58 protein-coding genes (2 of these 58 cut by a window edge) are annotated in these 57,016 nt (G+C 69.0%); 38 read left to right on the top strand and 20 right to left on the bottom strand.

The genetic code is table 11. The features are described 5' to 3' along the window. The 14 genes from RBB84_RS10555 to holA all read left to right on the top strand — a co-directional run. Positions 1 to 695: the 3' portion of an NAD(P)H-dependent glycerol-3-phosphate dehydrogenase gene (locus RBB84_RS10555; protein WP_024101374.1), read on the top strand. 304 nt of this gene lie to the left of the window's left edge; 695 of the gene's 999 nt are visible here — the last part of the coding sequence; its start codon lies beyond the left edge, outside the window; the stop codon is at positions 693 to 695. Positions 696 to 700: 5 nt separating this feature from the next. Continuing rightward, positions 701 to 1,861, top strand: a complete 1,161-nt coding sequence (locus tag RBB84_RS10550) for a cystathionine gamma-lyase (RefSeq protein ID WP_082920933.1) — start codon at positions 701 to 703, stop codon at positions 1,859 to 1,861. A 71-nt stretch (positions 1,862 to 1,932) separates the two neighbouring features. Beyond that, complete coding sequence (locus RBB84_RS10545) at positions 1,933 to 3,039, top strand: D-alanine--D-alanine ligase family protein (RefSeq protein WP_024101372.1); 1,107 nt, start codon at positions 1,933 to 1,935, stop codon at positions 3,037 to 3,039. A 48-nt stretch (positions 3,040 to 3,087) separates the two neighbouring features. Further along, positions 3,088 to 4,371 carry a glutamate-5-semialdehyde dehydrogenase gene (locus tag RBB84_RS10540; RefSeq protein WP_019288368.1) on the top strand — a complete coding sequence of 428 codons (1,284 nt, stop codon included), beginning with the start codon at positions 3,088 to 3,090 and terminating at the stop codon, positions 4,369 to 4,371. Positions 4,372 to 4,400: 29 nt separating this feature from the next. Continuing rightward, positions 4,401 to 5,297 carry a MoxR family ATPase gene (locus tag RBB84_RS10535; RefSeq protein ID WP_006554514.1) on the top strand — a complete coding sequence of 299 codons (897 nt, stop codon included), beginning with the start codon at positions 4,401 to 4,403 and terminating at the stop codon, positions 5,295 to 5,297. A gap of 1 nt (position 5,298) precedes the next feature. Further along, entirely contained in the window at positions 5,299 to 6,744 is a 1,446-nt protein-coding gene (locus RBB84_RS10530; RefSeq protein WP_024101370.1) for a VWA domain-containing protein, read from the top strand. A 70-nt stretch (positions 6,745 to 6,814) separates the two neighbouring features. Beyond that, positions 6,815 to 7,477, top strand: coding sequence for a nicotinate-nucleotide adenylyltransferase (nadD, locus tag RBB84_RS10525; protein WP_019288365.1), 663 nt, complete (start codon positions 6,815 to 6,817; stop codon positions 7,475 to 7,477). Further along, positions 7,474 to 7,881 (top strand): ribosome silencing factor, encoded by a 408-nt coding sequence (gene rsfS, locus RBB84_RS10520; RefSeq protein WP_024101369.1) that lies wholly within the window; start codon positions 7,474 to 7,476, stop codon positions 7,879 to 7,881. Before nadD ends, rsfS begins: the two co-directional genes overlap by 4 nt. Positions 7,882 to 7,970: 89 nt before the next feature. Beyond that, positions 7,971 to 8,549: a histidine phosphatase family protein gene (locus RBB84_RS10515; protein ID WP_230810365.1), complete on the top strand. Its 579-nt coding sequence runs from the start codon at positions 7,971 to 7,973 to the stop codon at positions 8,547 to 8,549. Next, positions 8,536 to 9,318, top strand: coding sequence for a diglucosylglycerate octanoyltransferase (gene octT, locus RBB84_RS10510; protein ID WP_006554509.1), 783 nt, complete (start codon positions 8,536 to 8,538; stop codon positions 9,316 to 9,318). Before RBB84_RS10515 ends, octT begins: the two co-directional genes overlap by 14 nt. Before the next feature lie 5 nt (positions 9,319 to 9,323). Continuing rightward, positions 9,324 to 10,163: a DegV family protein gene (locus RBB84_RS10505; protein WP_006554508.1), complete on the top strand. Its 840-nt coding sequence runs from the start codon at positions 9,324 to 9,326 to the stop codon at positions 10,161 to 10,163. A gap of 145 nt (positions 10,164 to 10,308) precedes the next feature. Continuing rightward, positions 10,309 to 11,148: a ComEA family DNA-binding protein gene (locus RBB84_RS10500; RefSeq protein WP_006554507.1), complete on the top strand. Its 840-nt coding sequence runs from the start codon at positions 10,309 to 10,311 to the stop codon at positions 11,146 to 11,148. Then, positions 11,145 to 13,505 (top strand): DNA internalization-related competence protein ComEC/Rec2, encoded by a 2,361-nt coding sequence (locus RBB84_RS10495; protein ID WP_052040096.1) that lies wholly within the window; start codon positions 11,145 to 11,147, stop codon positions 13,503 to 13,505. The genes RBB84_RS10500 and RBB84_RS10495 overlap by 4 nt, the downstream gene beginning before the upstream one ends. After that, the gene (gene holA, locus RBB84_RS10490; RefSeq protein WP_006554506.1) at positions 13,502 to 14,473 is read left to right on the top strand and encodes a DNA polymerase III subunit delta; all 972 of its coding nucleotides are present in this window, start codon (positions 13,502 to 13,504) and stop codon (positions 14,471 to 14,473) included. Before RBB84_RS10495 ends, holA begins: the two co-directional genes overlap by 4 nt. Positions 14,474 to 14,621: 148 nt before the next feature. On the opposite strand, the gene rpsT is transcribed toward holA, so the two are convergent. Then, a complete protein-coding gene (gene rpsT, locus RBB84_RS10485) occupies positions 14,622 to 14,882 on the bottom strand; it encodes a 30S ribosomal protein S20 (RefSeq protein ID WP_006554505.1) in 261 nt (86 codons plus the stop codon). A 363-nt stretch (positions 14,883 to 15,245) separates the two neighbouring features. On the opposite strand from rpsT, the gene RBB84_RS10480 reads away from it, so the two are divergent. Beyond that, positions 15,246 to 16,067, top strand: coding sequence for an aquaporin (locus RBB84_RS10480; protein ID WP_006554504.1), 822 nt, complete (start codon positions 15,246 to 15,248; stop codon positions 16,065 to 16,067). 27 nt (positions 16,068 to 16,094) lie between these two features. On the opposite strand, the gene RBB84_RS10475 is transcribed toward RBB84_RS10480, so the two are convergent. After that, complete coding sequence (locus RBB84_RS10475; RefSeq protein ID WP_019288360.1) at positions 16,095 to 16,763, bottom strand: type II toxin-antitoxin system PemK/MazF family toxin; 669 nt, start codon at positions 16,761 to 16,763, stop codon at positions 16,095 to 16,097. Between the two features lie 63 nt (positions 16,764 to 16,826). On the opposite strand from RBB84_RS10475, the gene lepA reads away from it, so the two are divergent. Continuing rightward, the gene (gene lepA, locus RBB84_RS10470; RefSeq protein ID WP_259443777.1) at positions 16,827 to 18,722 is read left to right on the top strand and encodes a translation elongation factor 4; all 1,896 of its coding nucleotides are present in this window, start codon (positions 16,827 to 16,829) and stop codon (positions 18,720 to 18,722) included. 35 nt (positions 18,723 to 18,757) lie between these two features. Next, positions 18,758 to 19,690 (top strand): nitronate monooxygenase, encoded by a 933-nt coding sequence (locus RBB84_RS10465; protein ID WP_006554501.1) that lies wholly within the window; start codon positions 18,758 to 18,760, stop codon positions 19,688 to 19,690. A gap of 391 nt (positions 19,691 to 20,081) precedes the next feature. On the opposite strand, the gene RBB84_RS10460 is transcribed toward RBB84_RS10465, so the two are convergent. Continuing rightward, positions 20,082 to 22,028 (bottom strand): glycoside hydrolase family 15 protein, encoded by a 1,947-nt coding sequence (locus RBB84_RS10460; protein WP_033097756.1) that lies wholly within the window; start codon positions 22,026 to 22,028, stop codon positions 20,082 to 20,084. A 66-nt stretch (positions 22,029 to 22,094) separates the two neighbouring features. Here RBB84_RS10460 and RBB84_RS10455 point away from each other — a divergent pair, with 66 nt between their 5' ends. The 6 genes from RBB84_RS10455 (at position 22,095) to RBB84_RS10430 (ending at position 26,454) form a co-directional block, all read left to right on the top strand. Beyond that, the gene (locus RBB84_RS10455; RefSeq protein ID WP_033097757.1) at positions 22,095 to 22,301 is read left to right on the top strand and encodes a hypothetical protein; all 207 of its coding nucleotides are present in this window, start codon (positions 22,095 to 22,097) and stop codon (positions 22,299 to 22,301) included. Between the two features lie 171 nt (positions 22,302 to 22,472). Further along, positions 22,473 to 22,565, top strand: coding sequence for an Ms4533A family Cys-rich leader peptide (locus tag RBB84_RS10450; protein WP_309568822.1), 93 nt, complete (start codon positions 22,473 to 22,475; stop codon positions 22,563 to 22,565). A 153-nt stretch (positions 22,566 to 22,718) separates the two neighbouring features. Beyond that, positions 22,719 to 23,744 carry a sulfate ABC transporter substrate-binding protein gene (locus RBB84_RS10445; RefSeq protein ID WP_019288356.1) on the top strand — a complete coding sequence of 342 codons (1,026 nt, stop codon included), beginning with the start codon at positions 22,719 to 22,721 and terminating at the stop codon, positions 23,742 to 23,744. 114 nt (positions 23,745 to 23,858) lie between these two features. Further along, positions 23,859 to 24,656, top strand: a complete 798-nt coding sequence (gene cysT / locus RBB84_RS10440; protein ID WP_016694104.1) for a sulfate ABC transporter permease subunit CysT — start codon at positions 23,859 to 23,861, stop codon at positions 24,654 to 24,656. After that, positions 24,653 to 25,459, top strand: a complete 807-nt coding sequence (gene cysW / locus RBB84_RS10435) for a sulfate ABC transporter permease subunit CysW (RefSeq protein WP_019288355.1) — start codon at positions 24,653 to 24,655, stop codon at positions 25,457 to 25,459. Before cysT ends, cysW begins: the two co-directional genes overlap by 4 nt. Continuing rightward, a complete protein-coding gene (locus RBB84_RS10430) occupies positions 25,456 to 26,454 on the top strand; it encodes a sulfate ABC transporter ATP-binding protein (RefSeq protein WP_033097758.1) in 999 nt (332 codons plus the stop codon). The genes cysW and RBB84_RS10430 overlap by 4 nt, the downstream gene beginning before the upstream one ends. Before the next feature lie 34 nt (positions 26,455 to 26,488). Here the strand turns inward: RBB84_RS10430 and RBB84_RS10425 are convergent, their stop codons facing one another. From RBB84_RS10425 to RBB84_RS10395, 7 genes are all read right to left on the bottom strand, one after another. Continuing rightward, positions 26,489 to 27,364, bottom strand: coding sequence for a universal stress protein (locus RBB84_RS10425; RefSeq protein WP_033097759.1), 876 nt, complete (start codon positions 27,362 to 27,364; stop codon positions 26,489 to 26,491). Positions 27,365 to 27,460: 96 nt separating this feature from the next. Further along, positions 27,461 to 28,351 carry a polyphosphate kinase 2 gene (ppk2, locus tag RBB84_RS10420; RefSeq protein WP_006554492.1) on the bottom strand — a complete coding sequence of 297 codons (891 nt, stop codon included), beginning with the start codon at positions 28,349 to 28,351 and terminating at the stop codon, positions 27,461 to 27,463. Between the two features lie 105 nt (positions 28,352 to 28,456). Then, the gene (locus RBB84_RS10415) at positions 28,457 to 29,200 is read right to left on the bottom strand and encodes a sirohydrochlorin chelatase (protein WP_033097760.1); all 744 of its coding nucleotides are present in this window, start codon (positions 29,198 to 29,200) and stop codon (positions 28,457 to 28,459) included. After that, positions 29,197 to 30,531: a GTP-binding protein gene (locus tag RBB84_RS10410; protein ID WP_006554490.1), complete on the bottom strand. Its 1,335-nt coding sequence runs from the start codon at positions 30,529 to 30,531 to the stop codon at positions 29,197 to 29,199. Before RBB84_RS10410 ends, RBB84_RS10415 begins: the two co-directional genes overlap by 4 nt. Positions 30,532 to 30,533: 2 nt before the next feature. Then, entirely contained in the window at positions 30,534 to 31,478 is a 945-nt protein-coding gene (gene cysD, locus RBB84_RS10405) for a sulfate adenylyltransferase subunit CysD (RefSeq protein WP_006554489.1), read from the bottom strand. Next, the gene (locus tag RBB84_RS10400) at positions 31,475 to 32,203 is read right to left on the bottom strand and encodes a phosphoadenylyl-sulfate reductase (RefSeq protein WP_006554488.1); all 729 of its coding nucleotides are present in this window, start codon (positions 32,201 to 32,203) and stop codon (positions 31,475 to 31,477) included. The genes cysD and RBB84_RS10400 overlap by 4 nt, the downstream gene beginning before the upstream one ends. A 49-nt stretch (positions 32,204 to 32,252) precedes the next feature. Further along, a complete protein-coding gene (locus RBB84_RS10395) occupies positions 32,253 to 33,968 on the bottom strand; it encodes a nitrite/sulfite reductase (protein WP_019288351.1) in 1,716 nt (571 codons plus the stop codon). 368 nt (positions 33,969 to 34,336) lie between these two features. Here RBB84_RS10395 and hemW point away from each other — a divergent pair, with 368 nt between their 5' ends. Further along, the gene (hemW, locus tag RBB84_RS10390; protein WP_052040104.1) at positions 34,337 to 35,584 is read left to right on the top strand and encodes a radical SAM family heme chaperone HemW; all 1,248 of its coding nucleotides are present in this window, start codon (positions 34,337 to 34,339) and stop codon (positions 35,582 to 35,584) included. Between the two features lie 210 nt (positions 35,585 to 35,794). Here the strand turns inward: hemW and RBB84_RS10385 are convergent, their stop codons facing one another. Further along, on the bottom strand, positions 35,795 to 36,148 hold the full coding sequence (locus RBB84_RS10385; protein WP_006554485.1) for a type II toxin-antitoxin system VapB family antitoxin: 354 nt from the start codon (positions 36,146 to 36,148) through the stop codon (positions 35,795 to 35,797). Between the two features lie 157 nt (positions 36,149 to 36,305). Between RBB84_RS10385 and hrcA the strand changes: the two genes are divergently transcribed. From hrcA to RBB84_RS10365, 4 genes are all read left to right on the top strand, one after another. After that, positions 36,306 to 37,349, top strand: a complete 1,044-nt coding sequence (gene hrcA, locus RBB84_RS10380; RefSeq protein ID WP_006554484.1) for a heat-inducible transcriptional repressor HrcA — start codon at positions 36,306 to 36,308, stop codon at positions 37,347 to 37,349. Between the two features lie 48 nt (positions 37,350 to 37,397). Then, positions 37,398 to 38,549, top strand: a complete 1,152-nt coding sequence (gene dnaJ, locus RBB84_RS10375) for a molecular chaperone DnaJ (protein WP_006554483.1) — start codon at positions 37,398 to 37,400, stop codon at positions 38,547 to 38,549. A gap of 9 nt (positions 38,550 to 38,558) precedes the next feature. Beyond that, entirely contained in the window at positions 38,559 to 39,317 is a 759-nt protein-coding gene (locus RBB84_RS10370; RefSeq protein ID WP_033097762.1) for a 16S rRNA (uracil(1498)-N(3))-methyltransferase, read from the top strand. A gap of 81 nt (positions 39,318 to 39,398) precedes the next feature. Beyond that, a complete protein-coding gene (locus tag RBB84_RS10365) occupies positions 39,399 to 40,211 on the top strand; it encodes a prolyl oligopeptidase family serine peptidase (protein ID WP_033097763.1) in 813 nt (270 codons plus the stop codon). On the opposite strand, the gene RBB84_RS10360 is transcribed toward RBB84_RS10365, so the two are convergent. Next, entirely contained in the window at positions 40,155 to 41,768 is a 1,614-nt protein-coding gene (locus RBB84_RS10360; RefSeq protein WP_052040097.1) for an MFS transporter, read from the bottom strand. The genes RBB84_RS10365 and RBB84_RS10360 overlap by 57 nt on opposite strands. Positions 41,769 to 41,949: 181 nt before the next feature. Between RBB84_RS10360 and RBB84_RS10355 the strand changes: the two genes are divergently transcribed. From RBB84_RS10355 to era, 5 genes are all read left to right on the top strand, one after another. Beyond that, the gene (locus RBB84_RS10355) at positions 41,950 to 42,552 is read left to right on the top strand and encodes a TetR/AcrR family transcriptional regulator (protein ID WP_170318574.1); all 603 of its coding nucleotides are present in this window, start codon (positions 41,950 to 41,952) and stop codon (positions 42,550 to 42,552) included. Positions 42,553 to 42,654: 102 nt separating this feature from the next. Beyond that, positions 42,655 to 43,713 carry a PhoH family protein gene (locus RBB84_RS10350; RefSeq protein ID WP_006554479.1) on the top strand — a complete coding sequence of 353 codons (1,059 nt, stop codon included), beginning with the start codon at positions 42,655 to 42,657 and terminating at the stop codon, positions 43,711 to 43,713. A 49-nt stretch (positions 43,714 to 43,762) separates the two neighbouring features. Continuing rightward, positions 43,763 to 44,305 carry an rRNA maturation RNase YbeY gene (gene ybeY, locus RBB84_RS10345; protein ID WP_006554478.1) on the top strand — a complete coding sequence of 181 codons (543 nt, stop codon included), beginning with the start codon at positions 43,763 to 43,765 and terminating at the stop codon, positions 44,303 to 44,305. 58 nt (positions 44,306 to 44,363) lie between these two features. Then, entirely contained in the window at positions 44,364 to 45,680 is a 1,317-nt protein-coding gene (locus tag RBB84_RS10340) for a hemolysin family protein (RefSeq protein WP_033097765.1), read from the top strand. Further along, positions 45,677 to 46,594 carry a GTPase Era gene (gene era / locus RBB84_RS10335; protein WP_024101353.1) on the top strand — a complete coding sequence of 306 codons (918 nt, stop codon included), beginning with the start codon at positions 45,677 to 45,679 and terminating at the stop codon, positions 46,592 to 46,594. The genes RBB84_RS10340 and era overlap by 4 nt, the downstream gene beginning before the upstream one ends. A gap of 114 nt (positions 46,595 to 46,708) precedes the next feature. Here the strand turns inward: era and RBB84_RS10330 are convergent, their stop codons facing one another. From RBB84_RS10330 to RBB84_RS10320, 3 genes are all read right to left on the bottom strand, one after another. Next, on the bottom strand, positions 46,709 to 47,467 hold the full coding sequence (locus tag RBB84_RS10330) for a hypothetical protein (RefSeq protein WP_052040098.1): 759 nt from the start codon (positions 47,465 to 47,467) through the stop codon (positions 46,709 to 46,711). A 231-nt stretch (positions 47,468 to 47,698) separates the two neighbouring features. Further along, positions 47,699 to 48,274 carry a TetR family transcriptional regulator gene (locus RBB84_RS10325; RefSeq protein ID WP_033097766.1) on the bottom strand — a complete coding sequence of 192 codons (576 nt, stop codon included), beginning with the start codon at positions 48,272 to 48,274 and terminating at the stop codon, positions 47,699 to 47,701. Next, a complete protein-coding gene (locus RBB84_RS10320; protein ID WP_006554473.1) occupies positions 48,265 to 49,674 on the bottom strand; it encodes an amidase in 1,410 nt (469 codons plus the stop codon). The genes RBB84_RS10325 and RBB84_RS10320 overlap by 10 nt, the downstream gene beginning before the upstream one ends. Before the next feature lie 103 nt (positions 49,675 to 49,777). Between RBB84_RS10320 and recO the strand changes: the two genes are divergently transcribed. From recO to RBB84_RS10300, 4 genes are read left to right on the top strand one after another with little or no spacing between them, the layout of a single operon-like run. Continuing rightward, positions 49,778 to 50,608, top strand: coding sequence for a DNA repair protein RecO (gene recO, locus RBB84_RS10315; protein ID WP_072740431.1), 831 nt, complete (start codon positions 49,778 to 49,780; stop codon positions 50,606 to 50,608). Then, positions 50,565 to 51,371, top strand: a complete 807-nt coding sequence (locus RBB84_RS10310; RefSeq protein WP_050993415.1) for an isoprenyl transferase — start codon at positions 50,565 to 50,567, stop codon at positions 51,369 to 51,371. Before recO ends, RBB84_RS10310 begins: the two co-directional genes overlap by 44 nt. Then, positions 51,368 to 51,793 (top strand): hypothetical protein, encoded by a 426-nt coding sequence (locus RBB84_RS10305; RefSeq protein WP_006554470.1) that lies wholly within the window; start codon positions 51,368 to 51,370, stop codon positions 51,791 to 51,793. Before RBB84_RS10310 ends, RBB84_RS10305 begins: the two co-directional genes overlap by 4 nt. After that, complete coding sequence (locus tag RBB84_RS10300) at positions 51,790 to 52,347, top strand: hypothetical protein (RefSeq protein WP_033097768.1); 558 nt, start codon at positions 51,790 to 51,792, stop codon at positions 52,345 to 52,347. The genes RBB84_RS10305 and RBB84_RS10300 overlap by 4 nt, the downstream gene beginning before the upstream one ends. Positions 52,348 to 52,365: 18 nt before the next feature. Here RBB84_RS10300 and RBB84_RS10295 read toward each other — a convergent pair whose 3' ends face one another. Then, a complete protein-coding gene (locus RBB84_RS10295; protein WP_006554468.1) occupies positions 52,366 to 52,782 on the bottom strand; it encodes a Fur family transcriptional regulator in 417 nt (138 codons plus the stop codon). Next, positions 52,779 to 53,162, bottom strand: a complete 384-nt coding sequence (locus RBB84_RS10290) for a metalloregulator ArsR/SmtB family transcription factor (protein WP_006554467.1) — start codon at positions 53,160 to 53,162, stop codon at positions 52,779 to 52,781. Before RBB84_RS10290 ends, RBB84_RS10295 begins: the two co-directional genes overlap by 4 nt. A 176-nt stretch (positions 53,163 to 53,338) precedes the next feature. On the opposite strand from RBB84_RS10290, the gene RBB84_RS10285 reads away from it, so the two are divergent. After that, complete coding sequence (locus RBB84_RS10285; RefSeq protein WP_006554466.1) at positions 53,339 to 54,730, top strand: glycine--tRNA ligase; 1,392 nt, start codon at positions 53,339 to 53,341, stop codon at positions 54,728 to 54,730. Positions 54,731 to 54,811: 81 nt separating this feature from the next. Here RBB84_RS10285 and RBB84_RS10280 read toward each other — a convergent pair whose 3' ends face one another. The 3 genes in view from RBB84_RS10280 to RBB84_RS10270 are tightly spaced (at most 27 nt apart) and all read right to left on the bottom strand, a layout consistent with a single transcriptional unit that may run on beyond the window. Further along, a complete protein-coding gene (locus RBB84_RS10280) occupies positions 54,812 to 55,066 on the bottom strand; it encodes a DUF6670 family protein (RefSeq protein ID WP_152640943.1) in 255 nt (84 codons plus the stop codon). Further along, the gene (locus tag RBB84_RS10275; protein ID WP_052040100.1) at positions 54,985 to 55,455 is read right to left on the bottom strand and encodes a DUF6670 family protein; all 471 of its coding nucleotides are present in this window, start codon (positions 55,453 to 55,455) and stop codon (positions 54,985 to 54,987) included. The genes RBB84_RS10280 and RBB84_RS10275 overlap by 82 nt, the downstream gene beginning before the upstream one ends. A gap of 27 nt (positions 55,456 to 55,482) precedes the next feature. After that, positions 55,483 to 57,016, bottom strand: the 3' portion of a protein-coding gene (locus tag RBB84_RS10270) for a TPM domain-containing protein (protein WP_033097769.1). It continues 503 nt past the right edge of the window; 1,534 of the gene's 2,037 nt are visible here — the last part of the coding sequence; the start codon falls outside the window, past its right edge; it ends in the stop codon at positions 55,483 to 55,485.

The raw sequence follows: 57,016 nt of genomic DNA, 5'->3' as shown, positions 1-57,016 counted from the left end.
TCAGTCTCGCCAAGGGAATCGAGAGCGGCACCCTGATGCGCATGAGTCAGGTGATCGGTCAGGTCACCGGCGCCGAGCAGAATCGCATCGCCGTGCTGTCCGGCCCCAACCTCGCCCGTGAGATCGCCGAGGGGCAACCGGCCGCGACCGTCATCGCGTGCCCCGATTCCACCCGCGCCATGGAGATCCAGAAATCCTGCGCCACAAAATATTTCCGTCCGTACACGAACTCCGACGTCATCGGCTGCGAGGTCGGCGGCGCCTGCAAGAACGTCATTGCCCTCGCGTGCGGCATGGCCGCCGGAGTCGGGCTCGGTGAGAACACCGTCGCGAGCATCATCACCCGCGGTCTCGCCGAGATCACCCGGCTCGGAACCGCCCTCGGGGCCAAGCCGGCCACGCTCGCCGGTCTCGCCGGTGTCGGCGATCTTGTCGCCACATGTACGTCCCCGTTGTCCCGCAACCGTTCGTTCGGCGAACGACTCGGCCGCGGTGAGTCCCTCGAGAGCGCGCAGGAGGCCACCCACGGTCAGGTGGCCGAAGGGGTCAAGTCGTGCACCTCGGTCCGCGCCCTCGCAGCGAGTTACGACGTCGAGATGCCGCTCACCGACGCCGTGCACCGCGTGTGCCACGAAGGCATGTCGGTGCAGGACGCGATCGGGCAGCTGCTCGGACGCCGGATCAAGCCGGAATGAGTGGCATGACGGGCGATTCGACTCGCTGTGTGAAGGCAGTTGCACACGAGGGTGTTCCGGGCTCCCCGCTGCAGGCGGGACCGGTCTTCGCGGCGCCGTATCTCCTCGGGGAGGACGAGCGCGACGACGTCGACACCTATGCGCGGGCCTCGAATCCCGGCTGGCGCGCACTCGAATCGGCGCTCGCCGACCTCGAGCACGCCTCGGCCGCCCGCGTCGTCGGCTCGGGAATGTCGGCGATCACGGTCGCCCTGCGATCCCTCGTGGCCCCGGGCGGCACGGTCGTCGTCCCCTCCGACGGTTACTACCAGGTGCGCACGTACGCGCAGGAATTCCTGGCGCCGCACGGAGTGAAGGTCGTCGAGATGTCGGTCGCGGAGTTCGGTGACGGCACCCTGACCGACGTTCTGGTGACCGCTCCCGACAATTCCGTCGTACTGGTCGAGACCCCGTCGAATCCAGGCCTCGACACCGTCGACCTGCGCGCGATCGCGACCGCGTGCCACGTCTCCGACGCGCTCCTGCTCGTCGACAACACCACCGCCACACCCCTGGGCCAGCTGCCCCTCGATCTCGGCGCCGACGTCGTGGTGGCCAGCGGGACGAAATCGCTCAGCGGACACAGTGACCTGCTGTGCGGATACATCGCCGTCGCGGATCCCGAACTGCTGCCCGCGATCGACCGGGAACGACTGTTGTCGGGAACCGTGCTGGGACCCTTCGAGACCTGGCTCGCGCACCGCAGCCTCGGCACCGCCGGACTGCGCTTCGAACGGCAGTGCGCCAACGCGCTCGCCGTCGCCGGGATGCTGCTCGAGCACGCCGCTGTCACGGACGTCCGCTATCCCGGACTCGCCGGCGACCCCGCCCACGCCGTGGCGGCCGGCCAGATGAGCCGCTTCGGCCCCCTCGTCACCTTCCGGCTACCCGGCCGCGACGAGGTGCACCGCTTCGTCCGCGCGGCCACGCTCGTCGCACCCGCCACCAGCTTCGGCGGTATCCACACGACAGCGGATCGTCGCGCACGATGGGGCGATGCGGTGCCGGAGGGATTCGTCCGGTTGTCGTGCGGAATCGAGGACACCGCGGATCTGCTCGCCGATCTCGACGCGGCGCTGAAGGAGACGACCCTCCACCGAGGGAGACCGGAGCCCGCGGAGACATAGCAGGGTGTCCGGCCCCACCCGCGTAGGACTCGCTCGACACGCGGAGATCGCCACCCGGTACGGTTCGACACGTGAGTATGCCCCGAACCCGGGTGGCCGTCGTCTTCGGTGGTCGCAGCAACGAACATTCCGTCTCCTGCATCTCGGCAGGGAGCATCCTGCGCAACCTGGATCCGGAGAAGTACGAGGTCGTGCCCATCGGCATCACTCCCGAGGGCGCATGGGTCCTCGGCGACGCGGACCCGGCCGGCCTCGCCGCGGCCGGTCGCGAACTGCCCGTCGTCGCCGGCGACGGCTCCGATCTCGTCCTCACCGCGGATCCGACCCGCGGTGGCGACATCGTCGCCCTCGACGAGGGCTCCTACGGCCGGGTGCTCGCCTCGGTCGACGTGGTGTTCCCGGTCCTGCACGGCGCCTACGGCGAGGACGGCACCATCCAGGGTCTGCTCGAACTCGCGGACATCCCGTACGTCGGTCCCGGGGTTCTTGCCAGCGCCGCCGGGATGGACAAGGAGTTCACCAAGAAACTGCTCGCGGCCGAAGGCCTGCCCGTCGGCTTCCAGATCGTCCTGCGTCCCGGCACCGCGACCCTCACCGAGGAGCAGAAGACCCGCCTCGGCCTGCCCGTCTTCGTCAAGCCCGCCCGCGGCGGATCGTCCATCGGCATCAGTCGCGTGGCCGACTGGGCCGCCTTCGACGACGCCGTCGCGAAGGCCCGGCAGCACGACCCCAAGGTCATCGTCGAGTCCGCGATCATCGGCCGCGAGGTGGAGTGCGGCGTGCTCGAGTTCCCGGACGGCGACGTCCGCGCGAGTGTCGTCGCCGAGATCCGCATGCCCGACACCTCCGACGACCACGAGGCGTTCTACGACTTCGACACGAAGTACCTCGACGACGTCTGCGAGTTCGACGTCCCGGCCAAGCTCGACGAGGAGACCTCCGACCGGATCCGCGAACTCGCGGTCCGGGCGTTCCGCGCCCTCGACTGCCACGGCCTGTCCCGCGTCGACTTCTTCGTCACCGAGGACGGACCGGTGATCAACGAGATCAACACGATGCCCGGATTCACCTCCATCTCGATGTACCCGCGGATGTGGGAGGCCACCGGCGTGGAGTACGCCGAGCTGCTGTCGATCCTGGTGGAGACGGCGCTGGCGCGGGGCACCGGCCTGCGCTGACGGCACACGGCCTGTCGGCTTCCGCGAGGATCCGACTAGGCTGGATACATGACTGCCGTGACCCCCGACTCAGCTGCGACCGACGCCGGCACGGACACCCGTGAGGCCGTCCACGAGGCCGCGCGTCGCGCCCGCGTGGCCTCCCGTCGTCTCGCGTTGCTCACCACCATCGAGAAGGACGCGGCTCTGCACGCCGCGGCCGACGCTCTGCTCGCCGCCGCCGACACCGTCCTCGCCGCGAACGCGGAGGACATCGAGGCCGCCCGCGCCGGTGGCACCGAAGAGGCCATCCTCGACCGGCTGCGCCTGACCTCCGCCCGGATCGACGGGATCGCCGCCGGCCTGCGCCAGGTGGCCGGACTGCCCGACCCGATCGGCGGCGTCGTCCGCGGCTCGACGCTGCCGAACGGTCTCGAGCTGCGCCAGGTGCGCGTCCCGCTCGGCGTGGTCGGCATGGTCTACGAAGCACGGCCCAACGTCACGGTCGACGCATTCGGTCTCGCCCTGAAGTCCGGCAACGCCGCGCTGCTGCGCGGCTCGTCGTCCGCGGCCCGCTCCAACGCCGCGCTCGTCGAGGTGCTGCGCGCCTCGCTCGAGAGCCGGGGCATCCCCGCCGATGCCGTGCAGCTGCTGCCGAGCGCCGACCGCTCGTCGGTCACGCATCTGATCCAGGCCCGAGGCCTGGTCGACGTCGTGATCCCGCGCGGTGGCGCCGGTCTGATCGCCGCGGTGGTGCGCGACGCGACCGTCCCCACGATCGAGACGGGCACCGGCAACTGCCACGTCTACGTCCACTCCGCGGCCGATCTGGAGATGGCGGAGAAGATCGTGATCAACGCGAAGACCCGCCGGCCCAGCGTGTGCAACACCGCCGAGACGATCCTCGTCGACGAGGCGATCGCCGACACCGCCGTCCCGAAGCTCCTGCAGGCATTCCAGCAACACAGCGTGACGGTCCACGGCGACCTGCCCGGCCTCGTGCCCGCGACCGACCAGGACTGGTCCGACGAGTACCTCTCGCTCGACGTCGCCCTCGCGGTGGTCGACGACCTCGACGCGGCCGTCGACCACATCGACCGTTACGGCACCGGCCACACCGAGGCGATCGTCACCTCGGACCTCGCCGCTGCTCGGGAGTTCACGACGCGCGTGGACGCCGCAGCCGTTATGGTCAACGCTTCGACGGCGTTCACGGACGGCGAGCAGTTCGGATTCGGCGCGGAGATCGGCATCTCCACCCAGAAGCTGCACGCTCGCGGCCCGATGGGTCTGCCCGAACTGACGTCGACGAAGTGGGTGGTGTGGGGCGACGGCCACACCCGTCCCGCCTGATCGAGACCGGCCCGACGAAAGGAACCAGTGTGGATCGTGCGCTGCCCACCACCCCGCCGATCTTCGCGGACGTCCAGGACGTCGTCGATCGTCTGGCCGGTACCGGTTATCTCGCCGACAAGTCCACCGCGACCGCGGTGTTCCTCGCCGATCGCCTCGGCAAGCCGTTGCTGATCGAGGGACCCGCGGGCGTGGGCAAGACCGAACTTGCCCGCGCCGTCGCCGAGACCTCCGAGGCCGAACTCGTGCGCTTGCAGTGCTACGAGGGTGTCGACGAGTCCCGCGCACTGTACGAGTGGAACCACGCCAAGCAGATCCTGCGCATCCAGTCGGCAGGGGCGACCGCCGCGGCGGGCGAGTCGTGGGACCGCACCAAGGAAGACGTCTTCTCCGAGGAGTTCCTGCTGTCGCGGCCGCTGCTCACCGCGATCCGCCGCGAGGATCCGACCGTGCTGCTCGTCGACGAGGTCGACAAGGCCGACGTGGAGATCGAAGGCCTGCTGCTCGAGGTGCTCAGTGACTTCGCGGTCACGGTGCCCGAACTCGGCACCATCCGGGCCACCCGCAAGCCGTTCGCGGTGCTCACCTCGAACGCCACCCGCGAGTTGTCCGAAGCGCTCAAGCGCCGGTGCCTGTTCCTGCACCTGGACTTCCCCGACGCCGACCTCGAACGACGCATCCTCGCCAGCCGGGTCCCCGATCTGCCCGACGCGCTCGCCGACCAACTCGTACGCACGGTCCGCGTGCTCCGCGGCATGCAACTCAAGAAGGTGCCGTCGGTGGCCGAGACGATCGACTGGGGTCGCACCCTGCTCGCACTAGGACTCGACACCCTCGACGACACCGCGCTGCGCAGCACGCTCGGCGTGATCCTCAAGCACCAGTCCGACCAGATCCGCGCTGCCGCCGAGCTCCGGTTGAACTGACATGGCCGCCGCGCACCTTCCCGGATCCGAGGCGCCCCCGGCACCCCACGGACTGCCCGGGCACCTGGTCGGATTCGTCGAGGCGCTGCGCCGCCGCGGCATCGCGGTCGGGCCGTCCGAGACGGTCGACGCCGGACGGGTCATGACGGTGCTCGATCTCCTCGATCGGGAGGCCCTCCGCGAAGGCCTCGCGTGCACCCTGCTCCGCCGGTCCACACACCGGCCGACCTTCGACGCCCTGTTCGACCTGTGGTTCCCGCCCGCGATCGGACGCCGCGAGGCCACCGACCCTCAGGCGAGCATCCCACGCACCCCCACGGGGGAGGTCGACTTCGAGGCCCTACGCGATCTCATCGCCGAGCTGCTGTCCGACGAGTCGCCGGAGGCACTCGAGGCCTCCGAGATGCTCGTCTCCGCCATCGTCGAGGAACTCGGCCAGTATGCGTCGTCGAACGGCCCGTCCTTCTCGGCCTATCAGGCGCTTCGCGACGTCTCCCCGGACACCCTGCTCACGAAGATCCTCGAGGGACTGCTCGGCAACAGCACCCGCGAGGAACGCGACGACGCCGCCTACGAGAGCGAGGTCGCGCGGCGCACCGCCGCCCAGCGCATCGCCGATTTCCGGGCGATGGTCGAACGGGAGACCCGGCGACGCACCGCCGAGCAGCTCGGCCGCGAACGCGTCGAGAAGTACGGGGTGCCCAAGCTTGCCGAGGAGGTCGACTTCCTGCGCGCGTCCGACGCGGAACTCGTCGCCCTGCGCCGCAGCGTCATGCCGCTCGCGCGTCTGCTCGCGAGCCGTCTCGCGGCGCGCCGCCGGCGCGCTCGTGCCGGCGCCATCGACCTGCGGCGCACACTGCGCAAGTCCATGTCGACCGGTGGCGTGCCCATCGACCTGGTCAACCGCAAGCCCCGTCCGGCGCGTCCCGAACTCGTCGTGCTCTGCGACGTCTCCGGCTCCGTCGCCGGCTTCTCGCACTTCACGTTGCTGCTCGTGCACGCCCTACGCGAACAGTTCTCCCGCGTGCGCGTGTTCGCGTTCATCGACACCGCCGACGAGGTCACCCATCATTTCGCCGCAGGGTCCGATCTGGGCGAGTCCATGTCGCGGATGCTGAAGGAAGCGGAGCTGATCACCTACGACGGTCACTCCGACTACGGACACGCCCTCGGCGGCTTCGCCGAGAACCACGCCCACGCCCTCACCAGCCGCAGCTCGCTGCTGATCCTCGGCGACGGCCGCACGAACTACCGCAATCCGAACCTCGAAGTCCTCGAACATCTCGTGTCCGTCGCACGGCACGCGCACTGGCTCAATCCCGAGCCGAAGGGACAATGGGGTTCGGGGGATTCGGCCGCCAGGGTCTACAGCGAGGTCGTCACGATGCACGAGTGCCGGTCGGCGCAGCAGCTCGCAACGGTGGTGGCGAGTCTGCTCCCCGTGTGAACCCGTAAGCTGGACAACCGTGCATCAGCCAACGGATCGGCCCTCGGCCCCCAGGCGCCGCCTGGGCGTCATGGGTGGAACGTTCGACCCGATCCACCACGGACACCTCGTGGCGGCCAGCGAGGTCGCCGCGAGCTTCGACCTGGACGAAGTGATCTTCGTGCCCACCGGGCAACCCTGGCAGAAGACCGGACGCGACGTCAGCCCCGCCGAGGACCGTTACCTGATGACGGTGATCGCGACCGCATCCAACCCGCGGTTCTCCGTCAGCCGCGTCGACATCGATCGACGCAAACCCACCTATACCGTCGACACCCTGCGCGATCTCAGCGAGCAGTATCCCGACGCGGATCTGTACTTCATCACCGGCGCGGACGCACTGGGATCGATCCTGTCCTGGCAGGACTGGCAGACCCTGTTCGACCTCGCCCGCTTCGTCGGGGTGTCCCGACCCGGATACGACCTTCACGCCGAACACCTGGCACCGCATCTGGACGAACTCCCGGCCGAGGCGGTGAGCCTGGTGGAGATCCCGGCACTGGCGATCTCCTCCACGGACTGCCGCAGGAGGGCCCGCGAGAACCGTCCCGTCTGGTATCTGGTCCCCGACGGAGTGGTGCAGTACATCAGCAAACGCCGGCTCTACCGCACGAATACGCACCCCGACGGAGATCCCGTCCCGGTGTTCGACGGAAACACCCCCGGCACCATCGAGAGAAAGAGCACGCAGTGAGCGCAACGGCAGAAGCCACGGAGATGGCCCGAATCGCAGCCCTGGCCGCCGACGAGAAACTCGCCACCGACGTCGTGGTGCTCGACGTGTCCGAGCAACTGGTGATCACCGATTGCTTCGTCATCGCGTCCGCACCCAACGAGCGTCAGGTCAACGCCATCGTCGACAACGTCGAGGAGAAGCTGCGCGAGGCCGGCCACAAGCCCGTCCGCCGCGAGGGCACCCGCGAGGGACGGTGGACGTTGCTCGACTACGTCGACGTCGTGGTGCACATCCAGCACGAGGACGAGCGCAACTTCTATGCCCTCGACCGCCTGTGGAAGGACTGCCCGACCATCGAGGTCGACGGTGTGGGTGGCCCCCGTTCGGCGATCGACGCCGCCGACTCGCCGGAGGACGTGTGAGTCGTCCGGAGGAGGGTTCGCAGAGCCCGCGGGTGCGGCAGCTGGTGCTGCTGCGCCACGGCCAGACCGAGTACAACGCCACGCGGCGGATGCAGGGCCAGCTCGACACCGACCTCTCCGAGCTCGGCCGGCAGCAGGCGCTCGCCGTCGCCGACGCGATCGCCCGGTTCGATCCGCTCGCCGTCGTCTCGTCCGATCTGCGCCGCGCCTACGACACGGCGACCGCGCTCGGCGATCGCATCGGGCTGCCGGTCGCGATCGACACGCGGCTGCGCGAGACGCATCTCGGCGAATGGCAGGGCCTGACCCACACCGAGGTCGACGCCGTGGCCCCGGGCGCGCGCAGCGCGTGGCGCGCCGACGCGACCTGGGCACCGCCGGGTGGCGAGAACCGGATCGACGTCGCGCGGCGCAGCATGGCCGTCGTCGGCGAACTGCTCGACAAGTACGAGGACTGGAGCGATCGGCCCATCGTGCTGGTCGCACACGGGGGTCTGATCGCCGCGCTCACCGCCGCCCTGCTCGACCTGCCCGTCGATCGGTGGTCCGTCCTCGGCGGTCTCGGGAACACCGGCTGGGTGCAGCTCAGCGGATACGGCGAGGTGCCGTCCTGGCGCCTCGACGTCTGGAACGCGTCGGCCACAGTGGCGCCCGATGACGTCCTCTGAACCCACGCCGATCGGAACCGACGCCGCCCCGCAGCGCCCGGTCCTGCTGGTGATCGGTGACTCCCTGAGCTACTACGGCCCGAAGGGCGGCCTGCCCGCCGACCATCCGCAGATCTGGCCCAACCTGGTCGCGGCCGAACTCGGATGGGACGTCGAACTCGTCGCCCGGATCGGGTGGACCACACGCGACGCGTGGTGGGCCATGACCCAGGACCCGCGGGTGTGGGCCGCGATCCCGCACGCCGGAGCCGTCGTCCTGGCCGTGGGCGGGATGGACACCCTCCCGTCCCCGCTGCCCACCGCACTGCGGGAGGGCCTGCGCTACATCCGCCCGCCGGCCCTGCGTCGCGCGGCGCGTAACGCCTACGGGTGGTTGCAGCCGCGACTGTCACCGCTCGGGCGACCGGTGGCGCTCCCACCCCGGGTCAGCGTCGAGTACCTCGAAACGATCAGGGACGCATTGGCATACATGCGCCCCGATCTGCCCGTCATCGGCACCATGCCGTCGGTGCACCGCAGCGAGCAGTACCGGTCGGTGCATGCCGGCCGGCTCCCCGCGGCACGCGCGATCACCCGCTGGGCGGCCGAGAAGTCGGTTCCCCTCGTCGATCTCGCCGAAGCGGTGCGGGAGAACGTCTTCTCCGACGACGCCAATCCCGACGGGATCCACTGGGGTTGGGAAGGACACCGCCGTGTCGCCGCCGCTGTCGGCGACGCGGTCCGGATCGTGCATCGGGATGCGGAAGTCCCGGTGGAGGGCCTACGGTAGGCGTCGTGTCCGTCGTCGTCGTCACAGATTCGTCGAGTTGTATCGACCCTGAACTGGTCCGTCGGTACGACATCCGTGTTGTGCCACTGCACATCATCGCGGGCGGACGCGACCTCCGCGAGGGCGTCGACGAGTTGCCGGAGGACCTGTCGACCGTGACGACCTCCGGTCCGTCTCCCGCAGAACTGACCGACGCCTATACCGAGGCGCTCGAGGACAGTGGAGGAGACGGCGTCGTAGCCGTGCACCTCTCGCGGGTGCTGTCCGGGACATGGGACGCAGCTCGGCACGCCGCCGAATCGCTGGGCGACCGGATCCGGCTCGTCGATTCGCGGAACACCGCCATGGGTTCGGGTTTCGCCGTCCTCGAAGCGGTGCGCGCCGCACGGGCCGGAGAAGACCTGGCCCGGGTGTACGAGCGGGCCGTGGAGGTCGCGGCGTCCGCCCGGACCCTGCTCGTCGTCGACCGGCTCGACCACCTCCGTCGCGGTGGCCGGATCGGCACGGCCACAGCGCTGTTGGGTACCGCGCTCGCGATGAAGCCCGTGCTGCACATCTCCGACGGCAAGCTCGTCCTGCGGGAGAAGACCCGCACGATGACCAAGGCGATGGCCAAGCTCGTCGACGGAGCCGCGACCGACGTGGGCGACGAACCGCTCGTCGCGGTGCACCACCGTGGGGCACCCGAGCGGGCGCGCAGCCTCGTCGATCAGCTCGCACAGCGCCTTCCGGAAGGCACCGAGATCGTCGTGTCCGAACTCGACGCGGTTCTCGGCGCGCACGTCGGGCCGGGTGCGGTCGGTGTGGTCGTCGCCTCCGCGGCGACCGGTGTCTCCGAGGACTGACCACCTACACCACCTCCCGGCCCGGATGATGCCGGTGGAGGCCCCCTCCGGGCATTCATCCACAGGGGTGCGGGTCATCCACAACCCCGGCCGAATCGGCGCCGACACCGAATCCGGCGGTCGCGGCCGCGGCTAGCGTCGCGGCATGGCGAGCAGTGACCACCGTGATCTCGCGCGCACCCGCCTCGGCGCGATCACGCGTTCCTCGGCGATGCCCGCGGAACCGCCCTGGACCGACGACAGGTCGGCGAACGACCACCCCTGGGCGGATCCGGACGACGGCGACGAACCCCTCCACAGCGGTCCCGGCCGGGAACGATTCGTCGATCGGCTGACCGCAGCGCGATGGGACACCGGACGACGGGGAACCGCTGCACTCGCCGCGATCGGAGTACTCGCCGCCGCAGTGGCACTCGTCGTCGTGTGGCGCGACCGGCCGGTCCCCGAACCGGTACCGCCGCTGCCGAGAGTCGAAGTCGTGGACACGGCAGAGCCGTCCGCCGCGAGGGAGACGGACACGGCACAACCGGATTCCGCCGATTTCGTCGTCAGCGTCGTGGGTGCGGTGATACGCCCCGGGCTCGTGCGGCTGCCGGCGGGATCCCGTGTGGCCGACGCGCTCGACGCTGCCGGCGGTGCCGTCGACGGCGCCGACCTCATCGGCCTGAATCTGGCCCGGCGGGTCGCCGACGGTGACCAGATCGTCGTGGGAATCGCCCCGCCCCAACCTGTTCCGCAGGCCAGTGGAATCGTCGGGGCGCAGACACCGGGCGATGCTCCACCGGAGGCAGGCGGACCGGTGGATCTCAACACCGCCGACGAGACCGCGCTCGACGCGCTGCCGGGCGTCGGTCCCGTCACGGCAGCGGCGATCGTCTCGTGGCGCGACACCAACGGACCGTTCACGGACGTCGAACAACTCGGTGAGGTCGACGGGATCGGACCGGCGCGACTCGCGAGGCTGCGTGAACTGGTGACGGTGTGACCGGACGGAACGACGGGTCCGACGCCGCAACGGTTCTCGATGCCCGGCTGGTGCCGTGCGCGCTGGCCGCGTGGGCCGTGACACTTCTCGGGTTGTACACGGGATGGCGGATCGTCACCGCCGTGGCGGTCGCGGCCGTCGTCGGGTGCGCCGTGACGGTCCGTCTCGTCGCGACCGGTCGCATCCCACGCGGAGGTGCGCGGATCCTCCTCGCCGCACTGGCCGTCGTCGCGGGATTCGGGCCGGCCGCCGGTCTACGGATGTGGGCCGCCGACCAGCACCCGATCGCCTCCGCAGCGGAAAGGGGAGCGTGGGCCGGCGTCGTCCTCCTCCCCACCGACGACCCGCGACGCATCCGGGCCGCGGCCTTCGACGACACACCCCGGGTACGCATCCCGGCCCGGCTCGAGCACGTGATGGTCGGTGGACGATCCATGGACACCGGGGGATCGGTGGTGGTGCTCGCCCCGGCCGACTCGTGGGGAGATCTCCTGCCCGGGCAGTCCGTCACCGCACGCGTGCGGGCGGCGCCGCACACCGGGCCGGGCACCACGGTGGCGGTGCTCCACGCGGAGAACGCACCCACGGTCGTCGGCCCGCCCCCGGTGTGGCAGCGATGGGCTGGCACGGTACGCGACCGGCTCGCGCAGGTGGGTTCCGCGGTGCTTCCCGCCGATCGGGCCGGCCTGCTGCCCGGTCTCGTGGTGGGCGACACCACGGCGCTGACCGACGAGGTGCGGGAGGACTTCCGGGTGGCCGGACTGACGCATTTGACGGCCGTGTCCGGAGCCAACGTCAGCATCGTCCTCGGAGCGGTACTGCTCCTCGTGCGCGCGGTAGGACTCGGACCGCGTTCCGGGACCATCCTCGCCGCGACGGCTCTCGTCGCCTTCGTCGTCGTGGTCCGTCCGTCGGCGAGTGTGGTGCGCGCGGCCGCGATGGGATCGATCGGGTTGCTGGCATTCGTGACGGGTCGTGAGCGACAGGCACTTCCCGCCCTGTGCACCGCGGTGGGCGTACTGCTCGTACTCCTGCCCGACCTCGCCGTCGACGTCGGGTTCGCGCTGTCGGTGTCCGCGACGGCGGCACTGATCGTCGCCGCGCCACCTGTCGTGACCCGGCTCGTGGATCGCGGGTGGCCGCGTCCCATCGCGGAGGTCGCGGCAATGTCGCTGGTCGCGTTCGTAGCGACCGCACCTCTCGTCGCGGCGGTGAGCGGGACCGTGAGTGTCGTGTCGGTCGCGGCCAATGTCCTCGTCGCCCCGGTACTTGCGCCGCTGACGGTCCTCGGTTCGCTGGTCGCGCTGGGCGCCTCCGTCGTCCCGTGGGTTGGGGAGGTGCTCGCGCGCGGCACCGGGCCGTTCCTGTGGTGGCTGATCACGGTGGCCGACCGGGCGGCATCGTTGCCGTCGGCCGAACTCGAGGTGCCGGACGGGCCGGTGGGGGCAGTGGTCGCGGCGGTGCTGGTCGCGGTGGCGTGGTCGGTGGCTCGTCACCGGCGGGTGCGGATCACGGCTCTCGTGATTGCGGTGGCCGTCGCGGCGGTGTGGCTGCCGGTGCGGATGCTGCGACCGGGCTGGCCCGGAGCCGAATGGGTACTCGTCGCATGCGATGTCGGTCAGGGCGATGCGCTGGTGCTGGCGACGGGGGACGGGCGCGCGGTCGTCGTCGACACCGGACCCGAACCGGAACCCGTCGATCGGTGCCTGCGCCGGTTGAGGATTCGCCGTATCGCACTGCTCGTCGTGTCACACCTGCACGCCGACCACGCGGGTGGGATCCGCGGTGTCCTCACCGGGCGCTCGGTCGAGATGGTCGTGGTCGGGCCGGGTGCTGCCGGTGACGACGCGGCGGGTGTGCTCGACGCGGCGACCGGGGTCGGTGTCGTGGTGCGGGAAGCGGGTGCCGGTGCGACCCTGCGTGCGGGCGATCTCGACATCCGGGTGCTGGGCCCGGCCGGGCGACGGACAGGCGGTTCCGAGAACGACAACTCGCTCGTCCTGGCGGTCGACACCGTCGTGGGCCGGGTCCTGTTGCCGGGAGACGCGGAGGAGGCCGCGCTCGACGCACTCGTGCGGTCGGGCACCGACGTGCGTGCGGACGTGTTGAAGGTGCCGCACCACGGCTCGCGCACCACACCCGCACGCTTCCTCACCGCTGTGCGGCCGAGCGTCGCCCTCGTCAGCGCCGGGCGAGACAACCTGTTCGGGCATCCCCATCCCGAGATCGTCTCCACCCTGACCGGAATCGGGGCGCGGGTCCTGCGGACCGACCTGCACGGCGACGTTGCAGTGCTCCGTGCCGCCTCCGGGGCGCTCGCGGTGGTGTCGGACGTGCGTGGCACGATCGAACCGTGAGCGACGCGTCCCTGCATCTGATCCTCGGTGAGGAAGAACTGCTCGTCGACCGTGCCGTCGCGAAGATCGTGTCCGATGTCCGCACGCGCAGCGAAACTCCCGGCGATCTCCCCGTCTCCAGGCTCCGCGCCGGCGACGCGGGCGTACCCGAACTCGCCGAGCTGCTGAGTCCGTCGCTGTTCGCGGAAGAACGCATCGTGATCCTCGAATCCACCGCCGACGCCGGGAAGGACGCCGCGGCGCTGATCCTCGATGTCGCGGGCGATCCGCCTCCGGGCGTGACACTGGTGATCCTCCACAGCGGCGGGGGACGCACCAAGGCGATGGTGCCCGCGCTGCGCAAGCGCGGCGCCGAGGAGCACATGTGTGCCGCTCCCGCGAAGGCGGGGGAGAAGGCGGCGTGGGTGCGGACGTTCGTCCACAAGGAGTTCCAGGCTGCGGGGGTGCGAGTCTCGGGCGATGTCGAACAGCTCGTCATCGAGGCGGTGGGTTCCGACCTGCGCGAACTCGCTGCGGCGTGCAGCCAGCTCGTGGCCGACACCGGCGGCAAGATCGATGCTGCGGCCGTGCGACGCTACTACTCGGGCAAGGCCGAGGTGTCGGGATTCGACGTAGCCGAGAAGGCCGTGGCCGGCGATACGGCCGGTGCGCTCGAAGCGCTACGGTGGGCGATGCACCGCGGTGTCGCCCACGTGCTGCTCGCCGATGCTCTCGCCGACGCCGTGCACACGATCGCCCGGGTCGGCTCGGCCGGTCGCGGCGACCCGTTCTCCCTCGCGTCGTCGCTGGGTATGCCGCCGTGGAAGGTGAAGAAGGCGCAGGCGCAGGCGCGCACGTGGGCGCCGGCGTCTATCGGGACCGCACTCACGGTGGTCGCTGCGCTCAACGCCGACGTCAAGGGAGCCGCGGCCGATCCGGACTACGCCCTCGAGCACGCCGTGCGGGTCATCTCCGAGCTGGCGGCCTGAGGCTTCTCCGCCGTGCCCGTGCTCGTGCCCGCGGCCGATTCCGGGCGGGCGGCATCATTTCTGTCGTTCAACACCACGAAGGCCGTCCCCGGCAGGGGGACGGCCTTCGTGAAGCAGAGCCTGCGTCTACTACCTCGGAGCGATGAACTCAGAGCTTGTTGGCAAGCTTCGCGAGAGCAGACTTCTTGTTGGCAGCCTGGTTGGGGTGGATGACACCCTTGCTGGCAGCCTTGTCGAGCTGACGGCTCGTGGCGACGAGGAGCTCGTTGACCTTGTCCTTGTCGCCAGCGGCCGCAGCCTCGCGGAACGAACGGATCGCCGTACGAAGCGACGACTTCACCGACTGATTCCGGAGTCGGTTGCGCTCGTTGGTGCGAATCCGCTTCACCTGGGACTTGATGTTGGCCACGCGTAAAATCCTGTCGTCTTGCTGGTAGCTGGTAGGAAAGCTCTGGGTGCATCTGAGCACCGATGGACAAGGTTACCAAGAACGGATCGCAAAGCCCAAACCGGCGGTCGAATCACCCTTCTCACCGGCCTGATCGTTTCGGCCAGGACTACGCGCACCCGACTGTTGTTGTTGCGTGCCGCCGCGGGAGGGCATCTACATGGGCGGACACGCCACGGTGCACGATGTCGTTGTCGAGGTCACGGCGCATGCGTAATCTCCCTCACAGCGCGAACGACGAGTTCGCGGCTGCGGTGCATCGACTCGAAGTGTTCTACCACCAGGTTCCGCCTGCGAGCGGGACCACGAACATCGAGGTGACCCATGGAACCCCCACGCGATCCCGAGTCCCGAATCGACGAAGATCTCGCACGCCAGACCTCCCTGGAAATCAGAGACCCCGGTGAGTTCTCCGATCTGCGGAAGTACGTGGCGGAGGCGATCGGAACCTTCCTCCTGGTGTTCTCCGCGGTGGGTACCGCGGTGTTCGCCGGAACCTATGTCGGTCAGCTCGGCGTCGCACTGGCGTTCGGCCTGACCCTGCTGTTCCTCGTGTACACCATCGGCCCGATCTCCGGGTGTCACGTGAACCCGGCGGTGACGCTCGGGCAGCTCATCGTCGGTCACGTGACGCCGGTGCGCGCCGTGGGTTACTGGATCGCGCAGGTCGTCGGCGGTCTGGTCGCCGGTCTGACGCTCTACGCGGTGGCGTCGTCGTTGCCGAGCTACGACCGTGCCGCCGACGGCCTCGGGGCGAACGGCTGGGGCGCGCACAGCCCCTCGGCGGTGCACGGTCCGCTCGGCGGCGTGCTCGAGAACGGCTACGGCATCGGCGCGATGATCGTCGTCGAGGTCCTGCTCACGGCCGTGCTCGTCTTCGTGGTGCTGGGTGCGACCGATCAGGTGGCCGACGCGCCGATCGCCGGCATCGCCATCGGCTTCACTCTCGCGGTGATCCACCTGATCTCGATCCCGATCGACAACACGTCGGTCAATCCCGCCCGTAGCCTCGCCGTCGCCTTCTACCAGGACGGTGCGCTCGGGCAGCTGTGGGCATTCATCGTGTTCCCGCTCATCGGCGGAGCGCTCGGAGCGCTCGTCTACACCTTCCTCTTCGGGCGGCGGTACGGGCTCCGGGCCTCCTGAGGGCCTGCGGTCAGGGCGCGGCCCGATTCAGCTCCAGCCGAAATCGGTACGGAGCCGGGTCGCGACCTGATCGAATCGTGCGCGGGGGAGGATCGCGCCTTCGCGGCGGATGCCATCCTCGGGGACGTCGAGCACGCGATCGAGGCGCACCCAGCTCGGGCGGTTCTCCGCGTCCCACGGTCCGGAGCCGATTCCGAGCCAGTCGCGGTGACCGTCGCGGTCGGAGTTCGACGAGAGCATCAGCCCGAGCAGCGTCCTGTCGTCGCGGCCCACGACGAGCACCGGGCGGTCCTTGCCCTCCGTCGGATCTTCTTCATAGGCCACCCAGGTCCACACGATCTCGCCCGGATCGGCGCGACCGTCGAGGTCGGGGGAGTACTCGAGGCGGCGGGCACGCTGCGCCGTGGGCGTGGTGCGCGACGCCACCGGGCGACCGGGGGCCGGACGCTTCGTGCCGGACTGGGTCTTCGCGGCACCTGGCTTCGGCGCCGTGGTCCCGGACGCGCCCGGCTTCGGTGCCGCAGTGGTACCGCTCCCCGAGGTTCCGCTCGCTGCGCCGGTCCGGCCGGCCGCGTTCAACGCGGCGCGCGCCTTGTCGAGCGCCCCGGACTGCTGCAACTGCTGGTAGATCTTCGGACCCTGGTCGACGGCGAGACGCCCCAGCTGCCTGCCCAACTTCTTCCATGTACCGGCCACGGGAACCGAGCTTAACCGGACCTGACCCGGGCGAAATCCCGGCCGTCGCCCGACTTGGATATTCTGCAGGGTGACCGCGGTCTGCTGGCCGCTGCCAGTCCGAGTCAGGAGCACGACATCAGCACCTTCGCCGACACCACGTTCACGGACCCCGCAAAGATCCGGAACTTCTGCATCATCGCGCACATCGACCACGGAAAGTCGACGCTCGCGGACCGGATGCTGCAGCTCACCGGGGTGGTCGAGGAGCGGCAGATGCGCGCCCAGTACCTCGACCGCATGGACATCGAGCGCGAGCGTGGCATCACGATCAAGGCGCAGAACGTACGTCTGCCGTGGAAGCTCGACGGCGAAGACTATGTGATGCACCTGATCGACACCCCGGGCCACGTCGACTTCACCTACGAGGTCTCCCGCGCGCTCGAGGCGTGCGAGGGCGCGGTCCTGCTCGTCGACGCCGCGCAGGGCATCGAGGCGCAGACCCTCGCCAATCTCTACCTTGCGCTCGACAAGGACCTGACGATCATCCCGGTCCTCAACAAGATCGACCTGCCCGCGGCCGATCCCGACCGCTATGCCGGTGAGATCGCGAACATCATCGGCTGTGAGCCGTCCGACGTGCTCCGGGTCTCCGGCAAGACCGGCGAGGGCGTCCCCGAACTCATCGACGCCGTGATCCGCCAGGTGCCGCCGCCGGTCGGTGACGCCGACGCGCCCGCCCGCGCCATGATCTTCGACTCCGTCTACGACACCTACCGCGGCGTCGTGACGTACGTGCGTGTGGTCGACGGCAAGATCGTGCCCCGCGAGAAGATCAAGATGATGTCGACGGGCACGACCCACGAACTGCTCGAGGTCGGCATCGTCTCGCCCGAACCCAAGGCCACCGCCGGTCTCGGCGTCGGCGAGGTGGGCTATCTCATCACCGGCGTGAAGGACGTGCGCCAGTCGAAGGTCGGCGACACCGTCACCACCGCCCGCCACGGTGCGGAGGAGCCGCTCACCGGCTACCGCGAACCGCGCCCGATGGTCTACTCCGGTCTGTACCCGGTCGACGGCTCCGACTACCCGGTGCTGCGCGACGCGCTCGACAAGCTCCAGCTCAACGACGCCGCGCTCACCTACGAGCCCGAGACGTCCGTCGCTCTCGGGTTCGGTTTCCGCTGCGGCTTCCTCGGTCTGCTGCACATGGAGATCACCCGCGAGCGCCTCGAGCGCGAGTTCGGCCTCGACCTGATCTCCACGGCTCCCAACGTCGTCTACCGCGTCGTGCTCGAAGGCGGCCAGGAAGTCGTCGTGACGAACCCGTCCGACTGGCCCGAGGGCAAGGCTCGCGAGATCTACGAACCGATCGTCAAGTGCACCATCATCGCGCCGAGCGAGTTCATCGGTTCGATCATGGAGCTGTGCCAGTCGCGGCGCGGTGAGCTCGGCGGTATGGACTACCTGTCCGAGACCCGCGTCGAGCTGCGGTACACGCTGCCGATGGCCGAGATCATCTTCGACTTCTTCGACTCGCTGAAGTCGCGCACCCGCGGCTACGCCTCGATGGACTACGAGGAGGCCGGAGAGCAGGAGGCCGCGCTGGTCAAGGTCGACATCCTGTTGCAGGGCGAGGCCGTCGACGCATTCAGCGCGATCGTCCACAAGGACGCCGCGGCCGCCTACGGCAACAAGATGACGACCAAGCTCAAGGAACTCATCCCGCGGCAGCAGTTCGAGGTGCCCGTCCAGGCCGCGATCGGCTCGAAGATCATCGCCCGCGAGAACATCCGGGCGATCCGCAAGGACGTTCTCGCCAAGTGCTACGGCGGCGACATCAGCCGTAAGCGCAAGCTGCTCGAGAAGCAGAAGGAAGGCAAGAAGCGGATGAAGACCATCGGCCGCGTCGACGTTCCGCAGGAGGCGTTCGTCGCCGCGTTGTCGTCCGAGGCCTCGTCCGACAAGCCGAAGAAGTAGTCGCTCCTGCTGCGACGCCCACCGGAAGGATTCGCGTGCTCGACACCTGGCTCACCCGTGAACTCGGAATCTCCGTTCCTCTGCTGGGTGCGCCCATGGGTGGCCGGGCCGGTGGGCGGCTCGCCGGCGAGGTGACGCGGGCCGGCGGACTCGGCCTGATCGGTGCCGCCCGGTACAACACCGCCGAGTGGATCGAGGGCGAGGTGCGCACCGCCCGCGAGATCGGTGGTGGGGCCGTGGGATTCGGTCTGATGACTTGGGCGCTTGCCGACGACGACAGCCTCCTCACCGCGGTGCTCGAGTACCGCCCGCAACTGGTCACGCTCTCGTTCGGCGATCCCGCTCCCTACATCGAGCGCGTCCACGAGGCCGGGGCCGTCGTCCTCTCGCAGATCAACACGGTCGACGATCTGCGCGTGGTCGAGGCAGCGGGTGTCGACGCGGTGATCGCGCAGGGCCATGAGGCCGGTGGGCACACGGGCAGGATCGGTACCCTCCCGTTGCTGCAGGAGGTGCTCGAGTCGACGTCGCTGCCCGTGCTCGCCGCAGGTGGCATCGCCACGGGTCGCGGTCTGGCAGCGGTGCTCGCAGCCGGTGGGCAGGGCGCCCTGGTCGGGACGGCGCTGCTCGCCAGCCCGGAGACCGTCGGCCCCGACTACGCCCGTGGCCGGCTCGTGGAGGCCGGCAGCGCCGACACCGTCTACACCGACGTCTTCGACAAGGCCCGGCACCAGCCGTGGCCGGCGCGATGGGGCGGACGCGCCCTGCGCAATGCGTTCACCGAGGAGTGGCACGGCCGGGGCGCCGACGAGGACACCCTCGCCGCGGCGTACACCGGTGACGATCCCGACATCGGGGTGGTCTACGCGGGGGAGGCCGCCGGTCTGGTGCGCTCCGAGCGACCCGCGGGCGAGGTGATCCGGGGTATCGCCGAACAGGCGGAGACCCTGCTGTCCCGCTTCCGTTGAGCACTGCGCCGGCACACGGACGTCCACATTCGAGCTGAGGTGAGCCTCACCTGAGGTGGAGGTCGCCCATGCGCCGAGTCGTTCTCTCCGCGGTAGCGCTCGTACTGTTCGTCGCCCCGACCCTCGTGGCGTGTTCGTCGGACACCGATGACACCGCGACCGCCGGCGGCGAGACCGTCACCGTCGAGCACTCCTACGGCACGACGACGATCGAGGGCACACCCGAGCGGATCGTCGCGACCTCCAGCCAATGGCTCGACGCTCTCGTCGAACTCGGGGTGCAGCCCATCGCGTACTACAGCGCCGGCTCGTACGGCGACGAGCGCGGCCTCTATCCGTGGCAGACCGACGTCTCCCCGGATGCGGTGGCGCTGAGTCGCCTGAGACCGGCTCACGGTCCGAGATGCGCGGGCCGGAAGTTGCCCGCTCCGATCTCCCGCTCTGCGCGGATGACATGGACGACGGCATTGATGAGCGCCAGGTGGGTGAACGCCTGCGGGAAGTTCCCCAGATGACGTCCGCTCTCGGTGTCGATCTCCTCGGCATAGAGCTTCAGGGGGCTCGCGTAGTCGAGCAGGCGCTGGCACAGTGCGGCGGCTCGCTCGACCTCGCCGATCTCGACGAGCGCCGAGACCAGCCAGAACGAGCAGATGGTGAACGAGCCCTCCTTGCCCGCGAGCCCGTCGTCGGTGGTCTCCACCCGGTAGCGCAGCACCAGCCCGTCCTCGGTGAGTTCGTCGGCGATCGCCAGCACCGTGGCCCGCACCCGGGGGTCGTCTGCGGGCAGGAAGCGCAACAAGGGGATCAGCAGAGCCGACGCGTCGAGTGACGGGTGGCCGTACCGCTGGGTGAAGACGCCGCGTTCGTCGACGCCGTGTTCGAGGACGTCGGCCTTGATCTCGTCGGCCATCGCCGCCCACTTCCGGGCGTAGTCGGGACGACCCTGCAGTTCGGCGAGTTTCGCGCCGCGATCGAGTGCCACCCAGCACATGACCTTCGACGACACGAAGTGCTGGGGTTCGCCGCGCACCTCCCAGATGCCGCGATCGGGCTTGCGCCAGTTGGCCGCTGCCTCCTCGACCTGCCGGCGCAGGGTGTGCAACAGCGTCTGGGGGAAGTGCCCGCGGGACTTGACGTGCAGGTACACCGAGTCGAGCAGTGTGCCCCAGATGTCGTGTTGCCGTTGGTGATAGGCGTCGTTGCCGATGCGGACCGGGGTGGCGCCGTCGTAGCCGCTCAGATGATCGAGGGTCGACTCCGGCAACTCGCGCTCACCGCCCACCCCGTACATCACCTGGAGCGGATAGCGGACGCCGTCCGCGTCGCGCGAGACGTCGAGGATGAACGAGAAGAAGTCGTCGGCCTCCCGGTCGAACCCGAGGGTGTACAGACCCCACAGTGCGAAGGTCGAATCGCGTACCCACGCGTAACGGTAGTCCCAGTTACGTTCTCCGCCAGGTGTTTCGGGGAGTGAGGTCGTCGACGCTGCGAGCAGCGCCCCGGTCGGGCTGTAGGTCAGTCCCTTGAGCGTCAGAGCGCTGCTCTGCAGGTAGGTGCGCCACGGGTGATCCGGGAAGCGGCCCGTCGTGATCCACTCGCGCCAGTAGTCCTGGGTGGCGGTCATCTTGACGGCGGCCTCGTCGAAGGTGTGCGGCATCGGGCGGTCCGACCACGACAATGCGACGAAGGCCGTGTCGCCCTTGTGGAGTCGACGTCGCGCGCGGACCTCGCGGTCCTCGATTCCGAGGCGCAGATCCGTCGTCATGCGCAGCGTCGGATGTTCGTCCGGCGCGTTCCGGCACACCGCGGTGGCCTCCTCGTAGACCTTGCCGGTATAGCTCCATTCGGTGCGGCCGCGGTGGTAGTCGAAGGCGGGTTCGCAGCTGACGTACAGGTCGACCGTCCCGTTCACGCAGCGCACCGTGCGCAACAGCATGTGCTCGGCCTCCCAGTCGGACGGGGTCCGGCGATGCGTGGTGGAGCGTTCCTCGACGTCGTACCAGGGTGACATGACCAGCGCGTCCCGCACGATCATCCAACCCGTGTCGGTCTGCCAGGTCGTCTCGAGCACCAGACCGCCCGGCAGGTACCGGCGTGCCGCAGGAACGGTGCGGTCGTGCGGCGACAACCGGAAATGTCCCGCGCTGCGGTCCAGCAGCGACCCGAACACACTCGGGGAGTCCGGACGGGGCACGCACATCCACTCCACGGTGCCGTCACGTGCGATCAGGCAGGTGCTCTCGCAATCCGAGAGGAATGCGTAGTCGTCGATCGGCGGGAACGGACTCCGTCGGAAGGGTGCCCCCGACAGCGGTGAGGAGGAGTGGTAGTGGTCCATCCCTCCATGATCACCGCGGGCCGGGCGGATCGCAGCGCGGTTGCCGAACCTACTAGGGTGTAGGCAATGGATCGGGTGGCTTCGTGGTGGGACGGCTTCGAGCTGTGGCTCGCGGGCCTGTCCTTCGTCCCCCAGGCGGCCCTGGTGCTCGCAGTGCTGGTGCCGGCCTGCTCAGGGGTCGCATGGCTGCTCGATCGGGCGATGGCCGGTGTCTTCGGACTGCTCGGCCGCGGAGAGACGGACTCGCCCGCCACGACGACGGAGGATTGCTGACATGCCGCGTTCGCGCGTAACCCTGGCGCTGATCGCGCTGCTGATCATCGTCGTCGTCGCATGGCTCGTCTCCATGTGAGCACGCCGCTCGCGCATCCGGTTCGGTGCTCGACGTCCGATGTCCGAATCGTCGATTTCGGTCGACCCTCGACCTCTGCTAATCTCTGCCGCGTGTCCGCGACCACTCTGCCCCGCCTCCGCCACGAGTTGGCGTTGATCGCTGTGGGCATGCCATCGGTCGCCGACATCGACTGTTGTCGCTGAATCCTCCTTCTCTCCGCGGTCCCCGTCTTCCGGATCCTCTCGTCCGTCGGTGCCGCATCCTCGCGAATCCCGGCCGGTCCGATTCCGGCAGCCCCTCGTCCGGTGCCGGTCGCGTTCATCCCCCCCTCGAAACAGCCCCTCAGGAGGCTCGTCATGAAACGTTCCAGGTTCGTTGTCGCGGCGTTCGCTGCGGTCACCGCACTCTCCCTCACCGCCTGCTCCGGTGGTTCGAGCGACACCGTCGGAGCCGAGAGCGGCGGCGACGGATCCGGCGGCACGGTCAACCTCTACGCCTACGCCGTGCCCAAGGTCGGATTCGACTCGCTGATCCCCGCCTTCCAGGAGACCGAGGAAGGCGAGGGCGTCGTCTTCCAGCAGTCCTACGGCGCCTCCGGAGACCAGTCCCGCAAGGTGCGCGACGGCGCCGAGGCGAACTTCGTGAACTTCTCCGTCGAGCCCGACATCACCCGTCTCGTCGACGCGGGACTCGTCGACGAGAACTGGAACGACAACGCCTACAACGGGATACCGTTCGGATCGGTCGTGACCATCGTCGTCCGTGAGGGCAACCCGAAGAACATTCGGGACTGGGACGACCTGCTCCGGCCGGATGTCGAGGTTGTCACCCCCAACCCGTTCAGCTCGGGTTCGGCGAAGTGGAACCTGCTTGCGCCGTACGCCGCGAAGAGCAACGGCGGCGCCGACCCGCAGGCCGGCATCGACTACGTCACCGCACTGGTCACCGACCATGTGAAGGTACAGCCGAAGTCCGGTCGCGAGGCCACCGAGACCTTCCTGCAGGGCACCGGCGACGTGCTGCTGAGCTACGAGAACGAGGCACTGTTCATCGAGCGCAACGGCGACCCCGTCGAGCACGTCACCCCGCCCGTCACTTTCAAGATCGAGAACCCTGCGGCGGTACTGAAGAACGCGAAGGACGTCGAGGTCGCGCAGGCGTTCAACGACTTCCTGTACACCCCCGAGGCCCAGCGCCTGTGGGCCGAAGCCGGTTTCCGGCCCGTCGATCCGACCGTCGCCGAGGAATTCGCCGATGAGTTCCCGCAGCCGGAGAAGCTGTGGACCGTCGCCGATCTCGGCGGCTGGGAGACCGTGAACGAGGAGCTGTTCGCCGACAGCACCGGCACCATCGCGGTGATCTACGACAACGCAACGAAGTAGAGCACGCGCGTGACCGTTTCGGAACACACCGCCGGGTCGGGAGATTCGTCTCCCGCCCCGGCGGGTTCGCGTCGCCGGCCGTCCGCCACGGCCCCCGCCCGACCACGACGCCGGATGTTCACCGGCGCCGTCGGGCCCCTCGGTATCGGCATCGCCACACTGTGGTTGAGCCTGATCGTCCTGCTTCCCCTCGCGGCCCTGGCCTTCCACTCCGTCTCGGACGGTCTCGGGACGTTCGTCGATGCGATCACCGCTCCGGCCGCCCTGGCGACCCTACGGATCACCGTCGTCGTCTCGCTGGTCGTCGCGGCGATCAACGCGGTGATGGGCACGGTGATCGCCTGGGTGCTCGTCCGCGACGAGTTCCCGGGCAAGAAGTTCGTCAATGCCCTGATCGACCTGCCCTTCGCGCTACCGACGATCGTCGCGAGCATCGTGCTGCTCTCGCTGTACGGGCCGCAGAGCCCGATCGGTGTGCAGCTCAACGCGACCGAGCCGGGACTGGTGGTGGCGCTGGCGTTCGTCACGCTGCCGTTCGTGGTGCGCTCGGTGCAGCCGGTGCTCATCGAGGCCGACCGTGAGGTCGAGGAGGCCGCCGCCTCGCTCGGCGCCGGCAACTTCACGATCTTCCGCACGGTCGTGCTGCCCGTGCTCGCGCCGGCGGTCCTCGGCGGCACCGGCCTGGCATTCGCCCGCGCCATCGGCGAGTACGGCTCGATCGTGCTCATCGGCGGCAACATCCCGTACAAGACCCAGGTCGCGTCGCAGTACATCCAGCAGCAGATCGAGATCGACCGGCCGGTCAACGCCGCCGCGGTCTCCGTCGCGCTGCTGGTGATCGCCTTCGTCGTGCTGTTCGTCCTGCGCCTGGTCGCGAATCGGGGGTTGCGCCGAGAGGAGGACGACCGGTGAAACCGTCCCTCGCATCCCGACTGTCGCTGCGCTTCGTCGCGCTCGCCTACCTGTTCGTACTGTTGCTCGTCCCGATCGGGGTGATCCTCTACCGCACCTTCGAGAACGGCATCGTGGCGTTCGCCGAGTCGATCAGCACCCCGGCGGCGATCTCGGCTCTGAACCTGTCGCTGCTCATCGTCGCGATCGTCGTGCCCGTGAACGTGATCTTCGGCATCGTCGTCGCGCTGGCGCTCGTCCGCGGCAGATTCCCGGGGAGGGGACTGTTGCAGGCCGTCGTCGACCTGCCCTTCGCGGTCTCGCCGATCGTCGTGGGTGTCGCCCTGATCATGTTGTGGGGCGCCAACGGCTGGTTCGGTGCCGTCGAGGATCTCGGCTTCAAGGTGATCTTCGGCCTGCCGGGCATGGTGCTCGCGACGATCTTCGTGACGCTGCCGTTCGTCGTGCGCGAGGTCGAACCGGTGCTGCGCGAGATCGGTGAGGAGCAGGAGCAGGCCGCCGCGACCCTCGGCGCGAACACCTGGCAGACCTTCTGGCGGATCACGTTGCCGGCGATCCGCTGGGGCCTGACCTACGGCATCGTCCTCACCGTCGCGCGGGCCCTCGGCGAGTTCGGCGCCGTCATCATGGTCTCGTCCGGCTTCCCCGGCGTCTCCCAGACCCTGACGCTGCTCGTGCACGCCCGGTACATCGACGACCACAACACCTTCGGCGCCTACAGCGCCGCGACCCTGCTCATGGCCATCGCGGTGATCGTCCTGCTGCTGATGACCCTGCTCGACCGGAAGAGGACCACCGAATGATCACTGTTACCGGGGCGCGCAAGAACTACGGAGATTTCGCCGCACTCGCCGACGTCGACATCGACATCCCGTCCGGCTCGCTCACCGCCCTGCTCGGACCCTCGGGTTCGGGGAAGTCGACGCTGCTGCGTTCGATCGCCGGCCTCGAGACCCTCGACGCGGGCACCGTCCACATCGCCGGTAAGGACGTCACCGGCGTCACCCCGCAGAAGCGCGACATCGGTTTCGTCTTCCAGCACTACGCCGCGTTCAAGCACATGACCGTGCGCGAGAACGTCGCCTTCGGACTCAAGATCCGCAAGCGGCCCAAGGCCGAGATCACGAAGCGGGTCGACGACCTGCTCGATATCGTCGGGCTCGGCGGGTTCCAGCGACGCTATCCGGCGCAGTTGTCCGGTGGCCAGCGTCAGCGCATGGCGCTCGCCCGTGCTCTCGCCGTCGACCCGCAGGTGCTGCTGCTCGACGAGCCGTTCGGTGCCCTGGACGCGAAGGTGCGCGCCGACCTGCGGACCTGGCTGCGCCGCCTGCACGACGAGGTGCACGTGACCACCGTGCTCGTCACGCACGACCAGGAGGAGGCGCTCGACGTCGCCGACCGCATCGCGGTGATGAATGCCGGACGTATCGAACAGGTCGGAACGCCGGAGGAACTCTACGATCGCCCGGCGAACAGCTTCGTGATGTCGTTCCTCGGGACGGTGTCCAAGCTCAACGGCGTGCTGGTGCGGCCGCACGACATCCGGCTCGCCCGGCAACCTGCGCTCTCCGACACCTCCGGCGGCTCGGTCGGTGTCACGCGGGCGACCGTCGAGCGTGTGGTCCGGCTGGGCTTCGAGGTGCGCGTCGAACTGCGCAACGACGCGACGGGTGAGCAGTTCACGACGCAGATCACCCGCGGCGAAACCCACGACCTGGGGCTCGTCGCGGGCGACACCGTCTACGCGCACGCTCCGGCCGCGTCGGAGACCGCCCCGCTCGGTACCGCCGCGCAGTAACCGAGCGGGGGACTCGAGGGTCACGCGGGTCGGCTCAGTGGGCCTCGGTTTCCGATCGTTGGTGGGCCCGGCAGATCATGACCGGACAGCAACTGTGATGGATGAGTCCCTGACTGCTCGAGCCGACCACCGCAGCGGCCAGCGGGCTCCGGCCGTGGCTGCCCACCACCACGAGCTGGGCACTCTTGGATTCCTCGAGCAGGACGATGTCGGGCTTGCCCCGCGCGACCCGGTAGGAGACCGCGACGTCGGGGAACCGTTCGGTGTGCCCGGAGGTATGCGACTTCATCTCCTCCCTCCGGTGCTCGACGTAGGCCGTCCAGTCCGTGAACCGTGACCCCTCGCCGTAGGTGAGCGTGGACTGCTCCGTCCAGGTGTGGATCGCGACGAGGGGTGCCTCGAGCGCCGCGGCGGTCGCGAACGCATGCTCGACGGCGGACTCGCTGACCTCGGTGCCGTCCACTCCGACGACGACCGGGCGCCCGTCGGGCGGTTGGAATCCGTCGCGGCTGCGCCACGTCACCACCGGGCATTCCGCGTGGTTGGCCACCGACACGACGTCGGAGCGCCGGATCATCGACTCCCACTCCGTGGTGGTCGTGTGGCCGAGGACGATCATCCGTGCCTCGCGCGACAGGTCGGTGAGCACTCGATCCGGCTTGCCCGACGGAGTGGACCGCCGGACCTCGACCCGGTCGACCGCGCCCCGAACTGCCGCTTCCGCGGCGGTCAGAACGGCTTCCTCCGACGGGTCGGTCCCGTCGCCGGAGGTGGGGGGATGAACGTGGACCAGGTCGATCGGTTCGCCGAGACGTCGGGCGACGCAGGCGGCCCACCGGGCCGCATCGAGTGCGCTGTCCGATCCGTCGATGCCGACGACGATTCCGTGACCGACATTGGCTGTGCCCATGCTGCCTCCTCGCGTCACCATCCAGTGTGGTACGGATCGCAGTCTGGGCGCCAGTCCTGCGCACCTCGGCACGCCCGGAGCACGACCTCCCGGCAGCTAGTCGCCGACGGCGTCCTTGCCGCGCTGCACGATCCTCGGGTCGGCCGGGAAGACGATCTGACGGTCCTTGTCGTCGTACTCGAACTGGTTGAGGAAGAACCGCATCGCGTTGACCCGGGCCCGCTTCTTGTCGTTGGACTTGATGGTCGTCCACGGCGCCCAGTCGGTGTCGGTGCGCCGGAACATCTCTTCCTTCGCGTCGGTGTACTGGTCCCACTTGTCGAGCGATTCGAGGTCCATCTCCGACAGCTTCCACCGCCGCACCGGATCGAGCTGGCGGATGGCGAAGCGCGTGCGCTGCTCCCTCCGGGTGACGGAGAACCAGAACTTCGTCAGGGTGATGCCGGCGTCCACGACGAGCTTCTCGAACAACGGGACGTGCTCCATGAAACGTTCGTACTCGTCGTCGCTGCAGAAACCCATGACCCGTTCGACGCCGGCTCGGTTGTACCAGGAGCGGTCGAACAGTACGAGCTCACCGGCGGTGGGGAAGTGCTGGATGTAGCGCTGCATATACCACTGGCCCTGCTCACGGTCGGACGGCTTGTTCAGCGCGACGGTCCGGGCGTGCCGGACGTTGATGTACTCCTGGAACCGCTTGATCGTGCCGCCCTTGCCGGCGGCGTCGCGACCTTCGAACACGATGATGTGCTTGGAGCCGTTGTCCTTGGCCCACGACTGGAACTTCAGCAGTTCGATCTGCAGGAGATACTTCTCGACCTCGTAGGTGGCGCGGTCCATCCGGGTGTCGTACGGATAGTTCTCCCGCCAGGTGTCGACGGCCCGGCCCTCGATGTCGATCAGATCGGGGTCCTCACCGTGGTCGTCGCGCACCGAATAGCCCTCCGTGCGGAGCCGATCGATGTAGCGCCGAAGTTCGTTCTGCACGTGAGGCCCTCCCGGATCACCGATGTCGTCGGACGACGACCGTGACTCCGTTGTAGCGGAGGAATGCAAATCGTGCGTGAACTCGGGTGGAGATCCGGAAGTGACTCAGGCCACGCGCAGTCCGCGCCGCCGGTGCACGGCCTCGGTGTAGCGCTCGGTGATCACCCGCGCGACGGCATCGTGCCGGGTGAGGGTCGGCGCGACCCGCACGTGCCCGAGGCTGTCGGCCTCGGCGCAGGCACGGTCCCACAGCAGCCCGGGGGCGAGGATCCACGGTGTCAGCACGACGGTGCGGGCACCGCGGGAGGTGAGGTCGGCGAGGGTCGTCCCCACGGACGGACCGGTCGTGGCGAAGCACGCCGCGGCCTGCGTCCACGCCGTGCCGACGAGAATGCGGGGCACGACCAGCCCGGTCGCCCGGTTCGCTTCGGGGCGTCGCGATCCCACCGCGCACACTGCGATACCGACGGACGGATCGTCGGCCGACACCCCCGTGGCCGTGATGAGATCGCGAGCCGCGTCGACGAGGAGATCGTCGTCGCCGAGGATCGGCGAGCACAGCACCTCGAGCAGCGGATGACGTTGCTGCGCTTCGTGCAACAGGGCCGGCAGATCGACCCGCGCGTGGAAGGCGCTGCCGAGCAGCAGCGGCACCACCGCGACCTGCCGGTGCCCGTCCGCGGCGAGCGCGTCGAGAGCCTGACCGACCGACGGGGTGTTCAGGTCGAGGAACGCGAGTCGCACGTCCAGACCGGGGTTCTCGGCCCGGACGGTGTCGAGCGCGGCAGCCACGGCCTGCGCCGAACGCGGGTCGCGACTGCCGTGCGCGACGGCGACGAGCGGCATCATGCCGGGACGCGGTCCCCGAGCTCGATGTCGGCGAGTCCGTCGCCCACGAGACCCGCGGCGAGGGTGTTGCCCCCGGCCGGATCGATCAGCAGGAAGCTGCCGCTGCGGCGGTTGATGCGGTAGTCGTCCGCGGCGATCGGCTCGGCCACACGCACCGTGATGCGCGCGATCTCGTTGAGCTCGATGCTCTCCGGGCTCGGGACGGAGGAGAGATCCTGCTCGTCGAACCGCTCGTCGATCGTCCCGACGATGGCCTGCGTGATGCGGGTGCCGTGCTTGAGCAGCAACCGGGCGCCCGGGCGCAACGGCTTCTCGGCGAGCCAGCACACGGTGGCCTCGAACTCCGACAGCGGCTCGGGTGCCGCCTCCGGGGTGGCGATGATGTCGCCGCGGGAGACGTCGACGTCGTCGGCGAGCACGAGGGTCACCGACCGGCCGGCGTGCGCGACATCGAATGCGCCGTCGGCACTGTCGATGCGCTCGACGGTGGTGCGGACACCGGACGGCAGCACGACGACCTCGTCACCGGGGCGCACGGACCCTGCCGCGACCTGACCGGCGTAGCCGCGGTAGTCGGGGAACTCGGCGGTGCGGGGACGGATCACGTACTGCACCGGGAAGCGCAGACCGGTCTCGTGCCGGCCGTGCACATCGGCGTCGACGGGAACCGACTCGAGGTGCTCGATGAGCGTCGGGCCGTCGTAGTAGGGGGTGCTCTCGCTGCGCACGGCCACGTTGTCGCCGTGCAGCGCGGAGACCGGGATCTCCTGCACGTCCTCGGGTGCCCAGCCGAGCGAACTCGTCAGTTCCCCGAACTCGGCGGAGATCTGCGCGAACACCGAGGCCGGATCCTCGACGAGGTCGATCTTGTTGACCGCGAGGACGAGCTTCGGCACACCGAGCAGGGCCAGCACGGCGGCGTGCTTGCGGGTCTGCGAGACGACACCCTTGCGCGCGTCGACGAGCAGGACGACGAGCTGCGCGGTGGACGCACCCGACACCGTGTTGCGGGTGTACTGGACGTGACCCGGGGTGTCCGCGAGGACGAAGCTGCGCTTCGGCGTCGCGAAGTAGCGGTACGCCACGTCGATGGTGATGCCCTGCTCACGCTCGGCGCGAAGGCCGTCGACGAGCAGCGAGAGGTCGGGGGTGTCGAGGCCGCGGTCGACCGACGCGCGGGTGACGGCGTCGATCTGGTCGGCGAGTACGGACTTGGTGTCGTAGAGCAGTCGTCCCACCAGGGTGGACTTGCCGTCGTCGACCGAACCGGCGGTGGCGAGGCGCAGCAGCTGCGTGTCGCTCTGCACGCTCTGCTCGTGAAGGTCGCTCATGATCAGAAATAGCCCTCTCGCTTGCGGTCTTCCATCGCCGCTTCGGAAACCCGGTCGTCGCCGCGGGTGGCGCCGCGCTCGGTCAGTCGTGATGCCGCGACCTCGGCGAGGATCTCCTCGTTCGTGGAGGCCTCGGACAGGATCGCGCCGGTGGTCGATCCGTCGCCGACGGTGCGGTAGCGCACCGAACGCGTCTCGGGCTCTTCGCCCTCGGCCGGACCGCCCCAGACACCCGGGGTCATCCACATGCCGTCGCGGCGGTAGACGGGGCGCTCGTGCGCGTAGTAGATGCTCGCCAGTTCGACGTTCTCGCGGGCAATGTAGCGCCAGATGTCGAGCTCGGTGAAGTTGCTCAGCGGGAAGACACGCACGTGCTCCCCGGGTGCGTGCCGCCCGTTGTACAGATTCCACAACTCCGGACGCTGACGCTTCGGATCCCACTGGCCGAATGCGTTGCGCAGCGAGAAGATCCGCTCCTTGGCGCGCGAACGCTCCTCGTCGCGGCGGCCGCCACCGAAGACGGCGTCGAACCGGTTCTCCGAGATCGCGTCGAGCAGCGGCACGGTCTGCAGCGGGTTGCGGATGCCGTCGGGACGCTCGGTGAGCCGGCCGTCGGCGAGGTAGTCCTCGACACTCGCGACGTGCAGTCGGAGGTTGTACTTTTCGACGACGTGGTCGCGGAACTCGAGGACCTCGGGGAGGTTGTGGCCGGTGTCGACGTGCAACAGCGCGAAGGGCAGCGGCGCGGGCCAGAACGCTTTGATGGCGAGGTGCAGCAGGACGGTGGAGTCCTTGCCTCCCGAGAACAGGATGACGGGGCGTTCGAACTCGCCCGCGACCTCGCGGAAGACGTGGATCGCTTCCGACTCGAGGGCGTCGAGGGTGTCGAACCGGTTGCCGTCCAGCAGCGTCCGGGTCTCGGTGGGATTCGTATCGGTGAGTGTCATGAGGCGTGCAACCCGCATTCGGTCTTGGCTCGGCCGGCCCAGCGCCCGCTGCGCGGATCGGCTCCGGGAAGTGGTTTGGTGGTGCACGGGGCGCACCCGATGGACGGGTAGCCCTCGTCGACGAGCGGATTGACGAGGATCCCGTGTTCGTCGATGTAGTTCTGCATGTCCTCGTCGGACCATGCCGCGATCGGATTGATCTTCACCAGTCCGAACGCGTCGTCGAACGAGATGAGCGGTGAGTTCGCGCGGGTGGGCGCCTCGACACGGCGGATTCCGGTCACCCAGGCGCGGTAGCCCTTCAGGCTCTCCTTCAGCGGCACCACCTTGCGCAGGCGGCAGCACTCGTTCGGGTCGCGGGCGAACAGATCCTTGCCGAGCAGGGCGTCCTGCTCCGCGACGGACTGCTGCGCCCGGGCGTTGACGATGTTCACGCCGTACACCTGCTCCACCGCATCGCGCGTGCCGAGCGTCTCGGCGAAGTGGTAGCCGGTGTCGAGGAACAGCACGTCCACGCCGGGGCGCTGCTGCGCGGCCAGATGGACCAGGACACCGTCCTGCATGTTGGACGCGACGATGTACCCGCTACGTCCACCGTCGGTGGTGGGGGTACCGAAGGTCTCGTCCGTCCACCGCAGGAGTTCCTGCGCCGACGCACCTTCGAGTTCTGCCGCCCCCTGCGCGGCAATACTCCGGAGCTCGTCGATGTTCGTATCGATCGTCATCGCGTCCCTTCCCGATCCGTCTTCGTGTCGACCGCTGCAGCAGTGCCCGTCATCGCAGGTCTGCCTCCTCGGCGCGGACGACCCATTCGCCGAAGCGCTCGCCGGGCGTGCGCTCCTTGACGAAGGTGCGCACCACCCGCTCGATGTAGTCGCCGAGCTCGGCACTGGTGACCTTGTGCTGGCGCAGCTTGCGTCCGAACTTCGCGTCGAAGCCCAGCGCACCGCCGAGGTGCACCTGGAAACCTTCGACCTGGTTGCCCTCACCGTCGTCGACGAGTTGACCCTTGAAGCCGATGTCGGCGATCTGGGAGCGCGCACACGAGTTCGGGCAGCCGTTGATGTTGATCGTCACCGGGACGTCGAGCTGCGCGTTGATGTCGGCGAGACGCTCCTCGAGCTCGGGCACGAGGGCTTGCGAACGCTTGCGCGTCTCGACGAAGGACAGCTTGCAGAACTCGATTCCCGTGCACGCCATGAGATTCTTGCGCCACGGCGACGGCGAGGCCGGCAGACCCAGCGCCTCGAGCTCGGTGACGAGCTGCTCGACCTTGTCGTCGGCCACGTCGAGCACGATCAGCTTCTGGTATGGGGTGAACCGGATCCGGTCGGAACCCGCACGTTCGGCGGCGTCGGCGACCTTCGACAGGATCGTGCCCGAGACACGACCGGCGATCGGCGCGACACCCACGGCGTTGAGGCCGTTGCGTAGCTTCTGGATACCGACGTGATCGATGGGACGCTCCGGTGCGGCCGGGGCCGGGCCGTCGATGAGCGGACGCTTCAGGTACTCGGTCTCGAGCACCTCGCGGAACTTCTCGATGCCCCAGTCCTTGATGAGGAACTTCAGGCGTGCCTTGGACCGCAGCCGCCGGTAGCCGTAGTCGCGGAAGATCGCGACGACGCCTTCCCACACATCGGCGACCTCCTCGAGCGGCACCCAGGCGCCGACCCGCTGCGCGAGCATCGGGTTGGTGGACAGGCCGCCGCCGACCCACAGGTCGAAGCCGGGGCCGTGCTCGGGATGCTCGACGCCGATGAAGGCGACGTCGTTGATCTCGTGCACGACGTCCTGCTGGCCGGAGATCGCGGTCTTGAACTTGCGCGGCAGGTTCGAGTACTCGGGGTTGCCGATGTAGCGGCGCACGATCTCGTCGATCGCGGGGGTGCCGTCGATGATCTCGTCGAGGGACTCACCGGCGAGCGGCGAACCGAGCACGACGCGAGGGCAGTCGCCGCACGCCTCGGTGGTCTTCAGTCCGACCGATTCGAGACGACGCCAGATCTCGGGGACGTTCTCGACCTCGATCCAGTGGTACTGGACGTTCTCGCGGTCGGACAGGTCGGCGGTGTCGCGACCGAACTCGGTGGAGATACCGGCGATCGTCCGCAGCTGCGCGAGATTCAGGGCGCCGGCGTCGCAGCGCACCCGCATCATGAAGTACTTCGCCTCGAGCAGGTCGATGTTCTCGTCACCGGTGTAGGTGCCGTCGTAGCCCTGCTCGCGCTGGGTGTACAGACCCCACCAGCGGAAGCGGCCGCGCAGATCGCTCTTGTCGATTCCGTCGAAACCGGTTTGCGCATAGATGTTCTCGATACGCTTGCGGACGTTGAGCGGGTTGTCGTCCTTCTTCGTCTGCTCGTTGGCGTTGAGCGGCTCCCGGTAGCCGAGGGCCCACTGGCCTTCGGCGCGACGCTTGGCGGGACGCGCGCGGCGGGCGGGAGTGGCCGACTCGTCGGCGGGCGTGACGTCGGTGATCGACGACATACAGGGTCTCCTGATACTCGCTGGAACCGGATCGACGAGCGCAGGAGGGAGCTGACCTCGTGCACGCATGCTTCGACCCGGCGGGATCTGGGATGTGCCGGGGAGTGCCGACTAGAGACAGTCGGCGCAGAGACAAGCGGCGCAAGGCAGACAACAGGATGCGCAGACGCGTTTGAAGTCGACGTGGCGTCGCGCCACGAGTCGCACTCCGTGTCCTGTCATGCGGACCATTGTGCCATGTCACCGGGGCGATTCCGAATTGCGGGCGGTATTTCCACCCGATTTTCGGGAAATGTCGAGGTAGGGGCGTCGCGCGCGGAGCCGCCCTTCAGGTCTCTGGAACACTGGAGGGCGTGAACAGCACTGAGATCGGTCGACGCACCGGCACGGAAATCGGTATCGCGGGTCGTCCGGCCGGTCTCGAACTTCCCGCTTCGGCACTCGCAGGAGTGGGGACGCGACCGTTCGGTGTGTACGTGCACGTGCCCTTCTGCGCGACCCGCTGCGGCTACTGCGACTTCAACACCTACACGGCCGGGGAACTCGGCAGCGCGGCGTCGCCGCAGTCCTGGCTGGAGGGTCTGCGCCGCGAACTCGACGCCGGTGCCCGGCTGCTGTCCGAATCCGGACGACGGACTCCCGCTGCCGAGACGGTCTTCGTCGGCGGCGGAACACCCTCGCTGCTCGGCGCGGACGGTCTCGCGCAGGTGCTCGACGCGATCCGCGACTCGTTCGGGCTCGCTCCCGGCGCCGAGGTGACCACCGAATCGAACCCGGAGTCGACCTCCACGGAGTTCTTCTCGTCGATCCGCGAGGCCGGATACACCCGCGTGTCGCTCGGCATGCAGTCCGCGGCGCCCCACGTGCTGGCGGTCCTCGACCGCACCCACACACCCGGGCGTCCCGTCGCGGCGGCGAAGGAAGCGCGCGCGGCCGGTTTCGGCCACATCAACCTCGATCTGATCTACGGTACTCCCGGCGAGCGCGACGCCGACCTCGACGCCTCCCTCGACGCCGTGCTCGAAGCGGGGGTCGACCACGTCTCGGCGTACGCGCTCATCGTCGAGGACGGCACCGCCCTCGCTCGCCGTGTCCGTCGCGGCGAGCTGCCGGCTCCGGACGACGACGTGCTCGCATCGCGGTACGAGCGGATCGACGCGCGACTCGCCGACGCCGGGATGACCTGGTACGAGGTGTCCAACTGGGCGAAGGCCGATGATCCGTCGGCGCGCTGCGCCCACAACCTCGGTTACTGGGACGGCGGCGACTGGTGGGGCGCCGGGCCGGGCGCGCACAGCCACGTCGGTGGCGTGCGCTGGTGGAACGTCAAGCATCCCGCCCGTTACGCGTCGACCCTCGCCGACGGAGTCCTGCCCGTCGGGGGCAGCGAACACCTCACGGCCGAGGACCGGCACACCGAACTCGTCATGCTCACCGTCCGGCTGCGCACGGGCCTGCCGTTGTCGGAGCTCGACGACGGTGAGCGCGAGGCAGCAGAGACGGTGGTCGCCGACGGGCTCGCCGTGGAGCGCGACGATCAGCTCGTGCTGACCGACCGGGGCCGGCTGCTCGCCGACGCGGTGGTCCGCACCATCCTGCTCGGCGCGGACGACTGACCGTCCGGTCGCGTCATGCTGCTCCGACCGACCGGTCGCGTCATGCTGCTCCGATGCGCTCCGAGTCGTAGACCGACAGCCGCCCACGGTTCTCGACCACCGACACCTAGTACTTATCCGACTCGGTCCGGCCGTCGACGGTGACGAACGTGAGGGTGACGATCACACTCGACACATCGCGGGGCTCCACGGTATCCACCCCTGATCGGGCTATGCGGGCGACGGGCCCCGAACCTCGGCGCCCGGGTCGGGCACGCCACCGGGAATCAGCACGTCGTACTCGAAGACACGCACGTGCAGCACCGTCCGGTTCCGCAGCGCAGACTGCACGGCACGGTGGAGTCCGTCCTCGAGGTACAGCACGCCCTGCCACTGGACGGCGTGTGGGAACAGATCGCCGTAGAACGTCGAGTCCTCCGACAACAGCCGGTCGAGTTCGAGCACCTTCGTCGTCGTGACGATCTCGTCGAGGCGCACCTGGCGGGGCGGAATCCTCGACCAGTCGCGCAGAGACAGTCCGTGATCGGGATACGGCTTGCCGTCCCGGACGCCCTTGAAGATCATGTGAACACATTACGGGGGACGCGCCGAAGGCGTCGCTTCCGGTTCGGGGTGGTATCGCACACGTGCCCGACACCTTCGAGGTCGTCGCGCGATTAGACTGACAGGGTACGGCCCCGAGAGGTGCAGTCCTGCAGGCGGCGGAAACGGAGGTGGCGGGTTGTCGAGTACCGAGGAGCGGAGATTCACGGTCTTGCGCGCCATCGTGGCGGATTACGTGTCCACCAAGGAGCCGATCGGCTCCAAGACTCTCGTCGACCGGCACAATCTCGGAGTGTCCAGCGCCACGGTCCGCAACGACATGGCTGTGCTCGAAGCAGAGGGATACATCACACAGACCCACACGAGCTCGGGACGCGTGCCCACCGACAAGGGCTACCGCCAGTTCGTCGACAGGATCGCGGAGGTCAAACCGCTCTCGTCGGCCGAGCGCCGCGCAATCCTGCAGTTCCTCGAATCGGGCGTCGACCTCGACGACGTGCTGCGCCGCGCGGTGCGGTTGCTCGCGCAGCTCACCCGCCAGGTCGCGGTCGTGCAGTACCCGACGCTCTCCGCGTCGTCCGTGCGACATCTCGAGGTGGTCGGGCTGACACCGGCGCGGCTGCTGCTCGTGCTCATCACCGACTCGGGCCGCGTCGATCAGCGCATCGTCGAACTCGGCGACGTGATCGACGAGGACGGCCTGTCGCGGTTGCGTGAGCTGCTCGGCGGGGCATTGACCGGCAAGCGGCTCGCCGCGGCCTCCGTCGCAGTGACCGAGCTCGCCGACAACGCACCGGACGATCTGCGCGACGCGCTCATCCGGTGCACCACCGTGTTGGTGGAGACCCTCGTCGAGCACCCCGAGGAGCGTCTCGTGCTCGGCGGCACCGCCAATCTCACCCGCAACGCCGCCGACTTCGACGGCCACGGCATGCTTCCGGGCTCGTTGCGTACGGTCCTCGAAGCCCTCGAGGAGCAGGTCGTGGTGCTCAAACTGCTCGCGTCCAGCCAGGACGCAGGCCGGGTCACCGTCCGCATCGGTGAGGAGACCCAGTTCGAGGAGATGCGCACCACCTCGGTCGTGTCCACCGGTTACGGGGCCGCGGGTACGGTCTTCGGTGGTCTGGGGGTGCTCGGCCCCACCCGGATGGACTATCCGGGAACCATCGCATCGGTCGCCACCGTTGCGAGATATATCGGTGAGGTGCTCGGCGAACGCTGAGCACCGTCCATTTTGCTCTGTAGAACGACGTAAGGACGAGAACCAAACGTGGCACGGGACTACTACGGGACGCTCGGCGTGTCCAAGAACGCGACCGACCAGGAGATCAAACGGGCGTACCGCAAGTTGGCGCGCGAGCACCACCCGGATGTGAACCCCGACGAGTCGGCGCAGAAGCGTTTCCAGGAGATCTCGGCCGCCTACGAGGTGCTGTCGGATCCCGAGAAGCGACGCATCGTCGACCTCGGCGGCGACCCGCTCGAACCCGGTGGCGGCGGTGCGGGCGGCTTCGGCGGCGCCGGCTTCGGTGGCGGCCTCGGTGATGTCTTCGAGGCGTTCTTCGGTGGTGGGGCCGGCGGTTCCCGCGGTCCGCGCGGCCGCGTCCAGCCCGGCGCCGACTCGCTGCTCCGCACCCGCCTGACCCTCGAGGAATGCGCTCGCGGCGTCACCAAGACGGTCACGGTCGACACCGCGATCCTGTGCGACGCGTGCACCGGTTCCGGCACCCACGGCGATTCGAAGCCCGTGCGCTGCGAGACCTGCGGTGGCGCCGGTGAGGTTCAGTCCGTCCAGCGTTCCTTCCTCGGCCAGGTCATGACGTCCCGCCCGTGCCCCACCTGCCGCGGTGTCGGCGAGACGATCCCGGATCCCTGCCGCAAGTGCGGTGGTGACGGCCGCGTGCGCGCCCGCCGCGAGGTCACCGTCAAGGTGCCCGCCGGCGTCGGCAACGGGATGCGCATCCGCCTCGCGGCCCAGGGCGAGGTCGGCCCCGGCGGCGGTCCTGCCGGCGATCTCTACGTCGAGGTGCTCGAACAGCAGCACGAGGTTTTCGTGCGCGACGGCGACGACCTGCACTGCACCATCCGCGTGCCCATGGTCGACGCTGCGCTCGGCACCAAGGTGACGATCGAGACCATCCTCGACGGCCCCACCGAGATCACCATCGATCCCGGCACCCAGCCCGGTTCGGTCTCGGTGCTGCGCGGCCACGGCATGCCGAAGCTGCGCTCGGGTACGCGCGGCGACCTGCACGCGCATCTCGAGGTCGTGGTGCCGAGCAAGCTCGATCACAAGCAGACGAAGCTGCTCGAGGACCTGCGCCGGCACAGCGACCGGGAGCATGTCGAGGTCGTGACCACGGGTTCGCAGAACACCGGCGGCCTGTTCTCGCGCCTGCGCGACGCGTTCAGCGCCCGTTAGGTCGCTCGGGTGGCCGCGACACTGTTCTACCTCGACCCGCTGCCCGACGAGGGGCGGACGGCCGTGCTCGACGGCAAGGAGGGCCGGCACGCCGCGACGGTGCGCCGTATCGCGGTAGGCGAGCGGCTCGTGTTGTCCGACGGTGCCGGTGAGGTCGCCGACGTCGAGGTCACGGCGGTCGCGAAGGACCGGCTCGAAGCGCTCGTGCTCGGTCGTCGCGTTGTCGACCCGCCGCGTCCGAGCGTGACCGTCGTGCAGGCGCTGCCGAAGTCCGACCGGTCCGAACTCGCCGTCGAACTGGCCACCGAGGCCGGCGCCGACGAGTTCGTACCGTGGCAGTCGGTGCGCTGTGTCGCCCGGTGGGACGCCAAGGCGGACAAGGGTGTTGCCAAGTGGCAGGCGGTCGCGACGTCCGCGGCGAAGCAGTCGCGGCGCGCGCACGTGCCGACGGTGGCCGGGTTGCACCGCACACCCGAGGTCGTCGCACGGGTCCGCTCGGCCGTCGAGCGCGGCGACGTCGTCGCGGTGCTCCACGAATCCGCCACGATCCCCTTCGCCGATCTGCCCGTGCGCGACGTCGATTCGCTGACGCTGATCGTCGGTCCCGAAGGCGGACTCGACGACGCGGAGGTCGAGGCCCTCGTCGACGCGGGCGCGGTGGCCGTCGGTCTCGGCCCCACGGTGCTGCGCACCTCGACCGCCGCGGCCGTCGCACTCGGCGCGATCGGTGTGTTGACCGACCGGTGGCGTACCAGGCCCCTGCACTAGGGATCGCTTGCGGGTCCCGATTCTCTGTGCTGCGGGATCGCTTGCGGGTCCCGACCATACGTATCGAAGGAATTTCCTCTCTTGGCTCGTACGAAGATCGCCTACGGCACCCACTCGCAGCAGTTCGGGCACGTCTTCCTACCCGACCCCGCGACGGTGACGGGGCCCGTTCCCGCCGTCATGGTCGTTCACGGCGGTTCGTGGCACGGCCGCTACCAGCTCACCCTCGGTACGGCGCTGTCCGTGGAACTCGCGCGTCGCGGTGTGGTGGCGTGGAACGTCGAGTACCGCCGTCTCGAGGCCGGTGGCGCGTGGGACGAGATGTCCGCCGATGTGGTCGCGGCGTACGAGACGATCTTCACCGAGGTCGTTCCGCACGCGCAGCGCGGCGGTGTCGAGGTCGATCTCGACCGTGTGCGGCTCGTCGGTCACTCTGCGGGAGGCCAGCTGGCGGTGTGGCTCGCGGGTGAGTGCACGTCGGTGCGACCGGAATTCGTGGTTTCGCAGGCGGGTGCGCTCGACCTCGTCACCGCCGGGGAGCGCGGTCGTCGCGTGGAGGCGTTCGAGGCGCTCTTCGGTGCGTCCTACGCGGAGGCACCCGAGTGTTATCGGTCGGCCTCGCCGACGCACCGGCCGCCGATCGGTGTGCCGGTCGCGGTGCTGCACGGCACCGCCGACGAGCAGGTGTCGGTGAGTGTCGCGCACCGTTACGTCGACGCGGCCGACGCGGCAGGAGATCCGGTGTCGCTGGAGCTGTTCGACGGTGAGGATCACGTCGCCTTCCTGAACCGGAGCACCCGGGCCTGGGCGCGATCGCTCGACCTGCTCACCGTCCGGTCAGTGGCCGATCTCGGCCTCGCTGCCGGTGCGGGTGTGGAGTCCGCGGGGGAGTAGCGTGGTGACCGCCGCGGCGCCGATGAGCAGGACGATGCCGGCGACGAGGCTCGCGGACGAGATCGCCTCGGCGAACGCTGCGGACGACGCGTCGAGCAGCGGTTGTGCGTACGACGCCGCGAATGGGTTCGCTGCGAGTTCCTCCGCGACGATCGCCGCACCGCCCACCGAATCGCCGGCCGCCTCGATCGCCATCGCGGCCTGATCGGCCATCGGACCTGTCAGGTCCGCCAACGGCAATCCGTCGAGGAACCCGGAGATCTCGCGGTGATAGGTGGTCGCGAGGATCGAGCCGAGCACGGCGATGCCCAGAGACCCGCCGAATTCCACTGCGGTGTCGTTCAACCCGCCCGCCGCTCCGAGGTCCGAGTCGGGGAAGCCGCCCATGATCAGGTCGGTGGACGGGGATGTGGCCAGGCCGATGCCCAATCCGAGCAGCAACAACGAGATCAGAAAGGGCGTGAAGCCGGAGGCGCCGGCCGTGACGGTCAAGGTGAGGATGCCTGCCGCAGCGGCGACCATGCCCGTGCCCACGAGGGCCCGCGCACCGAGTCGGGGCGCGAACCGGCCGCTCAGCGCCGCGCCGAGCGAGACCGTCACCGCGAGGGGAAGCAGACGCAGACCGGTCTCGAGCGGGCCGTAACCGAGCACGAACTGGAACTGCTGCGCGACGAAGTAGATGGCGCCGAAGGCGACGAGGAAGAGCAGTAACACCGACACGCACGCACCGCCGACGGTCCGGTCCGCGACCCGACGCACGTCCAGCAACGGCCGGGGGTGGCGAAGTTCCCACACCACGAAGAGCACCGCGGCGATCACCGAGCCGATCGAGGTGGCGATCACCCCGGTGCCCCAACCGAAGTGGAACCCCTCGATGATCGCGTAGACGATTCCGCCGAGAGCAGCGACCGACAGGGCGCCGCCGACCCAGTCGGTGCGGGTGAGATCGTCCGCCTTCGAGGCCGGCACGAGGATCAGGGCCGCGATCGCCGCGAATGCCGCGATCGGCACGTTGATGAGGAAGGTCGAACCCCACGAGTTCGATTCGAGGAGCCATCCGGCGAGCAGGGGACCGAGCGCAATGGCGAGTCCGGACGTGGCGGCCCAGGCTGCGATCGCGCGGGCACGCTCGTGCACGGGGAACATCGCGACGAGCAGCGACAGTGTCGCAGGCATGATCACGGCGGCGCCCACCCCCATGACGATGCGCGCGACGATCACGTCGCCGGCGCTGTCGGCGAACGATCCGTAGACCGCGCCGGCGGCAAAGACGACCAGGCCCGCCAGCAACGCGCGACGTCGTCCGTATCGATCGCCGAGCACGCCGAACAGCAGCATCAGCGCGGCATAGGGGACGGTGTAGCCGTCGATGATCCACTGCATGTCGGCGCTGGTGAGTTGCAGTTCGCGCAGCATGCCGGGTGCGGCGACGATGAGCGAGGTGTTGGCCATCACGACGATGAGCAGGCTCAGGCACAGCACCGCCAGTCCGGCCCAGCGCAGCCGGTAGGGTTCCTTCGCTGCGGTCCCTCCTGCGAGGGTCACGGCAGTGGGCATGGGCTCTCCTCGGGTGCGACACGGGCCGGGACCTGAGCCCCGATCTACACGGTGGTGTGCAAGTTACGCAGCTGCACATCCGTGTGCAACTAAAATGAAAGACAGATCACAGTCGGCGGAAGAGGGCGAGAACGTGGAGAACTCGGTCACACGACCGCGAACCCGATTCAATGCGAACCGCATGCGCATACTCGACGCTGCGGTGATGTGCTTTGCGGCCGACTCCGACGCGAGCATGGACGATGTCGCCAAAGCCGCGGGTGTCGTCCGCCGCACCGTCTATGCGCACTTCCCCAACCGGGAAGCCCTCGTCGAGGGGATCGTCGACGACGCCTCGACCGCACTCGCCGAGGCTCTCGACCACCCCGAGCCGGACGATCCCGCGGTCGCGCTCGCGGTCGTGGCGTTGCGGACCTGGCCCATCGGCGACCGCTACCGCGTGCTGCTCTCCTTCGCCCGCAAGGAGATGGGAGAGCAGCGCATCGCCGAGCTGGTCTCCCCGGTGCGCTCACGTGTCCTCGGGCACGTCGAACGCGGCCTCGCGCAGAGTCAGCTCTCCGACTACCTCCCGGCGCCCGTGCTCGTAGGGATGATGGAGGGCCTGACGATGGCCACACTCGAGCAGGCCAATCTCGGGCTGGTGGACGACTCGGGCGACACGATCGTCCTGGGCAATCTCGTGCTCGGTGGGGTCTCACCCGACCGGGCACCCGGGATCCTCGCCGAGGCACGGCGGTGGCTCGCGGAGGCGGGTTCTGGTGAAGGCGGAATCCAACCCCGCTGAAACTCCCTGTTGCGGGAGGGTGCGCTTCGTCCGGCGCTAGACTGGCACGAACACGACGACCGTCGTGCAGGAGCCGAACCGAAAGCAGGACGTACCGTCCACGTGAGTGAACCAGACCGACCCCACGAGCCCCCCGAATTCGAGCCGACCACGGTCAAATCGAGCCTCGACCTCCCCTCGGAGGCCGCAGCGCCCCTGCTCGGAGCCGCGGACGAGAATCTGATCGCCCTCGAAGCCCTCCTGGCGGCGGACATCCACGTGCGGGGCAACACCGTCACGCTGACCGGAGCGCCCGCCGACGTCGCCCTCGCGGAACGTGCGCTCGCCGAACTCGTCACCATCGTCCGTCGCGGACAATCGCTCGCGCCCGACGCCGTGCGTCGCACCGTGGGCATGCTCACCCAGGGGCTCTCCGAGTCGCCGGCCGACGTGCTCAGCCTCGACATTCTGTCGCGGCGCGGGAAGACGATCCGGCCCAAGACCCTGAACCAGAAGCGGTACGTCGACGCGATCGATGCCCACACCATCGTTTTCGGTGTCGGACCGGCTGGTACGGGCAAGACCTATCTCGCCATGGCAAAGGCCGTGCAGGCGCTGCAGACCAAGCAGGTCAACCGCATCATCCTCACGCGTCCCGCCGTCGAGGCAGGGGAGCGGCTCGGCTTCCTGCCGGGCACCCTGCACGAGAAGATCGACCCGTATCTGCGTCCACTGCACGACGCGCTGCACGACATGATGGATCCCGAGGCGATCCCGAAGCTCATGCAGGCCGGGGTCATCGAGGTCGCACCCCTGGCGTACATGCGTGGCCGCACCCTGAACGATGCGTTCATCATCCTCGACGAGGCGCAGAACACCACCGCCGAACAGATGAAGATGTTCCTCACGCGTCTGGGCTTCAATTCCAAGATCGTCGTGACGGGCGACATCACGCAGATCGACCTGCCCGGCGGCGCCCGTTCGGGTCTCGCCGCCGCCACCGAGATCCTCGACGGCATCGACGACATCCACATCGCGCGACTCGACAGCAGCGACGTCGTGCGGCACCGGCTCGTCTCCGACATCGTCGACGCCTACAGCCGTTTCGAGGCCACCCGCGACGGCGACGGGATCCCCGGCAACCGTGCTCAACGTCGCGCGCAGCGGGTGCAGCGTCGATGAACACCCTTGTAGATCAACCGAATACCGTCGTGCAGAAGGAACTCCAGTCATGAGCATCGAGATCTCGAACGAATCGGGAATGGACGTCTCGGAGGAGGAGCTCCTCGACGTCGCCCGTTTCGTGATCGCCCGGATGGATGTGCATCCGGCGGCGGAGTTGTCGATGGTGCTCGTGGACCTCGACACCATGGCCGATCTGCACGTGCGGTGGATGGACCTTCCCGGCCCCACCGACGTGATGTCGTTCCCCATGGACGAACTCGAGCCCGGGGGGCGTCCGGACGCTCCCGAACCGGGACCGTCGATGCTCGGCGACATCGTGCTGTGTCCGCAGTTCGCCGCCGACCAGGCGGCGAAGGCCGGTCACCCGGTGGCCCACGAACTCGCCCTGCTCACCGTGCACGGCATGCTCCACCTCCTCGGCTACGACCACGCCGAACCGGAGGAGGAGAAGGAGATGTTCGGCCTGCAGAACCAGCTCCTCGCCGAGTGGTACGAGGAGATCCGCCGCGCCGAGCACGAGGCGCGGCTCGCCGCCCGCGACCGGAAGTTGCTGGGCAAGGCCGGTTTCGTCGACACCCCCGAATCATGAGCGGCGACAGTGCGAGCCATCGTGATCGGACGGCACCGATCGAGGGAGTGACGATCGCGTGAGTACCGTGCCCCTCGTCGTCCTGGCGGTCGTCCTGGTGGTGCTCGGCGGCCTGTTCGCCGCTGTCGATTCCGCGCTCAACACCGTATCCGCGGCGCGCGCCGAGGAACTCGCGAAGGAGGGCCGCCCCAGTGCGCGCCGCCTGCTCGGTCTGCTCGACGATCGGCCCCGCTACGTCAATCTGACGGTGCTGCTGCGCATCCTCTGCGAGATCACCGCCACCGTCGTGCTCGTCGGTGCGTTGCTCGCCGTGCTCGACCGCACATGGGCGCTCGTCGTGGGCGCTACGGTGATGGTGATCGTCGACTACGTCGTGATCGGGGTCAGCCCGCGCACGCTCGGACGCCAGCACGCGTACCCGATCGCGCTCGCCGCCACCGGACCGCTGCGGGTACTCGGTGTCCTGCTCGGTCCGATCAGCCGAATCCTCATCAGCGTAGGCAATGCGGTCACACCCGGTCGCGGTTTCAGGAACGGCCCGTTCTCCAACGAGATCGAGCTGCGCGAACTGGTCGATCTCGCTCAGGAGAGCGGGGTCGTGGCCGACGAGGAACGCCGGATGATCCAGTCGGTGTTCGACTTCGGCGACACCACCGCTCGCGAGATCATGGTTCCACGCCCCGAGATGGTGTGGATCGAGGAGACCAAGACGGCCGGTCAGGCCACCTCGCTCGCCGTCCGCAGCGGGCACTCGCGGATCCCGGTGATCGGTGAGAACGTCGACGACATCCGCGGTGTCGTCTACCTCAAGGATCTCGTCCAGCAGACCTACTACCACCGCGACGGCGGACGCAGCGTCTCCGTCGCCGACGTCATGCGACCGGCGGTCTTCGTGCCGGATTCGAAGCGCCTCGACGATCTGCTCGCCGACATGCAGCGCGACCGCAACCACATGGCGATCCTCGTCGACGAATACGGCGGCATCGCCGGTCTCGTGACGATCGAGGACGTCATCGAGGAGATCGTCGGCGAGATCGCCGACGAGTACGACACCGGGGAGATCCCCGACGTCGAGGAACTCGGCGACGACACCTACCGCGTTTCCGCGCGACTTCCCGTCGAGGACCTCGGCGAACTGTTCGACATCGACATCGAGGACGACGAGGTCGACACCGTCGGCGGACTCCTCGGCTACGAACTCGGCCGAGTTCCTCTGCCGGGTGCGGAGGTACGGACCCACGGCCTGCTGCTCCGCGGCGAGGGCGGACCGGACGTCCGCGGGCGGGTGCGTGTGAGCACCGTCTTCGTGCAGCGCGTCAGCCCCGAAGAAGAACCCACCGATACCGATACGGCCACCACCGAGGAGCATGCATGACCGACACCGACTTCCGTTCCGGCTTCATCTGTTTCGTCGGCCGGCCCAACACCGGGAAGTCGACGCTCACGAATGCGCTCGTCGGCAGCAAGATCGCGATCACCTCGTCGCGCCCGCAGACCACCCGCCACACCATCCGCGGCATCGTCCACCGCGACAACGCCCAGCTCATCCTCGTGGACACCCCGGGACTGCACCGCCCGCGCACCCTGCTCGGCCAGCGGCTCAACGACCTGGTGCAGGACACCTACTCCGAGGTCGACGCGATCGGCATGTGCTTCCCCGCCGACGAGAAGATCGGCCCCGGCGACCGCTGGATCCTCGAGCAGGTGCGCCACATGGCGCCGAAGACCCCGGTCATCGGCATTGTCACGAAGATCGACAAGGTGGGCAAACAGCAGGTCGCCGCGCAGTTGCTCGCCGTGTCGAAGCTCCTCGGCGAGAACTGCGAGGTCGTGCCGGTCTCCGCGGCCTCGGGTGAGCAGGTCGAGGTCCTCGTCGACGTCCTCGTCTCGCACATGGAACCCGGACCGGCCTTCTATCCCGACGGCGAGCTCACCGACGAGCCGGAAGAGACCCTCATGGCCGAGCTCATCCGCGAGGCCGCCCTCGAAGGTCTCGGCGACGAGCTGCCCCACTCGCTCGCCGTCGTGATCGAGGAGATCACCGAACGCGAGGGTCGCACCGAGAAGCAGGGCGAGATGCTCGACGTGCACGCCCTGCTCTACGTCGAACGGCCGAGCCAGAAGGGCATCGTCATCGGCAAGGGGGGCGCGCGGCTGCGCGAAGTGGGCACCGCCGCACGCACCCAGATCGAGAAGCTCCTCGGCGTGAAGATCTACCTCGACCTGCACGTGAAGGTCGCGAAGGACTGGCAGCGAGACCCCAAACAGCTGGGCCGTCTGGGATTCTGACGCCGAGCCCTACGGGGTGGACGCGGTGATCGGCCGGGCGACCCACATCGACGCGAGGTAGGTCGGTGCCGACGAACGCGCTGAAGCGGTCGATCAGTTCCGCCGGCCGCGGTGTCATGGCGACGGCGGCGGAGACGTCGAAGCGGCGACAGCGGCGACGAGCAATCCGCTCACCACCGGGATCGCGAGTCGTCGCACGAGATCTCCGACCGGGACGCGGCAGAAGCCCGCGGCCACGATCAGCGACGACCAGATGACGCGGGTGCCGCCGCCGGTCCAGGTCGCGGCGTTCTGCGCAAGGGCGGCAAGCGTTGCGGTGTCCGTTCCGGCCTGCGGGGCGAGCGCAGCGGCGATACCACCGGTAAGCGGCAGACCGGCCCAGCCGGAGCCGTCCAGACCGATGAGCATGCCGATCAGGATCATGCTGAACGCGGCGAAGAGACCGTTGTCGGGAATGCGGGTCTGGATGCTCTCGACGGCGTCGAACAGGAAGGCCGGCCCGGTGCCGTCCTCGAGTCCCAGGATCGAACCGGAGTAGTCGGGGATGCCGGGGTACACGAATCCGGCCACCGGCAGGATGATTCCCATGGCCTTGAACGCGTGGACCAAGCCGTCGACGAAATGGGTGGCGCAATGTTCGAGGGCCACGCCCTGTCCGGAAATCGCGAGGGCGATCAAGGCCGAGCGGCGGCAGCCCGGCCTTGATCGCCGCCGGGAGCAGCCCGGCCTTGATCGCCGCCGGGAGCAGCACGGCACCGATGATCGCGAGAGCAGGTGTGGGCAGAAGAACAACGACAGCAGATAGGTGACGACGAACAGCACGACGTAGGCGATACGGCCGTTGATCATCCAGCGCCCGAAGGGACGCACCATGAGTTCGTCGGCGCCGATGGTGCAGCATCGCCGCGAGCATCGATGGGCGGCACCGCCGTCGTCGGCCGGAACATGTCGATCTCGAAGAGTCGGACAGGACTCGGCAATCGGCCGACGAACCACTCGCGACGCGAAAGAACTGTGCACACGGCATGATTCGTGACGGTGGTGTTTCGTCGCGGACGCGGATGTGAACGCGTCGTCACGCCGGGGCCGGTGACCGAAGGGAACTCAGCGACGCGTGGCCGCCGCGCCGTGCAGCAGCAGCAGAACGGCCTCCGACAGATCCGGCTCCGTACCCGTCGACAGGCGGCGCAGTTGCAACCCGGTGATGGTCGCGACGACCGTCGGGGCGATCGTCTCCGGATCCGGCACTCCCAGCGCGGAAAGGACGGAGGCAGTCAACGCGTCGTAGGCACGCCAGCAGCGTTCGGCGACCCGCCGCAGTTCCTCGTCGCGCCCCGCCTGCACATAGAGCTCGAAGGGGGCAATGCGTTCGGCCGTGAAGGTCAGGTCGTGGGCGACGCGTTCGGTGAGTTCGGCGGCCTCCGTCAGCGACAGGGCCCGGGATCGATACTGCTCGGCGAGTTCTCGCAGCCGCTCGGTCTCCTCGTCGACGAAGAACTCGAGCGCGGCGCGCAGCAGGTCGGCCTGGGTGGGGAAATGGTAGGTGATCGAACCGAGCGACACTTCGGCGCGCGCCGCGATGCGCCGGTTCGTCACCCCGGCGACCCCGTCGGTGCCGACGAGGTACAGGGTGGCGTGGACGATCCGCGAGCGGGCGTCGTCGCGCGTGGTCACCACCATCGCTCCGGGGTGTGTTCGTGCCAGCGCAGCACCGATTCGAGTTGGGAGGCGAGGGACACCAGCAGCGGTTCGGAGTTCGCCGGGCCGAGCAGCTGGGCACCCACCGGCAGTCGCTCCTCGGTGAAACCCGCGGGGACGTTGATCGCGGGCCAGCCCAGCACGTTCCACGGCCACGCGTAGGGGCATGCGCCGGTGATGACCTTGTCGGTCGCCCAGCCGCCGATGCCGTCGATCGCCGTCACCGGCAGCGGCGGTGTGGCAGTGGTGGGGGCGAGTACGACGTCGAACCGGTCGAAGATGCGGCCGACCCGACGGTGCAGTCGCGGTTCGACCGCGCGCGCCGCCCGCAACGGATAACCGTGCAGGAACCGGCCGGTGCGGGCGTTGGCGCGGGTGCGCACGTCGGCGAGGGACGGGTCGGGCAGGCGGTACAACCAATCCTCGATACCGGCCATGGATCGAGGGAGGAAGGTGAGACCGAACGTCATTCCGTAGTCGGGATCGGCGAGCGTCACCTCGTGGCCGAGATCGCGCAGTACCGCGGCGAGTGCGGCGATGCGGGTGCGGACGCGGGCGTCGAGGCTGGTGGGTGTCGCGGTGAACGGGATCTTCAGCGACAGAGCGATGTTCAGTCTGCCGGGATCTCGTCCCACGGCGTCGGAGACGGTCAGCGGCGCGCACGCGTGCCGGTCGCCGGGGTGGTTCCCGGACACGACGTCGAGGAGCAGGGCCGCGTCGGCGACCGTGCGGGCGAGTGGGCCGTGCGTGGTGAGTCCGTTGAAGGATTCGGCGTCGGGCCACATGGAGATCCGGCCGCGTTGGGGCTTGATGCCGACGAGATTGGACCACGAGGCGGGGATGCGGACCGATCCGGCGCCGTCGGATCCCAGGGCGGCCGGCACGAGTCCCGCCGCGACGGCCGCGGCGCTGCCACCCGACGAGCCGCCGGGGGTGTGGTCGCGCGACCACGCGCTGCGGGTGTGCCCGAAGGCGTCGCCGCCGGTGAGCGGCCACTGGCCGAGTTCGGGGGAGTGGGTCTTGCCGACGATCACCGCGCCGGCGGCCCGCAGGCGACGCACCACCTCGGCGTCGGTGTCCTTCGGGGCGAAGGTGCCGGCGCAGCCGAACATCGTCGTCTCGCCGACGATGTCGGTGTCGTCCTTGATCGCGATGGGGACACCCAGCAGGGGGAGGCGTTCGCCGTTCGCGCGGCGCCGGTCGGCCTCGCGGGCCTCGTCGAGTGCGGTGGTGCGGCGCACGACGCGGAAGGCGTTCAGGTGCGGTTGCGATTCGTCGATCCGGTCGAGGCTCGCACGGACGAGGTCCGTGGAGGTGGTCTCGCCGCGGTCGAGTGCCTCGACGGTCGCCTTCAGGTCGCGCAGGTCGGTTCGAGCGTCCATTCGTTCCCCCGTTCGTTCGAACGAACAATAACGCGTTCCCGTTCTGGGTGTCGAGTCCCTTCGTGGACCGTCCCGTGTCACCGCGACATGACAGACTCGGGGAGTGAGGCTTTATCGGGACAACGCGGTGGTGCTGCGCCAGCACAAGCTGGGCGAGGCCGACCGCATCGTCACCCTGCTGACGCGTCGGCACGGTCTCGTGCGGGCCGTCGCGAAGGGCGTGCGCCGGACACGCTCCAAGTTCGGCGCACGGCTCGAACCGTTCGCCCACATCGACGTCCAGCTCCACCCGGGCCGCAGTCTCGACGTCATCACCCAGGTGCAGACCCTCGACGCCTTCGCGGTGGGTATCGTCGACGACTACCCCCGCTACACCACCGCGTGCGCGATCCTCGAGACCGCCGAACGCCTCGCCGGTGAGGAACGCGCGCCCGTGCCGCGCCTGCACGCACTCACCGTCGGCGCCCTCCGCGCGGTGTGCGACCGCACCCGGCCACCCGAACTCGTACTCGACGCCTATCTGCTGCGGGCCATGGCCTACGCGGGATGGGCGCCGGCGATCACCCACTGCGCGCGCTGCGACCGTCCCGGCCCGCACACCGCCTTCCACGTCGCCGCCGGTGGTGCGGTGTGCGTGCACTGCCGTCCGCCGGGGGCGGCCACCCCGGCCCCGGGTGTGTTGGCGCTGCTCGACGCGCTCAACCACGGACGCTGGGCCGACACCGAGGCCGCCGACACGGCGGTGCGTCGCCAGGCCAGCGGGCTCGTCGCCGCGCACCTGCAGTGGCATCTCGAACGGCAACTGCGTTCGCTGCCCCTCGTCGAGCGCGGTCGCACCGAACCTGCGACGGGGAACCGGGTTGATGACGTCGCCCGGGGTGTCCGGCAGGATGGGGACCGTGATTCGACGACGTACCACGCCCCCATCGCCTGAGCGGGTGATCCGGCCGCCCGACCCGCATCCGTCGGGCGCGCGACCTCCCGTGCTGCAACCCGAGCTGATCCCCCAGCACGTGGCGCTCGTGATGGACGGCAACGGTCGCTGGGCGCAGGAGCGCGGTCTGCCGCGCACCGCCGGCCACGAACGCGGCGAGGCCGTGCTGATGGACACGGTGTGCGGATGTATCGAGATGGGCGTCGAGTGGCTCTCGGCCTACGCCTTCTCCACCGAGAACTGGAAGCGCAGCCCCGACGAGGTCCGCTTCCTCATGGGCTTCAACCGCGACGTGATCCGCCGCCGCCGCGACGAGATGCACGAGATGGGGGTGCGCGTCCGGTGGGCCGGTCGCCGTCCCCGCCTGTGGCGCAGCGTGATCAAGGAACTCGAGATCGCCGAGGAACTGACGAAGGACAACGACGTCATGACTCTCACGATGTGCGTCAACTACGGCGGTCGCGCCGAGATCGCCGACGCCGCACGGGAGATCGCCCGCCGGGTCGCGGCAGGGGAACTCGATCCCGAACGGATCACGGAGTCGACGATCGCGCGGTATCTCGACGAGCCCGACATGCCCGACGTCGACCTGTTCCTGCGGCCCTCGGGCGAGCAGCGCACCTCGAACTTCCTGCTGTGGCAGTCGGCCTACGCCGAACTCGTCTTCCAGGACACGATGTTCCCCGATTTCGACCGGCGCGATCTGTGGGCGGCGTGCGTCGAATACGCCTCCCGCGACCGGCGGTTCGGTGGTGTGAAGTGACCTCGCTGCGCGAGCGGATCGCGGGCGCGCTGACGCCCTTCGTCGACGTCCGCACCCCGTCGTCCGCCGCCGACGGCGACGGCTCGTTCGGATTCGACTACGGCGCCGTGCCCTTCGCGCTGCAGGTCGTCACGCTCACCGAAGGACTCGACGTGGTCTCCGTCACCGGAGTGCTCGCGTGGGATCTTCCGCTCGACGACGCCGTGCGCGGTCGGGTCGCGGCCGCCGCCGACGCCCTGCAGTTCGGCTCGGTCCACCTCATCGAACGCGAGACCGACGCCGACGTCGTGCTGCGGTACTCGTTCCCCGCGACCGGGCTCGACGACACGGCGCTGACCACCATGCTGTTGCTCGTGCTCGACGGTGCCGCCGACGCGCGTGGCGCCGTGGCCGGCACCCCCGATCCCAAGGAGAATTCGTGACCACCACCGACATCGACGCCGAGACCACCACCGAGGAGGTCGTCGCCGCCGACGGGACGCACGCCGTCGCGATCCCCACCGAGGACGACGACATGCTGCGCGCCGCTGTGGTGGAGACGCTGTCCGAGATTCTCGAGGAAGCGCCCGAGCCCGACGAGGACGGCGAGATCCCGATCTGGATCGACGACGTGCTCACCTACGCGACGGTCGACGCCGAGGGCGGCTTCGTGCTGCTCACCACCTACCTGGTCGAGGGCATCACGGGCCGCACCCGCGCCGCCGAGGTCCTCGGCGACCTGCAGGTCGAGTTCCCCGAAGTCAAGTTCGTCCTCGACAAGGACCGAGTCACCGTCGAACTGCGGGTCGCGGCGTCGCCGCTCGTCCCGATCCATCTCGTGCGGGCCGTCGCGTCGCTCGTGCCGGTCGTCGAGCAGGCACGCGCATTGGCGCAGCGTCTCGGCGGAGAAGCGTCGGTCTTCGACGGTGAGGCCGAGGACGGCGAGGAGAACCTGCTCGCCGACGGCTGCGGCTGTGATGACTGCGATTGCGGCTGACGGCCGCGGGCCGTCGGTTCAGCCCTGAGCGAGGGCGCACTCGCGGCAGTTGCCGAAGATCTCCACGGTGTGGCTGACGTCGACGAAGCCGTTCGACTCGGCCACCTCGTGCGACCAGCGTTCGACCTCCGGGCCGTCCACCTCGACCGTGAAGCCGCAGTGGCGGCACACGAGATGGTGGTGGTGCCCGGAGGAACACCGCCGGAACAACGACTCGCCGCTGTCGGTGCGCAGCACGTCGACGCTGCCGACCTCGGCGAGCGACTGCAGGGTGCGGTAGACGGTCGTCAGGCCGATGCCCTCGCCGCGCTTGCGCAGCTCGTCGTGCAGGTCCTGGGCGGACCGGAACTCCTCGGTGTTGTCGAGCAGGTCGACGATGGCGCTGCGTTGACGGGTCGAGCGGACCCCCACGAGAGGTTTGCGGGCGGAGGTCACTGCGATCGTCCTTCCTGGGCGTGAGCGACGGCGTCGACGACGATGCGGGCGAGATGGTCGTCGGCCAGGTGGTAAAGCACTTCGCGTCCCGAGCGTTCGCCGCGCACGACGCCCGCGGTCTTGAGCACGCGGAGATGCTGGCTGATGAGCGGCTGGGTGACGCCGAGGGCGCCGACGAGCTCGTGCACGCAGCGGGCCGACTCGCGCAGTTCGAGCACGATCGAGATGCGGACGGGTGCCGACAGTGCGCGCAGCAGCTCACCGGCCGCGATCAGGGCGCCGGGGGAGACATCGACCGGGGACGGCAGGGCGTCGCTGCCGATCGGGCCGCGGGCGCGCTCGCCCGTGCTGCACTCGCGTGGATCGGCGTCGATGCTCACGGGGCTCCTCGGGGCAGGGGCGGCCGCCGGTCGGCGGGCCTTATTGCAAATCGATTCCATTTTGATATGCACGGTTGTGCATGTCAACCGGCGCGAATTCGAGCTGCGAACGAGGAGCGATAGGCTTACAGATCGACGCATGCTGCGAAAACCCGCATCGAAGATGGAGAAACCGAGTGGCACCCAAATCCAAGATCGATACCGTCGCCAACCTCGCCAAGCGCCGGGGCCTGGTCTATCCCTGCGGTGAGATCTACGGCGGCACCAGGTCCGCGTGGGATTACGGGCCGCTCGGCGTGGAGCTCAAGGACAACATCAAGAAGCAGTGGTGGCGCAACATGGTCACCAGCCGCGAGGACGTCGTCGGCCTCGACTCGTCCGTGATCCTGCCGCGTCAGGTCTGGGTCGCCTCCGGCCACGTCGGTGTCTTCAACGACCCGCTCGTCGAGTGCCTGAGCTGTCACAAGCGTCACCGGCAGGATCACCTGCAGGAGGCCTACGCCGAGAAGAACAAGCTCGACGACCCCGACGCCGTGCCGATGACCGAGATCGTCTGCCCGGACTGCGGCACCAAGGGCCAGTGGACCGAGCCCCGCGACTTCAACATGATGCTCAAGACCTTCCTCGGCCCGATCGAGAGCGAGGAAGGCCTGCACTACCTGCGCCCCGAGACGGCGCAGGGCATCTTCGTGAACTTCGCGAACGTGCTCACCACCTCGCGCAAGAAGCCGCCCTTCGGCATCGGCCAGATCGGCAAGAGCTTCCGCAACGAGATCACGCCCGGCAACTTCATCTTCCGCACCCGCGAGTTCGAGCAGATGGAGATGGAGTTCTTCGTCAAGCCCGGCGAAGACGAGCAGTGGCACCAGTACTGGATCGACTACCGGATGAACTGGTACACCGATCTGGGCATCAACAAGGACAACCTGCGCCTCTACGAGCACCCGCTCGAGAAGCTGTCGCACTACTCGAAGCGCACCGTCGACATCGAGTACCGCTTCCACTTCCAGGGCAGCGAATGGGGTGAGCTCGAGGGCGTCGCGAACCGCACCGACTTCGACCTGTCGACGCACTCGAAGCACTCCGGCACCGACCTGAGCTTCTTCGATCAGGCCACCAATGAGCGCTACACGCCCTACGTGATCGAGCCGGCGGCCGGCCTGACCCGTTCGCTCATGGCCTTCCTCGTCGACGCCTACACCGAGGACGAGGCACCCAACGCCAAGGGTGGCGTCGACAAGCGCACCGTGCTGCGCCTCGACCGTCGTCTCGCGCCGGTCAAGGCCGCCGTGCTGCCGCTCAGCCGCAACGCCGACCTGAGCCCGAAGGCCAAGGACCTCGCCGCGAAGCTGCGCCAGAACTGGAACATCGAGTTCGACGACGCCGGCGCCATCGGCCGCCGCTACCGTCGCCAGGACGAGATCGGCACCCCGTTCTGCATCACAGTCGACTTCGACACCCTCGAGGACCAGGCCGTCACGATCCGTGAGCGCGACACCATGGCGCAGGAGCGTGTGAGCCTCGACCAGGTCGAGGGCTACCTCGCGCAGCGCCTGATCGGCTGCTGACCGATCCGATCGACGCAGATGCCCTCCGGTCCCGACGGACCGGAGGGCATCTGTCGCTTCGTAGCCGGGTGCTCGTAGCGGTCACCTCGTCGAGCGCCGATCGATGTACTCGAAATATCTGCGGCCGGAGATCTCCTCACCCCGCCAGATCGCCGACCATGCGAAACCGGTGACGAATCCGGTGCTCAGCCCGTAGGTGAAGGGGGTGTCCATGATCCCTTCGAAATCCAGCCAGGGACGACCGCGGGTGTCCTTCACCAGGAACCGGGTCCGGCGCGGCACCTGCATCGGGATGCCGTAGGGAGTCGGCTCGGACTGGTCGCGCAGTTCAACCATCTCGAAATCCACGTCCCGGCAGCGGGTTCCGCACCGCTGCGGGTACGCAGGATCGCCGTCGTCATGAACGGTCGGTCACCGATCGCGTAGCGGCTCAACAGGATCTGCGTGTCGGCGTCGAGATCGACGATCTGGTAGACGAAATGGTCGAGCGGAGCCTTCGCCGCGGGCGGCAGAGGAGTGGACCGCATCAGATACGGGCTCGGTATCGCCCCGTACTCGAACGAGCACAGACCGTCGGCCGTGACGCTGCGACCCTGGTGGGTGAAGGTGCCCTCGTATTCGGTGAGCAACCCGAAGTGCTTGTAGAGCGGGCTGCGGAAGAACCATGAGACCGTGTCCGTGTCGGTCGGTGTCAGCGCGACGTCGACCGTTCCGAGGCGTCCCATGAGTTCGTAGTGGGGGTAGCGTCCGGTCTAGAAGCGTCCTCCACTCGATCCGCCGAAGCCGCCGCCCCCGAAACCGCCCCCACCGAAACCGCCACCGAAGCCACCGCCGCGGCCGCTGTTGAGCACGCTGTTGATGAGGATGCCGCCGAGCACGGCACCGGCGACGTTGCCGCCCGACGAACCACCGCGGGGCGGACGGTGCTGGTTGTTCCAGCGCTGCACGTCGTTCTGGGCGCTGCGCAGTGCCTGCGCGGCCAGCGACGCGGCGGACCGCGCGTACTGGATGGCGGCCGCCGGATCGGACTCGGCTGCCTGCTGCGCGGCCTGCAGGTGCCGCTGCGCCTCCGACAGGCGGGTGCGTGCCTGGGCGCCCACGACGCCGCGGCGGGTCCCGATGAAGTCGGCCGCGGCGGTGACCTGCGCTTGCGCTGCGCTCAGATCCTGTTCGAGGCGGCGCCGCATCTCCTCGGCTTGCTGCTTCGCCTGCCGCGTCCGGGCACGCAACTCGTCGAGACGCGCATCGGCCTCGACGACCCGCGTGAAACTGCCCAGCGGGTCGGTGTGCTGCTCGGCCCGGGCGTGGTCGAGGGCTTCCTGCACGGCCTTCAGGGCGTCGACGAGTTCCGGGCCGCCCGCGTCGAGGAGTTGCTTCGCGTCGGCGACACCCTGTTCGGCGTCCTCCACCGCGGCGGGAAGCGTCGCGATCGCGCGCCGGATGTCCTCCGCCGCATGGTCGAGCGCGTCGAGCAGCGTCGCGGCATGCCCCAGTGCGCGTTCGGCCTCGCGGATCGCGCGCACGGCGTCGCCCTGCTCACCGACCGGTCGCGCCACCGCCGTGCGGCCCTGGTCGATCGCGTTCTCGGCGAACGAGATCTCCTCCCGCGCCAGCGAGACGTTGTCGACCACCGGAGTCAGGGCGCCCGCCGGGAACTCCGAGTGCAGCTGCCCCAGAATCCGCTCGGCCTCGGGGATGCGGGCCTGCAGCGCGATCGCGCGCTGCGTGAGGCCGTCCAGACGGGCCGGGGCATCGAGCAGCAGGTTGCGCATCTTGTCGAACGCCTCGACCTGCGCATCGAGTTCGCGGTTCGCCTGCCCGCACGAGGAGACGAGTTGCACGAGCATGTCGCGCTGCTGTTCGGGCGTCTCGGGGATGTCGTCGTCGAGGCGCTGACGGATCTCGAAGGCGTTCGCCAACGCGACCTGTGCCTGCCGGTGTGCGCGGTCGAAAGGAGCCACCGCGGAGTCCCCGAACTCACCCCGGGCGAGCTCGAGCGCTTCGGCGCTGGACCGCACCGCGTTGTCGGTGTCCACCAGGAGGGTCTGTGCATACTGGTCTAGACCCTCGACCGGCAGACCGCGCAGAGCGGTCGTGTCGGCCGGATCGACCTGCGCGGCCTGCGCGGCACCGGCGTCGGCGCGCTTCCTCTTCGACCGCCGGTTGTAGGCGTAGAGCCCGGCACCACCGGCCGCGATGACACCGCCGCCGACGAGCAGCGTCGTCACCGGAGCAGCCGACGGCGTAAGGGCGTTGCTCAACCCGTCGGCCGCGCCCACGGCGGCG

Source organism: Rhodococcus sp. D-6 (assembly GCF_040256695.1).
In the GTDB taxonomy this organism is placed as follows: domain Bacteria; phylum Actinomycetota; class Actinomycetes; order Mycobacteriales; family Mycobacteriaceae; genus Rhodococcus; species Rhodococcus pyridinivorans.
Note: the sequence above shows the minus strand (reverse complement) of the source record. Positions and strands in the feature narration are given on the sequence as shown.

Coding starts and splice junctions, on each gene's coding strand:
- RBB84_RS10550 (WP_082920933.1), top strand. CDS start 701: ATGACGGGCGATTCGACTCGCTGTGTGAAGGCAGTTGCACACGAGGGT.
- RBB84_RS10540 (WP_019288368.1), top strand. CDS start 3,088: ATGACTGCCGTGACCCCCGACTCAGCTGCGACCGACGCCGGCACGGAC.
- RBB84_RS10530 (WP_024101370.1), top strand. CDS start 5,299: ATGGCCGCCGCGCACCTTCCCGGATCCGAGGCGCCCCCGGCACCCCAC.
- nadD (WP_019288365.1), top strand. CDS start 6,815: ATGGGTGGAACGTTCGACCCGATCCACCACGGACACCTCGTGGCGGCC.
- RBB84_RS10515 (WP_230810365.1), top strand. CDS start 7,971: ATGCAGGGCCAGCTCGACACCGACCTCTCCGAGCTCGGCCGGCAGCAG.
- octT (WP_006554509.1), top strand. CDS start 8,536: ATGACGTCCTCTGAACCCACGCCGATCGGAACCGACGCCGCCCCGCAG.
- RBB84_RS10500 (WP_006554507.1), top strand. CDS start 10,309: ATGGCGAGCAGTGACCACCGTGATCTCGCGCGCACCCGCCTCGGCGCG.
- RBB84_RS10480 (WP_006554504.1), top strand. CDS start 15,246: ATGGAACCCCCACGCGATCCCGAGTCCCGAATCGACGAAGATCTCGCA.
- RBB84_RS10460 (WP_033097756.1), bottom strand. CDS start 22,028: ATGGACCACTACCACTCCTCCTCACCGCTGTCGGGGGCACCCTTCCGA.
- RBB84_RS10455 (WP_033097757.1), top strand. CDS start 22,095: ATGGATCGGGTGGCTTCGTGGTGGGACGGCTTCGAGCTGTGGCTCGCG.
- RBB84_RS10445 (WP_019288356.1), top strand. CDS start 22,719: ATGAAACGTTCCAGGTTCGTTGTCGCGGCGTTCGCTGCGGTCACCGCA.
- cysT (WP_016694104.1), top strand. CDS start 23,859: ATGTTCACCGGCGCCGTCGGGCCCCTCGGTATCGGCATCGCCACACTG.
- RBB84_RS10430 (WP_033097758.1), top strand. CDS start 25,456: ATGATCACTGTTACCGGGGCGCGCAAGAACTACGGAGATTTCGCCGCA.
- RBB84_RS10425 (WP_033097759.1), bottom strand. CDS start 27,364: ATGGGCACAGCCAATGTCGGTCACGGAATCGTCGTCGGCATCGACGGA.
- RBB84_RS10415 (WP_033097760.1), bottom strand. CDS start 29,200: ATGATGCCGCTCGTCGCCGTCGCGCACGGCAGTCGCGACCCGCGTTCG.
- RBB84_RS10410 (WP_006554490.1), bottom strand. CDS start 30,531: ATGAGCGACCTTCACGAGCAGAGCGTGCAGAGCGACACGCAGCTGCTG.
- cysD (WP_006554489.1), bottom strand. CDS start 31,478: ATGACACTCACCGATACGAATCCCACCGAGACCCGGACGCTGCTGGAC.
- RBB84_RS10400 (WP_006554488.1), bottom strand. CDS start 32,203: ATGACGATCGATACGAACATCGACGAGCTCCGGAGTATTGCCGCGCAG.
- RBB84_RS10395 (WP_019288351.1), bottom strand. CDS start 33,968: ATGTCGTCGATCACCGACGTCACGCCCGCCGACGAGTCGGCCACTCCC.
- RBB84_RS10385 (WP_006554485.1), bottom strand. CDS start 36,148: ATGATCTTCAAGGGCGTCCGGGACGGCAAGCCGTATCCCGATCACGGA.
- RBB84_RS10360 (WP_052040097.1), bottom strand. CDS start 41,768: ATGCCCACTGCCGTGACCCTCGCAGGAGGGACCGCAGCGAAGGAACCC.
- RBB84_RS10355 (WP_170318574.1), top strand. CDS start 41,950: ATGCGCATACTCGACGCTGCGGTGATGTGCTTTGCGGCCGACTCCGAC.
- ybeY (WP_006554478.1), top strand. CDS start 43,763: ATGAGCATCGAGATCTCGAACGAATCGGGAATGGACGTCTCGGAGGAG.
- era (WP_024101353.1), top strand. CDS start 45,677: ATGACCGACACCGACTTCCGTTCCGGCTTCATCTGTTTCGTCGGCCGG.
- RBB84_RS10330 (WP_052040098.1), bottom strand. CDS start 47,467: ATGGTGCGTCCCTTCGGGCGCTGGATGATCAACGGCCGTATCGCCTAC.
- RBB84_RS10325 (WP_033097766.1), bottom strand. CDS start 48,274: ATGGTGGTGACCACGCGCGACGACGCCCGCTCGCGGATCGTCCACGCC.
- RBB84_RS10320 (WP_006554473.1), bottom strand. CDS start 49,674: ATGGACGCTCGAACCGACCTGCGCGACCTGAAGGCGACCGTCGAGGCA.
- RBB84_RS10310 (WP_050993415.1), top strand. CDS start 50,565: ATGGGGACCGTGATTCGACGACGTACCACGCCCCCATCGCCTGAGCGG.
- RBB84_RS10280 (WP_152640943.1), bottom strand. CDS start 55,066: ATGGTTGAACTGCGCGACCAGTCCGAGCCGACTCCCTACGGCATCCCG.
- RBB84_RS10275 (WP_052040100.1), bottom strand. CDS start 55,455: ATGGGACGCCTCGGAACGGTCGACGTCGCGCTGACACCGACCGACACG.